49 protein-coding genes and 1 rRNA gene (2 of these 50 only partly in view) are annotated in these 54829 nt (G+C 39.6%); 22 read left to right on the forward strand and 28 right to left on the reverse strand.

The window, feature by feature from the left end; all coding sequences use genetic code 11:
• Both EWU23_RS12790 and dinB read right to left on the reverse strand, forming a co-directional pair.
• Positions 1 to 2696 carry the 5' portion of a DNA polymerase III subunit alpha gene (locus tag EWU23_RS12790; RefSeq protein ID WP_166232817.1) on the reverse strand. Its footprint begins 223 nt before the window's first position, so only the first 2696 of its 2919 coding nucleotides appear in the window; its start codon is at positions 2694 to 2696; its stop codon lies beyond the left edge, outside the window.
• Positions 2696 to 3946, reverse strand: a complete 1251-nt coding sequence (dinB, locus tag EWU23_RS12795) for a DNA polymerase IV (protein ID WP_317164330.1) — start codon at positions 3944 to 3946, stop codon at positions 2696 to 2698. Before dinB ends, EWU23_RS12790 begins: the two co-directional genes overlap by 1 nt.
• A 45-nt stretch (positions 3947 to 3991) precedes the next feature.
• Between dinB and EWU23_RS12800 the strand changes: the two genes are divergently transcribed.
• Both EWU23_RS12800 and EWU23_RS12805 read left to right on the forward strand, forming a co-directional pair.
• The gene (locus tag EWU23_RS12800) at positions 3992 to 4696 is read left to right on the forward strand and encodes an XRE family transcriptional regulator (RefSeq protein ID WP_166232819.1); all 705 of its coding nucleotides are present in this window, start codon (positions 3992 to 3994) and stop codon (positions 4694 to 4696) included.
• A 26-nt stretch (positions 4697 to 4722) separates the two neighbouring features.
• Positions 4723 to 6849 (forward strand): Tex family protein, encoded by a 2127-nt coding sequence (locus tag EWU23_RS12805; RefSeq protein ID WP_166232821.1) that lies wholly within the window; start codon positions 4723 to 4725, stop codon positions 6847 to 6849.
• Between the two features lie 126 nt (positions 6850 to 6975).
• Here the strand turns inward: EWU23_RS12805 and EWU23_RS12810 are convergent, their stop codons facing one another.
• From EWU23_RS12810 to EWU23_RS12825, 4 genes are read right to left on the reverse strand one after another with little or no spacing between them, the layout of a single operon-like run.
• The gene (locus EWU23_RS12810; RefSeq protein WP_166232823.1) at positions 6976 to 7314 is read right to left on the reverse strand and encodes a heavy-metal-associated domain-containing protein; all 339 of its coding nucleotides are present in this window, start codon (positions 7312 to 7314) and stop codon (positions 6976 to 6978) included.
• Positions 7314 to 7532 (reverse strand): heavy metal-binding domain-containing protein, encoded by a 219-nt coding sequence (locus EWU23_RS12815; protein ID WP_166232825.1) that lies wholly within the window; start codon positions 7530 to 7532, stop codon positions 7314 to 7316. Before EWU23_RS12815 ends, EWU23_RS12810 begins: the two co-directional genes overlap by 1 nt.
• Positions 7533 to 7543: 11 nt before the next feature.
• Positions 7544 to 9778, reverse strand: coding sequence for a TonB-dependent receptor plug domain-containing protein (locus tag EWU23_RS12820; protein WP_166232827.1), 2235 nt, complete (start codon positions 9776 to 9778; stop codon positions 7544 to 7546).
• A gap of 48 nt (positions 9779 to 9826) precedes the next feature.
• On the reverse strand, positions 9827 to 10237 hold the full coding sequence (locus EWU23_RS12825; RefSeq protein WP_166232829.1) for a hypothetical protein: 411 nt from the start codon (positions 10235 to 10237) through the stop codon (positions 9827 to 9829).
• Between the two features lie 53 nt (positions 10238 to 10290).
• On the opposite strand from EWU23_RS12825, the gene EWU23_RS12830 reads away from it, so the two are divergent.
• Entirely contained in the window at positions 10291 to 11952 is a 1662-nt protein-coding gene (locus EWU23_RS12830) for a S8 family serine peptidase (RefSeq protein WP_166232831.1), read from the forward strand.
• Positions 11953 to 11958: 6 nt separating this feature from the next.
• Complete coding sequence (locus tag EWU23_RS12835) at positions 11959 to 13065, forward strand: acyltransferase family protein (protein WP_166232833.1); 1107 nt, start codon at positions 11959 to 11961, stop codon at positions 13063 to 13065.
• Between the two features lie 176 nt (positions 13066 to 13241).
• On the opposite strand, the gene EWU23_RS12840 is transcribed toward EWU23_RS12835, so the two are convergent.
• The 6 genes from EWU23_RS12840 to EWU23_RS12865 form a co-directional block, all read right to left on the reverse strand.
• Positions 13242 to 14594 (reverse strand): glycosaminoglycan attachment site, encoded by a 1353-nt coding sequence (locus EWU23_RS12840; RefSeq protein WP_166232835.1) that lies wholly within the window; start codon positions 14592 to 14594, stop codon positions 13242 to 13244.
• On the reverse strand, positions 14594 to 15727 hold the full coding sequence (locus EWU23_RS12845; RefSeq protein ID WP_166232837.1) for a DUF3800 domain-containing protein: 1134 nt from the start codon (positions 15725 to 15727) through the stop codon (positions 14594 to 14596). The genes EWU23_RS12840 and EWU23_RS12845 overlap by 1 nt, the downstream gene beginning before the upstream one ends.
• A gap of 209 nt (positions 15728 to 15936) precedes the next feature.
• Positions 15937 to 16698 (reverse strand): GNAT family N-acetyltransferase, encoded by a 762-nt coding sequence (locus tag EWU23_RS12850; protein WP_166232839.1) that lies wholly within the window; start codon positions 16696 to 16698, stop codon positions 15937 to 15939.
• 185 nt (positions 16699 to 16883) lie between these two features.
• Complete coding sequence (locus tag EWU23_RS12855; RefSeq protein ID WP_166232842.1) at positions 16884 to 17801, reverse strand: ROK family protein; 918 nt, start codon at positions 17799 to 17801, stop codon at positions 16884 to 16886.
• Positions 17802 to 17814: 13 nt separating this feature from the next.
• The gene (gene rsgA / locus EWU23_RS12860) at positions 17815 to 18753 is read right to left on the reverse strand and encodes a ribosome small subunit-dependent GTPase A (RefSeq protein ID WP_166232844.1); all 939 of its coding nucleotides are present in this window, start codon (positions 18751 to 18753) and stop codon (positions 17815 to 17817) included.
• On the reverse strand, positions 18746 to 19939 hold the full coding sequence (locus EWU23_RS12865) for a 3-deoxy-D-manno-octulosonic acid transferase (RefSeq protein ID WP_166232846.1): 1194 nt from the start codon (positions 19937 to 19939) through the stop codon (positions 18746 to 18748). Before EWU23_RS12865 ends, rsgA begins: the two co-directional genes overlap by 8 nt.
• Positions 19940 to 20063: 124 nt before the next feature.
• Here EWU23_RS12865 and ytxJ point away from each other — a divergent pair, with 124 nt between their 5' ends.
• From ytxJ to metK, 5 genes are all read left to right on the forward strand, one after another.
• Positions 20064 to 20396 carry a bacillithiol system redox-active protein YtxJ gene (gene ytxJ / locus EWU23_RS12870; RefSeq protein WP_166232848.1) on the forward strand — a complete coding sequence of 111 codons (333 nt, stop codon included), beginning with the start codon at positions 20064 to 20066 and terminating at the stop codon, positions 20394 to 20396.
• Position 20397: 1 nt separating this feature from the next.
• Complete coding sequence (locus tag EWU23_RS12875) at positions 20398 to 21234, forward strand: hypothetical protein (protein ID WP_166232850.1); 837 nt, start codon at positions 20398 to 20400, stop codon at positions 21232 to 21234.
• A gap of 6 nt (positions 21235 to 21240) precedes the next feature.
• Positions 21241 to 22110 (forward strand): lipoyl synthase, encoded by an 870-nt coding sequence (lipA, locus tag EWU23_RS12880; protein WP_166232852.1) that lies wholly within the window; start codon positions 21241 to 21243, stop codon positions 22108 to 22110.
• 6 nt (positions 22111 to 22116) lie between these two features.
• Positions 22117 to 23298, forward strand: a complete 1182-nt coding sequence (locus EWU23_RS12885; RefSeq protein WP_205753180.1) for a lycopene cyclase family protein — start codon at positions 22117 to 22119, stop codon at positions 23296 to 23298.
• A 92-nt stretch (positions 23299 to 23390) separates the two neighbouring features.
• Positions 23391 to 24647 (forward strand): methionine adenosyltransferase, encoded by a 1257-nt coding sequence (gene metK / locus EWU23_RS12890; protein WP_166232856.1) that lies wholly within the window; start codon positions 23391 to 23393, stop codon positions 24645 to 24647.
• Positions 24648 to 24712: 65 nt separating this feature from the next.
• Here the strand turns inward: metK and EWU23_RS12895 are convergent, their stop codons facing one another.
• Together EWU23_RS12895 and EWU23_RS12900 are read right to left on the reverse strand one after the other, a co-directional pair.
• Positions 24713 to 25048: an HPF/RaiA family ribosome-associated protein gene (locus tag EWU23_RS12895; protein ID WP_166232858.1), complete on the reverse strand. Its 336-nt coding sequence runs from the start codon at positions 25046 to 25048 to the stop codon at positions 24713 to 24715.
• A gap of 198 nt (positions 25049 to 25246) precedes the next feature.
• Entirely contained in the window at positions 25247 to 26923 is a 1677-nt protein-coding gene (locus tag EWU23_RS12900; RefSeq protein WP_166232860.1) for a VRR-NUC domain-containing protein, read from the reverse strand.
• A 162-nt stretch (positions 26924 to 27085) separates the two neighbouring features.
• Between EWU23_RS12900 and EWU23_RS12905 the strand changes: the two genes are divergently transcribed.
• The 4 genes from EWU23_RS12905 (at position 27086) to EWU23_RS12920 (ending at position 31932) form a co-directional block, all read left to right on the forward strand.
• Positions 27086 to 28276 (forward strand): phosphoglycerate kinase, encoded by a 1191-nt coding sequence (locus tag EWU23_RS12905; RefSeq protein ID WP_166232862.1) that lies wholly within the window; start codon positions 27086 to 27088, stop codon positions 28274 to 28276.
• A gap of 96 nt (positions 28277 to 28372) precedes the next feature.
• Positions 28373 to 30829 (forward strand): bifunctional UDP-N-acetylmuramoyl-tripeptide:D-alanyl-D-alanine ligase/alanine racemase, encoded by a 2457-nt coding sequence (locus EWU23_RS12910; protein WP_166232864.1) that lies wholly within the window; start codon positions 28373 to 28375, stop codon positions 30827 to 30829.
• Between the two features lie 386 nt (positions 30830 to 31215).
• Positions 31216 to 31575 carry an ArsR/SmtB family transcription factor gene (locus tag EWU23_RS12915; protein WP_166232866.1) on the forward strand — a complete coding sequence of 120 codons (360 nt, stop codon included), beginning with the start codon at positions 31216 to 31218 and terminating at the stop codon, positions 31573 to 31575.
• Positions 31576 to 31596: 21 nt separating this feature from the next.
• Complete coding sequence (locus EWU23_RS12920) at positions 31597 to 31932, forward strand: hypothetical protein (RefSeq protein ID WP_166232868.1); 336 nt, start codon at positions 31597 to 31599, stop codon at positions 31930 to 31932.
• A gap of 79 nt (positions 31933 to 32011) precedes the next feature.
• On the opposite strand, the gene fumC is transcribed toward EWU23_RS12920, so the two are convergent.
• Positions 32012 to 33415 (reverse strand): class II fumarate hydratase, encoded by a 1404-nt coding sequence (fumC, locus tag EWU23_RS12925; protein ID WP_166232870.1) that lies wholly within the window; start codon positions 33413 to 33415, stop codon positions 32012 to 32014.
• Between the two features lie 89 nt (positions 33416 to 33504).
• Between fumC and EWU23_RS12930 the strand changes: the two genes are divergently transcribed.
• Positions 33505 to 33855: a Spx/MgsR family RNA polymerase-binding regulatory protein gene (locus EWU23_RS12930; RefSeq protein ID WP_166232872.1), complete on the forward strand. Its 351-nt coding sequence runs from the start codon at positions 33505 to 33507 to the stop codon at positions 33853 to 33855.
• 39 nt (positions 33856 to 33894) lie between these two features.
• Here EWU23_RS12930 and EWU23_RS12935 read toward each other — a convergent pair whose 3' ends face one another.
• The 11 genes from EWU23_RS12935 to rsfS all read right to left on the reverse strand — a co-directional run bounded on the left by EWU23_RS12935 (position 33895) and on the right by rsfS (position 44721).
• On the reverse strand, positions 33895 to 34524 hold the full coding sequence (locus EWU23_RS12935) for a trimeric intracellular cation channel family protein (protein ID WP_166232874.1): 630 nt from the start codon (positions 34522 to 34524) through the stop codon (positions 33895 to 33897).
• Positions 34525 to 34661: 137 nt separating this feature from the next.
• Positions 34662 to 34934: a DUF4242 domain-containing protein gene (locus tag EWU23_RS12940; RefSeq protein ID WP_166232876.1), complete on the reverse strand. Its 273-nt coding sequence runs from the start codon at positions 34932 to 34934 to the stop codon at positions 34662 to 34664.
• Between the two features lie 402 nt (positions 34935 to 35336).
• Positions 35337 to 36656 (reverse strand): ABC transporter permease, encoded by a 1320-nt coding sequence (locus tag EWU23_RS12945; protein WP_166232878.1) that lies wholly within the window; start codon positions 36654 to 36656, stop codon positions 35337 to 35339.
• A gap of 10 nt (positions 36657 to 36666) precedes the next feature.
• The gene (locus EWU23_RS12950) at positions 36667 to 37575 is read right to left on the reverse strand and encodes an ABC transporter ATP-binding protein (protein ID WP_166232880.1); all 909 of its coding nucleotides are present in this window, start codon (positions 37573 to 37575) and stop codon (positions 36667 to 36669) included.
• Positions 37576 to 37674: 99 nt separating this feature from the next.
• A complete protein-coding gene (locus tag EWU23_RS12955; protein ID WP_166232882.1) occupies positions 37675 to 38091 on the reverse strand; it encodes a hypothetical protein in 417 nt (138 codons plus the stop codon).
• Between the two features lie 99 nt (positions 38092 to 38190).
• Complete coding sequence (locus EWU23_RS12960) at positions 38191 to 38727, reverse strand: TrmH family RNA methyltransferase (RefSeq protein ID WP_235942219.1); 537 nt, start codon at positions 38725 to 38727, stop codon at positions 38191 to 38193.
• 18 nt (positions 38728 to 38745) lie between these two features.
• Positions 38746 to 39726, reverse strand: coding sequence for an acyl-ACP desaturase (locus tag EWU23_RS12965; protein ID WP_235942220.1), 981 nt, complete (start codon positions 39724 to 39726; stop codon positions 38746 to 38748).
• Positions 39727 to 39792: 66 nt separating this feature from the next.
• Positions 39793 to 41307: a glycoside hydrolase family 32 protein gene (locus EWU23_RS12970; protein ID WP_166232884.1), complete on the reverse strand. Its 1515-nt coding sequence runs from the start codon at positions 41305 to 41307 to the stop codon at positions 39793 to 39795.
• Positions 41273 to 42085: a UDP-2,3-diacylglucosamine diphosphatase gene (locus EWU23_RS12975; RefSeq protein ID WP_166232886.1), complete on the reverse strand. Its 813-nt coding sequence runs from the start codon at positions 42083 to 42085 to the stop codon at positions 41273 to 41275. The genes EWU23_RS12970 and EWU23_RS12975 overlap by 35 nt, the downstream gene beginning before the upstream one ends.
• A 35-nt stretch (positions 42086 to 42120) precedes the next feature.
• The gene (gene ftsH, locus EWU23_RS12980) at positions 42121 to 44256 is read right to left on the reverse strand and encodes an ATP-dependent zinc metalloprotease FtsH (protein WP_166232888.1); all 2136 of its coding nucleotides are present in this window, start codon (positions 44254 to 44256) and stop codon (positions 42121 to 42123) included.
• A gap of 81 nt (positions 44257 to 44337) precedes the next feature.
• Positions 44338 to 44721, reverse strand: coding sequence for a ribosome silencing factor (rsfS, locus tag EWU23_RS12985; protein ID WP_166232890.1), 384 nt, complete (start codon positions 44719 to 44721; stop codon positions 44338 to 44340).
• A gap of 89 nt (positions 44722 to 44810) precedes the next feature.
• Between rsfS and EWU23_RS12990 the strand changes: the two genes are divergently transcribed.
• From EWU23_RS12990 to EWU23_RS13005, 4 genes are all read left to right on the forward strand, one after another.
• Positions 44811 to 45599 (forward strand): biotin--[acetyl-CoA-carboxylase] ligase, encoded by a 789-nt coding sequence (locus EWU23_RS12990; RefSeq protein WP_166232892.1) that lies wholly within the window; start codon positions 44811 to 44813, stop codon positions 45597 to 45599.
• 21 nt (positions 45600 to 45620) lie between these two features.
• The gene (locus EWU23_RS12995; RefSeq protein ID WP_166232894.1) at positions 45621 to 47282 is read left to right on the forward strand and encodes an AMP-binding protein; all 1662 of its coding nucleotides are present in this window, start codon (positions 45621 to 45623) and stop codon (positions 47280 to 47282) included.
• Between the two features lie 49 nt (positions 47283 to 47331).
• Positions 47332 to 48738 carry a BamA/TamA family outer membrane protein gene (locus EWU23_RS13000; RefSeq protein WP_166232896.1) on the forward strand — a complete coding sequence of 469 codons (1407 nt, stop codon included), beginning with the start codon at positions 47332 to 47334 and terminating at the stop codon, positions 48736 to 48738.
• Between the two features lie 196 nt (positions 48739 to 48934).
• The gene (locus tag EWU23_RS13005; protein ID WP_166232898.1) at positions 48935 to 49516 is read left to right on the forward strand and encodes a hypothetical protein; all 582 of its coding nucleotides are present in this window, start codon (positions 48935 to 48937) and stop codon (positions 49514 to 49516) included.
• Here EWU23_RS13005 and EWU23_RS13010 read toward each other — a convergent pair.
• Together EWU23_RS13010 and EWU23_RS13015 are read right to left on the reverse strand one after the other, a co-directional pair.
• Positions 49513 to 50568, reverse strand: a complete 1056-nt coding sequence (locus EWU23_RS13010) for a branched-chain amino acid aminotransferase (RefSeq protein ID WP_166232900.1) — start codon at positions 50566 to 50568, stop codon at positions 49513 to 49515. The genes EWU23_RS13005 and EWU23_RS13010 overlap by 4 nt on opposite strands.
• A gap of 15 nt (positions 50569 to 50583) precedes the next feature.
• Positions 50584 to 51138 carry a cob(I)yrinic acid a,c-diamide adenosyltransferase gene (locus EWU23_RS13015; protein WP_166232902.1) on the reverse strand — a complete coding sequence of 185 codons (555 nt, stop codon included), beginning with the start codon at positions 51136 to 51138 and terminating at the stop codon, positions 50584 to 50586.
• Positions 51139 to 51284: 146 nt separating this feature from the next.
• On the opposite strand from EWU23_RS13015, the gene EWU23_RS13020 reads away from it, so the two are divergent.
• The 4 genes from EWU23_RS13020 to EWU23_RS13035 all read left to right on the forward strand — a co-directional run.
• Complete coding sequence (locus EWU23_RS13020) at positions 51285 to 51791, forward strand: SdpI family protein (protein WP_166232903.1); 507 nt, start codon at positions 51285 to 51287, stop codon at positions 51789 to 51791.
• A complete protein-coding gene (locus EWU23_RS13025; RefSeq protein WP_166232905.1) occupies positions 51791 to 53014 on the forward strand; it encodes an S-adenosylmethionine:tRNA ribosyltransferase-isomerase in 1224 nt (407 codons plus the stop codon). Before EWU23_RS13020 ends, EWU23_RS13025 begins: the two co-directional genes overlap by 1 nt.
• A gap of 59 nt (positions 53015 to 53073) precedes the next feature.
• The gene (tyrS, locus tag EWU23_RS13030) at positions 53074 to 54366 is read left to right on the forward strand and encodes a tyrosine--tRNA ligase (protein WP_166232907.1); all 1293 of its coding nucleotides are present in this window, start codon (positions 53074 to 53076) and stop codon (positions 54364 to 54366) included.
• Between the two features lie 326 nt (positions 54367 to 54692).
• Positions 54693 to 54829, forward strand: a 16S ribosomal RNA gene (locus EWU23_RS13035); it runs 1369 nt beyond the window's last position.

A 54829-nucleotide genomic window follows, 5' to 3' on the forward strand; every position in this document is an offset into this window, starting at 1 on the left:
GTTTTTAAGGTTACCAAATAACCCAAAATATCGCCTCGGTCGGCCAACAAACGAGCATCCAAACTCGTGACAGGCCATTCTACCAATAAGTCGAAAGGCGAACAAAGAGGAAAACCCAATATTTCCCACTCATCAAAAGCATCTTCCAACGGCTCATGTACCAGCGTGGGTAAAACCCCAATCTCCGTACTATCTTCAAACATTTCCATGGCCACCACCTCGGACACTTTCCCTTGAAAACGGGCATGCGCCTCCCACATCAAGTTCTTTTTCCCGGGTCCAAATCGCCGAAAAGCCCCTATCCGAATCAGAATGAGGGCTTGTTCCAAACCCAAGCTCACCCTCCGGCAAAAATCCTCCCAAGACAGAAAAGGGCCTAGCTTCCTCGCCTCAAGCATATCGTATATCAAACCTTTCTCCAAACCTTTGACATGCACCCAACCCAAATACAGCACTTGACCATCCAAACGTGTCAAATAGTTACTTTCATTAATCTCAGGTGCCTCCACCCATCCTCCAGCCCTGCGTGCCTCATGCACGTAAAACTCCGTCCTATAAAAACCCCCAAAATTATTAATCACTGCCACCATGAACTCCAAGGGAAAATATGCCTTCAAATACAAACTTTGGTAGCTCTCCACCGCAAAACTGGCCGAATGCGCCTTACTGAAAGAATAACCACTGAAACTCTCCATTTGTCGCCATACCTCCTTAGCCACCGCCGCCTCATAGCCCTTTTCAGCACAGTTCAGAAAAAACTGAGCCCTAATGCGTTCAAACTCCCCTCTAGAACGGTATTTACCCGACATCCCTCGGCGTAAGACATCCGCCTCCGCCAAGCTCAAACCCGCAAAATAATGCGCCACTTTGATGACATCTTCTTGATAGACCATCACCCCATAAGTCTCCTGCATCAACTCCCCCATCAAAGGATGAACAGGCTGATAAGCATTAGGCGCATGGTGTCTTTCTATATAAGCCTTCATCATACCCGAGCTAGCCACCCCAGGACGAATGATGGAGCTAGCTGCTACTAGGGTTAGGTAATCGGAACAATGTAACTTCTTGATTAACTGCTGCATGGCTGGAGATTCAACATAAAAACAGCCCATCGTTTCATGACTTTCCAACTGCATTTTGATCCGCTCATCCTGCTTAAAATCCGCCACCCGATGGATATCGATGTCGACCCCACGGTTTTGACGAATAATCTCTACCGCCTCTTTGATATGCCCTAAACCTCGTTGAGATAAAATATCAAACTTCGCAAAACCGACTTCCTCGGCTACATACATATCAAATTGACAAATGGGAAAACCCTTGGGCATAGGCTCTAAGGCCGTATATTCTGACAAAGGTCTATCCGAAATCAATATTCCACCCGCATGAATACTCAGGTAATTGGGAAAATCAATCAATAGATTACCGTATTTAATGATCCATTGATGAATCTGAGAATTCGACTGTCGCAACTCGGCCGTTGGGCCTATCCACGCATCGATCTCTGCCTTGGGTAAACCAAACACCTTCGCCAATTCCCGATAAATAGAGCGATCCCGAAAAGTCACATAAGTAGCCAAAAGGCAGACATATTGCGCTCCATACCGCTTAAAGATGTAATCAATAATCTCATCGCGCTCATCCCAGGAAAAATCAATGTCAAAATCAGGGGGACTCGTTCGCTGAGGATTAATGAAGCGCTCAAAATACAAATCCAGCTCAATGGGATCCACATCCGTAATACCTAAACAATACGCCACAATGGAATTAGCTCCACTACCCCTACCCACATGGAAATAACCCCTCGAGCGAGCATAGCGAATGATGTCCCAAGTAATCAAAAAATAAGACTCAAAAGCGAGATCATGAATCACCTGAAGCTCTTTTTTGATTCGCTCTTTTGCCTCTCTTGAGGCATGAGGATAACGGTAAATCATCCCCTCATAGGCCAGTTTAGCCAGTAAAGCCTGATCGTCTTCCTGACTGGCGCTAAATAATTTCCGGTTTTTGGTGGACTTAAACTCAAAGTGAAATTCACAGCTCTCCAAGATATGGGCAGCTTCTTCCACTAAACCCGGGAAATCGGCACAAAAATCCACCAATTCCTCTGGGCTATACAAACGTTCATCTTCTTGGGCTTGTGCCTCCAGCGGTAGCTTGCTCAATAACACATTGTGGTCGATAGCCCGCAACAAACGGTGCATGGAAAAAGCCCGCTTATCCAAAAAGGTAAAAGGTTGACACCAAACCAAGGACGCCCAATCTTGCTCTTTCCACAATTTGTTTCGATCACTGCCTCTGACTCCCCAACGCTCCTGAGGACCTAAGCTTTTTATTTGTTCTCGACGTGCCAAAGGAAAGATGGTCCACACATCGGGTGAACTAGGCGGCCTGTCTGGCCAAGGCTTAGAAGACAAAAGATGTTGACTCGCAAAAGCGTTAATTTGAGCTAAACCAGAGGCATTTTTGGCTAAACAAATATAATAACAAGCATCTCCCTGCCGAAACTCCATACCCACCACGGGCTTGATATTCGCTACTCGACAGGCCTGAAAAAAATCATAGATCCCCGATATTCGGTGTATATCGGTCAATGCCAAGGCCTTAATACCCTGCGCTACAGCCGCCTCCACCAAAGCCTCGGGAGACAGCGTTCCATAACGCAAACTATAATAGGAATGGCAGTTGAGATACATTAATTCTCCGATTTAGGTAAGATATTACGGCGTTCATGACGCCCCATCAAACCACTGGCTCGTACGATAGAAAATTCGCCAAATCGATTTTTCAAACCATCCATGGCATGATAAAGAGGTGCCAAACGAGCGCCATCATCAAATAGATTTAACTGCTCTTGCCCTTGCAATAATTTCGAGAAACGCACTCCAATCAAACGTATCAACAAACGACGGTCATAAAGTTTCTCAAACAACTCCACTACCGCCGGAATCAAGCGATGATCACTAGCGGTAGCTGGTAAGGTGATTTGTCGGGTATGCGTATCAAAATTGGAATAGCGCAACTTCACCGTCACGCAGGAAGTACATTGTCCCAAACTCCGCAAATCATAGGCCAGCTGCTCCGTCAATGATCCCAATATCCGTCTCAGCAAAACCACGTCGGTACTGTCTTGATCAAAAGTCATTTCCTTCGACAAAGACTTTTGATCTGAATAAGGCACCACAGGTCGCAGATCTATCCCATTCGCGCGCTCCCAAAGCATCACGCCCGACTTACCAAAACTACGCTCTAGGACTTTCAGAGGCATTTGGCTCAAAGTCCCCACGTGTGCGATTCCCATATTACGCAGCGTCTGAGCTGTCACCGCCCCGATCATCGGAATTTTACCCACTGGCATAGGTGCCAAGAAAGCCTTTTCTTCTCCCGCCAACACCTGGTACTGACCCGCAGGTTTCACATGGTTGGTAGCCACTTTAGATACGGTTTTATTGACCGACAAACCAAAGGAAATCTGCAAGCCCGTTTGTTTCTGAATCCGTTCTCGTAAATCTGTCGCAAAACGATAGGCCCCAAAAAAGCGCTCCATACCCGTCATATCCAAATAAAACTCATCAATGGAAGCCTTCTCTACCAAAGGTGCTCGCTCCATAATCAAGGATGTCACCGATTCAGAATATTGGGAATAAGCTTCTAGATCGCCTCGTAACACAATGGCATCAGGACAAAGCCGCGTGGCCATCCGCATGGGCATAGCAGAACGAACTCCAAAAGCCCTTGTTTCATAACTACAAGCCGCCACGACACCTCGATCGGATAAGCCCCCGACAATCACGGGCTTACCCACCAAGGCACTGTCTCGTAGTCTTTCGACAGAGACGAAGAAGCTGTCCAAATCCATATGAACAATGGCGCGCTCTTGCATAAAATTGATAGATATTTGGGTATTCTGAATACCTTTTGTAATTTCGATACAAATGATATCCATAAATGGATACGAATTTTATTCATTTTATATTAATAAGCAACATACATGAGCACTTTTTTTAGCCATAATTTACGATTCTTACGCAGCAAAATGTCGGAGAAAACTTCCCAAGAAAAACTGGCTGAAATCTTACAAATAAAAAAACCTACTTTAGGCTCTTATGAGTCCGGAAGAGCGGAGCCAAAATACATGGATTTGATCTTACTGGCCAACTTTTTCGAGGTTGAAGTGGATGAATTACTCAAGGAAGATTTATCCAAAAGAATCCCTGGCTTATCCAATAAACCTAAGCTACGTATTTTAGCCACCACGGTTAACGACGATAATGAGGAAAACATTGAAATGGTACCTGTGAAGGCTTTGGCAGGATATACCACCTCCTATGACGACCTGGAGTTTATCAAAGAATTACCTACTTTTCAAGTTCCTTTTTTAACCAAAGACCGTAAATACCGTGTATTCCCAATCAAAGGGGATTCCATGCTACCTTTACAATCTGGCTCTTTGGTATTTGCCGAATACGTAGAAGATTGGAAAGACATCAAAGATGGCACCATCTGTATCGTAGTGACTCGCGAAGACGGGGTAGTGTTGAAAAAAGTCATCAACCACTTACAAGAGAAAAATGTGTTGATCTTAAAGTCGACCAACAAACTCTACGACCCCTATCCTATCCTAGGCACTGAAATCCAGGAAATCTGGAAGTTCGCTGGGTATTTCTACAATGAATTCCCTGAAACCAACGAATAAATCAAGGCCTGTTTCTTATTTTTCTTATGTCCATTCCTTTTCAAAAAATAGCCGCTAGCTTACAGCTAAGCGAAAATGCCGTTCGTAAAACCATTGCCTTATTAGAAGAAGGCGCTACCATCCCTTTCATTGCCCGTTATCGAAAAGAGATGACAGGCAGTTTGGATGAGGTTCAAATCCGCGACATTCGGGATGCCATGGAGCTTTCTATGGAATTAGAAAAACGCCGAGAAGCGATTTTGAAATCCTTGAAAGAGCTGGATAAACTTAGCCCTGAACTAGAAAGAGCTGTTCGTGCCGCTGAAACCTTGGCTAAGCTGGAAGACCTGTACCTACCGTATAAGCCTAAACGTAAGACTCGTGCCATGGCTGCTCGAGAAAAAGGTTTACAGGAATTAGCTAATGCCCTATTTCAGCAAAGGAATCTTTCGCCAGAGGATTTAGCCGAGAAATTTTTAGATGAAGAAAAAGGTGTCCTTTCTTTGGATATCGCCCTAGCAGGTGCGCGAGATATTTTGGCTGAAGAAATGATGGAAAAAGCCGAAGCCAGAGAAGATGCGCGCCAGCTTTTTGCTCGAAAAACTCAGGTGAAATCTAAAGTCAGTAAAGGCAAACAAGAAGCAGGCATTAAATACAAAGATTATTTTGATTGGTCAGAGTCCTTAGCCCAAGCTCCTTCCCACCGTGTATTAGCCTTATTTCGAGGTGAAAACGAGGGTATTTTGACGCTGTCGCTGGAAGGGCCCGACAAAGATGTGCTAGACCGATTGGGCCGCCGATTCCTAACGGGTCGTAATGCTTGTGCAGATCAGGTGGAATTAGCCATACAAGATGGCTACAAAAGGCTCTTGCAACCAGCCATGGAAACTGAAATGCGAGCAGAGGCCAAAAAACGAGCCGATGAAGAAGCGATTCGGGTATTTGCAGAAAATGTTCGTCAATTACTATTGGCAGCCCCATTGGGACAAAAACGTATCCTTTCCTTAGATCCAGGTTTTAGAACAGGCTGCAAATTGGTCTATTTGGACGAACAAGGCAATCTGATTGAGAATACCACCATTTACCCACACACTGGCCCAGGTCAGGCACAAGATGCCGAACAAATCCTTCGTTCTTGGGTAAATAAATACCAAATAGAGGCCATTGCTATTGGTAATGGCACAGCAGGTAGAGAAAGTGAAAGTTTCGTGAAGAATCTCCGACTAGAAGGCATTAGCCTCATCATGGTGAACGAAAGCGGAGCCTCCATCTATTCAGCTTCAGATGTGGCTCGAGAAGAGTTTCCCGATAAAGACATTACCGTTCGTGGGGCGGTGTCCATTGGTCGCCGACTCATGGACCCTTTAGCCGAATTAGTGAAGATTGACCCTAAGTCGATTGGCGTTGGTCAATACCAACATGATGTCGATCAAAAGAAATTACAAGCTTCATTGGATGATACCGTCATTTCATGCGTTAACTCGGTGGGGGTTGAATTGAATACTGCTTCCAAACAAATTCTTTCCTACATTTCTGGATTAGGACCGCAGTTGGCCCAAAACATCATTGATTACCGACAAAAAAATGGCCCTTTCTTACGTCGATCTGATCTAAAGAAAGTTCCTCGTTTAGGGGAAAAAGCCTTTGAGCAAGCCGCCGCATTTTTACGTATTCGAAAAGCGAGTAATCCTTTGGATGCCAGTGCTGTGCATCCTGAACGTTATGCCATTGTAGAGCAAATGGCTAAGGATTTACAATGTAAAGTGGCTGATCTTCTTCAAAATGAAGCCTTACGAAAGCAAATACAAATAAGTCGATACGTAAGTACGGAAGTAGGAATCCCTACCCTGACCGACATCGTTCAGGAATTGGCTAAACCAGGACGTGATCCCAGAGATCAATTTGAAGCTTTTGAATTTACGGAGGGGGTAAACTCCATCAAGGATTTGCGTGTAGGAATGAAGCTAGCAGGTATTGTGACCAACATCACCAATTTTGGTGCTTTTGTGGATATCGGTGTGCACCAAGATGGTTTAGTGCATGTAAGTCAACTGGCCGACAAATTCGTAAAAGACCCGAATGAGGTTGTGAAAGTCCAACAAAAAGTACTAGTCACTGTCACCGAAGTAGATGAAGCCCGTAAGCGAATAGCCCTGAGCATGAAAGCCCGATAATCTAACGTTATCAAGTTATTGGACAACAAAATTATGTTGAAAAACGTTACAACGCTCAACGCTGTCAAGGTTTGGAACCTTGCCAGCGTTAGAAAAAGAGCGTTGATGTTGAGTTTTTTACCCTAATTAATGAGCCGTAGCAGTAGCGCCTTTCTTGCAACAAGAAGGTAATTTCTCGTAGCTCTTGCCATCAGCCACCACTTCATCCGCATCATATCCTACTTCGGCAATGGTACGCTTAATGGCCGCCACATCCGTCTTTTTAGGATTGTATTCTACCGAAATGGTTTTGTCTTTCAAGTCCAAATCCGAATGAGAAATTCCCTTGCTCAAAGCCAAATTTTTCTCGATGCGCTCTTTGCACATTTCACAAATGGCCGAGGTTTTGATTTTAACCGTTTGTTTTGGCCCCGCCAATGTAGCAAAAGGCAAAGCCAAGAAGGCTGCTAAAACTAGTTTTTTCATTAGGCTGCTTTTTTAACTGCTTTTAATTCCATCGTGCAAGCTGGACATTTCCCTTTTTTAGCATAGGTTTTGTTCCCCTCACATTTCATCGGACATTGATATACTTCTTTCTTATCCGCACCTGCTTTGCTGGTGTCGTGCTTATGCTCTTGCTTTTCTTGTGCCATCAAGCCATATGTTCCCAACATAAGACCTGCCATCATGATTACATTTTTCATTGTTTTTCTATTTATTGAATTTTATAACGCATTCCAGTATACATCATTCGACCTACGATAGGCCCCCACACCATGGTGGCATCAAATCCCCGACTAAAAGGATCTTTGGCCGACATGATCGGATTAGATTGTGTAAAATTAAACAGATTTTCAGCACCTACATACATTTCCCACTTTTTGAATTGGCGAGTTACTTGCGCATATACCGTGGAAAATGCTGGTGCCGTCAACGATGGACTCACTCCATCATGAACATGAGTCAAACTTCCGTTAGGAATTCTTCGACTGCCGTTCCATTGCCAAGTCACATCGTACTTCCATTTTTCATAAGGCGTGGCATAGGCTAAATTCACCAATACCCTGTCCTTATTCAAATAAGCTTTAGGCAAGCGACTTAAAGTACCCTGGACTGTCAAATAATCTGCCTGAACATCTTGGTAGCGGTAGGCCGCCTTCAGCTCTAAACGCTTTACTGGACTATAATTTAATTCTGCCTGCCAACTGTTCGCAAAGGATACTCCTGGATTACTATACATACGAATCTCCCCCCCATTTTCCATATCCACCAGCCATTGCTTTTCAAAATCCGTTCGGAAAGCATCCAACACGAAACTTCCTTTTCTCGTCCCAATTTGGAAATTCTTTGTCAGTGTAGCCCCAAAATTCCATGCTTTTTCCAATGGATTTAGATCGCCCAAAAGTACTAATCGTCTTCCATTAGCTAGGAAACCCATATTTTCTGCCAAAGGGTTAACTCGGCGCCAGCCTTTTCCAGCCGATAAACGAACGATCCAATCTTCTGCCGCATCCCACTTCAAGTGCCATCTAGGTACCCATTGCGCTCCGAATTGATTATGCCAATCGATGCGATTCCCCAACACCATGGTTAGGTGATTAGGCACTGTCCAAGTATATTCAAAAAATGCCCCAGGGACTAATTCTGTTCGAACAAAAGATGAATCAATATAACGCTCTTGGTACGAATCATATAAAAAACTAGCTCCTGCTTTCCAGCTATGATTGGTATTATCAAAGATGGATTGGTAAATCAAATTGGCATACATACTTTGCTCTCTACCTACATAGTTTTTGAAGGCAAAATAGGAGTCATTTTGATGCTGAGCTGTATTCAATATCAATCCTAAACCTTGATATGGTTTATCAGGATATAATCGTGCAATCTTGGCAAAGGTTTCAAAACGGGATGTCTTACTTCCAAACCCATATACCAAGAATCGATTGGAATTGTTTGCGTCAAAGTTACTTTGACCTGCCAAACGATTTTCATATAAATACGAAGCTCCCCACTGAACCATCCAACGATCCGTAGCATACTTCCAGCGATTCAGTACATTCCATAAGTCGAAAAGCGGCAAATCCATAAACCCATCTTTATTCCCATCCAAACGAGCTGCTTGCTTCGAATAATGTGTAAAAAGTCCAGTGGACAATCTCGAGTTGAATTTATGTGCCCCCTGTTGATTGATCTCAAATCGACCTTGTGAGTTGGTATACACATTCAAAAAATACTTTTCTGATGTATCTGGCTTGGCTAATTCCACATTAATTCCTCCGGTAATCGACTCATAACCATTAACTACGGAGCTTTGACCTTTCGCCAAATCAATGGATTTAATCCAAGTCCCTGGTAAATAATTCAATCCATACGTGGTTTTTAATCCTCGAATGGAGGGAATATTCTCCACATTGGTTTGCACGTATGTACCCGATAATCCTAATAATTGAATCTGTTTGGCACCAGTTACAGCATCCGCAAAGCTGACGGATACCGATGCATTGGTTTCAAAGCTTTCCGATAAATTACAACAGGCTGCTTTGGCCAATGTCTTCATCGTCAAGATTTCTGTATGAAGCGTTGCTACATCATCATGATTACCCGGCGCAGCAATAACGCGCACTTCGCTTAGCTCTTTATTCGCTGGCTTTAAGTGTACGTGCAAAAATTGATTTTTATCAACAAAAATAGAATCACTGATAAAACCTGTCGAGCTAAAAAGCATCCAACCTGTTTTACCTTGTACATCCAAGGAAAAAGCGCCTTTAATATCCGTTAAAGTTCCTTTTTTAATAGGTCTAAAATAAACGGAGGCTCCTACTAAGTCCTCCATGTTTCCTTGAGCATCTAAGCTCATAACTCGGCCTTGAACCACTTGTCCAAAGCTATAGGGCAATGCTACCGTGAAGGTAAAAAGCAATCCCAACAATATAATTCGGTGAATTGACATAAGATTACAATAAGAATGAGAAAAAATTCAGTTTGAATTTTAGTCCCATCAAATATTGTAACGCTGTATGAAAGCCAGTCGCTCATGCAATGGCCTTAAATAAGAGAATTCCTGAATAGGTTCTTCCCAATCAATGCCTACTAAAGTAGCTTGATTGGAAAACGTTGGAACGAACACCTCCGAACAAAGCAAAGTTTGATCTAAGGTATTTTGAACCTTTTTGATTTGCTGATCAAAACTAAATTTGACCTGAATATGGGCATATTCATAACAGGCTGCCCGTGAAATGCTTGTTTCGTTGGATGAGGAAGAAGATTTGGGTGACACAGGAGCAGCCCAAGTCACCTTCTTTTTTCCTGTAACCAAACAATCTGATATACGGTACGCAAAGCCCACATGGCCTATCAAAAGCCATGCCGACAAGAACACCAAGAAAAAACGTTGAATAGCGCTTTTCATCAAATTCTGTTTGAAACAATCAAATTTACGCATTAATTAAATATATTAGCTTAATGTCTTTCGTTAAACCACGTTATTTCCTTTTTTTCATCAGTTTACTGTTAATCTGCATCCGTACTTCGGCTCAGAATGACAGCTACCGATACCTCATTTTATTTAAAGATAAAGCCAACTCCCCTTATTCTCTATCCCAGCCTGATAAGTTTCTCAGTACTCGCTCCATAGAACGAAGGAAAAAACACAAGATTGCTTTACAAGAACAAGACTTACCAGTAAACCCCGAATATCTCATAAACGTTCAAAAAAGTGGAGCCAAAGTATTATTCTCTTTAAAATGGATTAATGGAGCCCTTATACAACAAAAGCCCAAAGATTTGGCCAAGACCCTAAGTCAGGCTGGAGTTAAAGGCTTATACTATGCCTACCCCATCGATTCCAGCTCAAGCTTTCAAATTTTAAAGAAAAAACCCAAACTCCCTGAATTAGCCCAAGCATCCATCACCTTGGCTGATAGCTTAGATTATGGAAATTCAAGTGTACAAATTAGCCAGCTGGGTGTTAACAACATGCATATCAAGGGTTTCCACGGTGAGGGTATTCTAATCAGCCTGTTGGATGAAGGCTATTTAAACGCCAACAATACTCCCTATCTTCAAAAGGCCTTTTCCGAAAAAAGAATTATAGCCACCTTAACCACAACGCCTGGATTGACTGACGTATATAGCCAAGGTTCACACGGCACCCATGTACTGAGTACCATCGCTGGCTTTACACCGGGTAAACTCATTGGCGCAGCCTATCAAGCACAATTAGCCCTAGCCCAAACAGAGGAAGGTAGTACCGAAAAAATCGTTGAAGAGGTCAACTGGCTTCGTGGTGCTGAGTGGGCAGATAGTCTAGGCACTGATGTCATTAGCTCCTCCCTTGGCTACACCGTATATGATTTAAAATCAAGTAATCACACCTATGCCGAAATGAATGGCAAAACGGCCTTAAGCAGTAAAGCGGCTGCATGGGCAGCACAAAGGGGTATTATTTGTACCATTTCAGCTGGAAATGAAGGAGCGGCGGCTTGGAAATACATTGCTTCTCCGGCTGATGCCGACTCCATCTTAGCCGTTGCGGCCATAGACAAATCCATGCTTCGAGCCAGTTTTAGTTCTTGGGGACCTAGTTCAGATGGGCGAATCAAACCTGATGTTGCCGCCATGGGCCAATCAACCGTCATTGGTACTTATCTGGGAACGTATAGCACCTCCAATGGAACATCCTTTGCCGCTCCACTCATAGCTGGTTTAGTTGCAGGAACGCTACAAGCCAACCCCACAAAATCCCCTTGGCAAGTGATGAATGCCATTCGGCAATCGGGCCATCAAAGTAGCAATCCCGACAATTCTTTGGGATATGGAGTTCCCAATTTTAACCGCATCGATAAACTATTAAATCCCATCTTAAGTACCGCTGCGCTAGAAAATCCCAAGATTCGAGTCTTTCCCAATGTCGTGTCCTTGGGAGAAGCTATTCATTTAAATAGAGAGCTAGCTACCGAGATCAAAGTTGAATTAATTAGCTCATGGGGAGCCATTATTCATGAATTTATATGGACCAATACCCAACAAGATTTTTACCCACCGCCCCTCGTTTCTGGCAAATATTATTTTAGATTTACGGACAAAATCACCCAGCAAGTGATTCCTTTTTATTTTTCAAACTAAACCTACATGAAAACACGCTTTCTCTCTTTAGACATTTTTCGAGGTATCACCTTAGCCATGATGATTTTGGTCAATACCTCTGGAAATGGAGAGTTTACTTATGCTCCATTAAAACATGCTAGTTGGCATGGATTCACTCCTACCGACCTAGTTTTCCCTTCCTTCTTATTCATGGTGGGAGTCGCGATGCGCTTTGCATTCAAGTCGTTTCAATTCCAACTGACACCGGCATTAAGAAATAAGATTTTAAAAAGAACGGTCTTATTATTCCTCATCAATTACCTGATTTTCTACTTTCCATTCCTAGATTTTTCTTTTGAAAATATGCGTTTCCTCAACGTATTGCCTAGGATAGCACTATCTTATTGTGCCATTTCATTCATTGTTTTGCTTGTCAAAGAGAAGTGGCTTACTGCAGTGAATGTTGCCATTTTATTGCTGTACTGGATTTTAATGCTCGTTTTTGGCGACCATGGGGCGGCCTTTGATTTAGGTACTAATGCCGTTCGTAAACTTGATTTATTCTTATTTGGTCCTTCACATTTATATCACGGAGATGGTATTGCTTTTGACCCAGAAGGACTTTTAAGTACGCTGCCTGCCTTTTCTACCTGTTTATTTGGTTATCAAGTAAGTCTGTTTTTAGAGAAAAGAAGGTTAGATGGCAAAGAAGTAACATTTCCTTTGGTGAGTGCTGGAGCAGGTCTTATTGTCTTGGCGCTTATTTGGAATTTAGGCTTTCCTATCAACAAAAAGCTATGGTCGAGTTCATTTGTATTACTATGTGCTGGTATCGACTTCCTGTTAATCGCATTGATCTATTGGTGGATTGAAATCAAAGAAAGGAAATTTGCTAATACCTTTTTCTTGGTCTTTGGTACTAATTCTATTTTAGCCTATGGTATTTCAGAGCTTTTGGCCATCCAATTAAACAAATGGCAAATAGCCGAAGGTGATGGCACTACTTCAGCCAGCAATTGGATGTATTGGCATATTTTTGAACCTGTATTAGGTAAATACAATGGTTCTTTGGCTTATGCCATCAGTTTTGTAATGCTTTGTTGGATCATTTGCTATGTCTTTTACCGAAAAAAATGGTTCTTAAAAGTCTAGAACTTGATTTGAAGTTCATAAAAAAAGCTCATTAGTGATTCTAATGAGCTTTTTTTATAAAGTGATATTCTAATAACGATTGGTGGCTTGGCGCAGTGATGGATTTTATCATCAAACTTGATACGAAGCACAAAGCTTCATTTAAGCACTGAATCGCCAATTTCTTCTAGGTGCTGTTATAGGCTGGCGTTCTCTTCATGCGGGATCAAATTCTGAGTAAATGAATTGTAAGGAAAATATTTAGGCATTTTGCTATAAATCAATTCGTCTTCAAAGAAACACTGTGCTACTCGGTCGTCAAACATTGCTGGATTCAATGGAAACTTTGCATTAGGGTTGTGGAATACAATTACACCTTCTGACCAAGTTTCAATACTAGTCTCATCGACTTTATATGAAATTAAATTTGGTTTGTCGGTATTAGGCTCGTGATTATAAAAACTACACGTTCTTATCAAAGTTACCTTGTGATTACCAAGACCAGCTTGTTTGCCCATTCTGTTGAATTTTGATAAAGTGCCACAAGAAGAAAAAATAATAGCACTAACATTTTCAGAATCTGGTAAATGGAAAAATCTACTTGGTATTTCCTGTCCATTTTGTTTCACGTAATTTCCAATTTTAATTGGTTTTACAATCAGTTGTCCTTTTTTGTCAAAAGAATGTTGGTATTTGTATCCATAGAGATAATTAGATAAAGCGTTGAAAGTCCATGTCATGGACATTGTATCATGGAAATCTGCAATTGCAATTACAAATGGCTTATCTTTTACGTGTTCCTTTTCCCAATACTTTTTCTTCATTTTGTCATATAGAGCATTACCAAAGAGTAACGGAACTTCGTTATTTAGTTTCTCCTGAATTTCCTCTGAACTTTTTGGAATAGATTCACCAAGTTCAGTTTTTCGACTAACAATTACAGCTTCAACCGCAATTTCATGATTGAACTTCTCAATCATATAATCAGGTGCTTTAAAGTTCCTTTTAAACGAAAAGATTTGTTCTTTAAAGAAACAAAATAGAAACAGTTCCCAAACCCTTGCATCGAACCCATTAAGAGATTGAAACTGGTTAATAAAATTTCCGTCAATGTCTTTATAGTGATAGGATATTTCCTTTATTACTTCCCTAGCAGAAGACAAGCTAATGTGTTCTTTTAATAATGTATAATTAGGGTGTTGCTGGTCCTTTTTGGAAAGGATTTGAAACAAGTCGAAAAATCCGTGTTTATTGTCATGGAAAACGATTGAGTTATTACTCATTTTTTCGTCTATCCATTTTCTTGCTTCTTCAAGAGTAGGAATACTGGCTTCTATAACTTCCGCTCGATATTGTTTTGATGTATCTCTTGACAAAATGCATCCATAATAGTCGTTGTCTGTTAAGTCTAAACTTATTAGCCCTAATAAGCCACCATTGCCATTGGAATAGAATTCTAATTCTCTTGTAAAATACTGTACAAAAGGTTCTCTAGTAAAGAGAAGAAAGATGTCAAAAAGCTTTTTGTTTATTGGAACTGCCGTCTTCATTATATACCGTTGTTCTTTCTGTTTGCACGGATTATGTCCATTTTAGACATTTCTTCAAAACTGTCTGTATTGTGCAAGAACCCAATATTTTTGTTATGAGATTTGTCAATTACGTTAATTAGTAAGTCAATGTTTTTCAGTTGAGTAGCTGATAATGAAACGAAGTCTATATTAATTTTTTCTCGTGAGGATGTATTCAAGTAGTTTGTCAGTTTGCCCATTAACCCAACAAAAACGTCTGAAAGTTGGATTAGTTGGCTTGTCTGCGAATCAACAAACGTATAATTTTTTATTTCCACACCTTTGTCAAGTATTTTATAATCATTGACTGTTTCGGCAATTGAATCTTCGTTGTCAAAAATGTGTGTTGAGTTTTTAAAAAGATAAATTGGTCTTAGGTAAAAATGAGATAAGTCATTAAGTAAAATAAAGTCATCCTCGTCCATTACAAACGGTAGAGAATTCTTTTTCTTGGCTTCTTTCAGAATCTGTCTTAATGACTCTAACCCAAAATGATATTCCTGTGTGTTAATGTAGTCGTTAAATAGAGAAGTAAATTCTTCTATGAATGGAAGAACGGATTCACTTTTAATATTCGGATATTCATACTTGTAAAAAAGCTGAATGACTGATTCAATTTCAAGTCTTGAAAGTTTATAAAGATCATTCTTCAAATGGTTTGCAAACCGAGGTCCCAATTGTTGAGCAGATTCTGAACTTACAATTGCAGAATCAACGATGTCAACAATTGACCAGTAAAGAATATTTAGACTAGAATAGTGAACATACAAATTACTGTCCTTTACAAATTGCAAAACCAATTTCATTTTTTCTGATTTTAAACAGTCAAGAAAGTCGCCACTGGCAATATGCTTGAATTTAACCTCCTTAGCTGTCATTTGTTGTTTGAAACTGTCAATTAGGGGTTGAACATCGGGTGCTTGTCCAAGGTGAACCAAGCCACCTAAAACGAAGTTTGCAGTAAAAGTGTAATTGAAGTCATTCTCTCGGACGTAGAATTTCTTGATATTGTTTGTTTCATCATAGTAAAATGTAAAAGCAGAATCAAAGTCTGCAGACCGTGCTAACATTTTAGTAGCTTTTCTAATTTCGCCTATTTCAAAATCTATCATTCAGTGTCGTGTTGTTTTACAATGGCATATAACGTTTCGCAGATTGGCGATGGGTGGGCTTTTCAGCACAGAAGTTTGTTCGGAGGACTGAACTTTCGGCTATCACAAAACTGTCAAGCGGAGACGAAACCCCGCCAATTGCCAATGTGCTGTTAGCGGCTGCCTTTCTCTCCGTCCGAAGTTGTGTCGTTTCAATGTTAGTCATATTGTCAAAGAGTAAGTTCGTCAATAATGATAAAAGTCCCAAAGTCAATTTCAGTTTTGAAGCGTTTAATTTTATCGTCCTTAATTGTCTTGCCGTTAATTCTCCAACGCAGTCGCCACTCGTAGTGTGCTGGATGAATAATTGGTTTTAATAATTTTCTTGTCCCGTCAATAAACTCTAAGTTCCAAATGTAAGTTGGTGGAGTATTTTCATCTGTCGTGTATGGCTCGTCATTCCACAACTCAATTGTTTCGTCAGCACGTTGAACAGAACTTGTATGTAAATGCTCTGTCAAAATTGAATAGAGTTTTTTGTTATCGTCAAAGTTAAAGTTGTAGTTCTCAGGTGGGTCAGGAAACTCTACAAAACCTAAACGCTTCCAAACAGGTTCTGAAGTGTCTGGGGAACATTGTAAGTCAACAACACAAACACCTTTGTCCTTTAGAAAATTGAGAAGATGAGTTGTTAGTTTTTTACCAATTCCTTTTTTGCGATGTGTCGGCTTTACTTCCGTTATTTCAATTCTTGCTGTCTTGTCTGTAGTTAGTCGCCAAGTTGCAAACCCAATAGTTTTGTTTTTGAGTGAGATTGTCGCCAACTCGTTTTTGTCAAACGAAGATTTAATAATGTTCCAATTACAATAAAAGCCGTCTCCAGTTTTTTGTCTCTCCGCTATTAACCACTTTTCTATTTCTCCTACTTGCTTGTCTGTCGGTGAAAAAGTTACCTGAAAATTGTCGGTCGTATTATGTATTTCAGTTGTCATTATTTGTGTCCATCGGTTGGGTTTGCACTTTCGTTTAAGGTTGCCGATAACTAGTATATAGGTCTGACAAAATCAGACCTATCACTCCAAATTTGGGCGGAAAGGCCTGACAGCAATCAGACTTTATCATGATCCCCATGTACTGGCGTCCGAGACATATTTAGGTGGTGTCCCAAAGCTTGCCACTAACTATACAACATCGCCGCACCAAATACACCAGCACTATCCCCCAATTTAGGTTTAACTACCGGTGTATGAACTTCTCTCGAATTAAAAATATACTTTTTAATGCGCTCATAGCCTTCAGAATACAATAAATCGACATTGCCAACGCCTCCTCCAATCACAATCACATCTGGGTCCATTACATTGATTAAGGTGGAAATAGCCCTCCCAAAATAGTCCACCATGCGCTCGACAGTCGCTTCTGCAGCTGCATCCGAATGGTCCTTGGCAGCCTGCAATATCTCCTTTAATTTCATTTTTTTACCCGAATGCTTTTCATAATATTTCTCTAAAGCAGGTCCTGAAATTACGGTTTCTACACAACCCGATTTACCACAATAACAAGCATCTCCATCATCTTCTAAAATATTATGGCCCCATTCGCCACCAATGCCATGTAATCCATTGATGATTTTACCATGAACCACAAGTCCACCACCCACTCCTGTACCCATAATAACCCCAAAAGCGACTTCCGCATTCGGGTTAACATCTTGTACTGCCCCCAATAGTGTCTCAGCTAAAGCAAAGCAATTGGCATCATTGGCTAGCTTAACTTCACAGCCTAAGGTATTCGCTAAATCTGTTGCTAAGGCTTGTCCATTCAAACAAACGGTATTACAATTTTTCATGGTATTGGTCAAGGGATTTAAAACACCTGGCGTTGCAAATCCAATGGCCTTAGGCTTTTCGCCGATGATGCCCGTCACTCGGTCAACCAAAATCTTAATCTGTGCAATGATATGATCATAGCCTTTAGCTGATTCCGTATCAATCCGCTCTCTTAGTACTACTTGGCTTGGATTCTGCTTTTCCAAAACCGCACATTCAATCTTAGTCCCCCCCAAATCAATCCCCCATAATAATTCTTTGTTCATCGTTTTTTTAGGTTTAGCGTCTATTATCATTATTTTCAAGCATACTCAAATAACTAAAATACCGAGACTCTGCAATATCTCCCTGCTCCAAAGCCTCCCGCACCACGCAGCCCGGTTCTGACAAATGCATGCAATTATTAAACTTACATTGGCCAAGTAGTTCACGCATTTCTGGGAAATAATGCGCCAATTCTTCTTTCTCAATTTCCAAAATTCCCAATTCCTTGATCCCAGGGCTATCTATCAAATAGGTATCTTTCCCCAATTCCCACATGGTGGAATAGGTAGTCGTATGAACTCCTTTTTCTGCAAAATCAGATACTTCTTTGGTTTTGATATGTAAATCAGGAGCAACAATATTCATCAAACTGGATTTACCTACCCCAGAATGGCCAGACATCAAAGATACTTTACCTTGAAACATCTCAGTAAACTCTTCTATCCCTTGTTCCTTCGGAATGGAGGTAAACAATATTCCATATCCCAATGATTGATACAATCCTGCCCATTCAAAAACCTGATCTTGTTCTTCCTCATTCAGCAAATCCATTTTATTGAACACGATTTGTACCGGAATACGAAATGCCTCAGCTGTGACTAAAAATCGATCTAAAAAGCCCAAGGATGTTTTAGGCATTTTATAGGTCATAATAAAAATGGCTTGATCGATGTTGGCTGCCAGCAATTGCCCTTGTCCTGTTTTATGGACCGATTTACGAATCAAATAGTTTTGTCGAGGTAATATCTCCACAATTAAAACCGTTTGATGCACCTCATCTTCCATTTCATACATGACCCAATCACCCACAGCTATGGGATTCGAGGTTTGAGGACCTTTCAATTTAAATTTACCTTTCAATCGCCCATTATATACCTTTCCTTCTTCCGAACGAACTTCATACCAAGAACCCGTGGAGCGCACAATCAATCCTTTTTTCTTAGACTCAGTCATGTTGTAAGTTCATTAAAATGTGCATGATGGCATCCGTAGCACCCATATTTTTTGCAATGAAAGCTTCTGATCTAGCCTTAATTTGCGCTCTTTGATCGGGCTTTTCCCACAAGTCTAACCAGTATTTATCTAAGTCTTCGGTAGTAGAAATAGTTTTAGCGATACCCTCTTCCAATAAGGCACAAGCTTCTCTAAATTTCAAATAATTCTGATCTCCAAAAGCGATAACGGGACCAAACACGGCGGCTTCCAAGGTATTGTGTAATCCAGCACCATAAGCCCCACCAATAAAAGCAAAATCGGCACCTTGGTAAATCGAAGATAGGCGACCGACTTCATTGACTAATACTACTTGATGATTAGCTAAGCCTTCTGTTGAACTACCTTTAGAATAAACAGATGGTAAAGTAATAGCACTTTTCCATTGTTCCAATTCAGCTTGATGAATTTCATGTGGGACAATGACCCATTTGATGGGTAACGATTGTTTATTGATCAAAGGTATTATTCGATCCATGTCGGCTTGCCAAACAGAACCTAAAACAGCAAAGGCTTGTCCATCTAAAAATTCATCTAATAAATCCCAAGAACTCACCTGTTTGGACTGAGCATAAACCCGATCAAATCGAGTATCACCTGCCACATGAACATGCTTAATTCCGATTTGAGTTAATAATTCTTTGGACACTTCATCTTGGACAAACAAATGAGTAAACTGCCTCAATAGCTTACGATAAAAACCACCATACCAAGCAAAAAATACTTGCTTGGGTCGAAATATCGCAGATACAAGCAATAAGGGAATCTGTCGTTTGGCTAATCCTGTAAGGTAGAAATGCCAAAATTCGTATTTGACAAAAATGGCTAAAGATGGTTTTACAAGGTCTAAAAAACGCTCACTAGTCTTTGCTCCATCCATGGGTAAATAGGAAACGAAATCCACTCCTGAAAAATTCTTCCGAACTTCATAACCAGACGGCGAAAAAAAGGTTACTAAAATAAAATGCGATGGAAACTGCTTTTTATAAGCTTCTATGATGGGCCTTCCCTGTTCAAATTCCCCCAAAGAGGCTGTATGAAACCAAGCAACGGGTTGATCTTGATGAGCAAACGTTTTTTCAAGACCTTGCCAAACTTCCATTTGACCTTGATTCCAAAGTTTCGCCTTGGGATGGAACTTTGACAAGCCTCTCAGGGTTTGACGATACAAAAACAAGGCAAAAGAATACAGCCAAACTCTCAAGTTTTTCTTAAATTTGAAGGTGAATCTTTAAAATTACGAAATAAGCAGAAAACCTGCATCATTCTTTATGAACTGGAATACATTAAACGACGCTCAGCAAGTAGCTCAAATCTTAGAAGATTCTCAAAAACAACCTGTTCTTATTTTTAAACATAGCACCCGTTGTTCTATCTCCGCAACTTCCTTAAATAGATTAGAAAGGGCTTGGGATCAAGATAATACCCCAGCATATTTATTAGATTTAATTGCTTTTCGACCTATTTCTAATCAAATTGCTGAAACATTTCAAGTAGAACATCAATCGCCCCAAATTTTAGTCATTGATGGAGGTAAATGTACTTACCATGCCTCTCATTGGGACATATCCAATGAGGATTTGAAACCATATACTAGCCGTTAACATGAAGCAGGCTTTACCTCATTATATTTTGGCTCTTTTATTGATGCCCGCGTTGGTGTGGGCGCAACGAAGTGGTAGTACCAGTACCACAACTAGTCCAAATCAAAGCAGCAGTAAAGCCAATAATGCTTCGAGTAAAACAGGTAATATTCCCGCATCCGCTGGTTCACTGGCAGAACGAGGAACTTGGGCCATTGGATTAACCACCACGACCAATTCTGGAATTTTTGGTGGTATCAATTTGCGGAAATCTTGGAATAAGAATCCGAGTCGCCAACCCATCATTGGTCTAGACATTGTTAATGTAAAGGATTATCGCGAGTTCACTTCCCCTTTTTCTTATAACGGACGAAGCTACATTGAAGGTAAGTTAAACAACCTATTGATCGTTAGACCAGAATTTGGGATGCAATGGATGTTGTTCAAAAAATCCAGTGAAGGAGGAGCCGCTTTACGAGGGATTTTGGCTACAGGACCTAGTCTAGGTGTTAAAATTCCCTACTATGTGGATGTCTCTTTTTTAGATCCTGCCACAGGCAGAACCATCATTAAATCAATTCCATATACCGAATCCATGACCAACACCACTGGCCGCTCAGTAATCGTCGGTGAAGGAGGATATTTTGTGGGTAGTGCTGATGCTAAAATGGTTCCGGGATGGCATCTGAAATCTGGCTTTGACATAGAACTAAATACGATTAAGCATAATTATTTAAGTTTGGAAGTAGGCTTTATTGTGGATGTATTCCAAAATCCTGTCGAAATGCTTAACCAAACAAGCCCTAGATCAGTTTATACAACTGGTTACTTAACTTTTTTCTTCGGAAGAACATATTGATATAAGATGATTGAATTACCTCAGATAAATCCAGCTGCTAACACGCGTAAACCCGATTGGCTTCGTGTCAAACTACCCATTGGTGAGAAATACACGAATGTTAGGAAGATTGTGGATGAATATAAACTACATACTATTTGTCAATCAGGTAATTGCCCCAACATGGGTGAATGCTGGGGTGAAGGTACAGCTACCTTCATGATATTAGGAAATGTATGTACTCGTTCCTGTACTTTTTGTGCCGTAGCTACTGGCAGACCACCCGAATACGATGAGGATGAACCAAGACGTGTAGCAGAAGCCATAAAGTTGATGCAAGTAAAACATGCCGTTATTACTTCTGTCAACCGTGATGAACTGAAAGACAAAGGAGCAGAAATATGGTATCAAACGGTTCGTGCGGTGAAAGAAAGCACACCGCAAACGACCATTGAAACCTTAATTCCAGATACCAAAGGAAATTGGGATGCCTTGATTCGCATGATTGAAGCTGGACAAGAAGTTGTTTCGCATAACATGGAAACGGTGGCTAGTTTATACCGATATGTACGCCCTCAGGCTAAATATGAGCGTAGTTTGGAACAAATCCAACGAACTAAAGACTTTGGAAAAAGAACGAAGTCGGGCATTATGTTAGGTTTAGGAGAAAAACAAGATGAGGTATTCAAGGCAATGGATGATTTAGTCGCACATGGTTTAGACGTGTTAACCTTGGGTCAATATTTGCAACCTACCAAAATGCATCATGAGGTGATTGAATGGATTCATCCAGACACCTTTGCTATGTACAAAGAAGAAGGTCTAAAAAGAGGATTAGCCTATGTAGAATCTGGGGCATTGGTTCGTTCTAGTTATCACGCAGAACGCCATATTTAATGCCTCATGCGTATGAATGTCCCTTCCAGTAAAACGTATCGATACATTTTCGCTGGAGGAGGTATGTCTGCTCTATCTTTGGTTTATTTTTTAAGTCAAAGTAAGCGAGCGAAAGAGCCTATGTTAATCATTGACCTTTCCAGTAAATCTGAAAATGATAAAACCTGGTGTTATTGGTCAGATAGGCCCGAAGAGTTTGATGATTTGGCACAAAAAAGCTGGAAAAATTTATGGTTTCATGGTCCACATGGAAAGAGCATCGCTTTAGACATTGCTCCATTTCAATACCATAAAATCCGAAGTATAGACTGGTATACTTACATCAAAAAGCAGCTGAGTCAATTCCCCAACATTGAATTTTTACAAGCCGAGGTTCTACAAATTATTCCAGAAGAAAAAGATACCAAGGTCCAAAGTTCAATGGGAGATTTTTATGCCACGGATAAAGTTTTTGATTCCTTTACAGCTTACCCCTGCGAAATCAATAATCCGAAGCATATCAAGCAACATTTTCTAGGTTGGGAGATTGAATCCCACTTCCCCATCTTTAAATCAGATGCGGTTCACTTATTTGATTTCCGAGTGGCACAAGGAAAAGAATGTGAGTTTATGTACATCCTTCCCACATCATCTAAAAAAGCATTATTCGAATATACATTTTTCTCCGCCCATGTGAGAGAAGCTTCCTTTTATCGAGATAAAATCAAATCTTATTTGCAGGCATTTTATGGATTGGGCGAAGAAGACTATCAAATCAAAGAAGAAGAAAAAGGGATTATTCCAATGTGTTTAGATCAAAGGGCTCGTCAAAGGATATCCGAAAAAATCATCCGAATAGGTACTTCGGGGGGCTTTGTCAAAGCTTCCACGGGTTACAGTTTTTTACGCACCCAGCGCATCAATCAAGCCTTAGCCAAAGAACTTGAAAAGGATCACCCGCAAGGCTTGATTCTTCCTCAACACATTTTTAAAACCTGGCTGGATAAGGTCTTTTTACAAGTGCTTTTAGAACAATCCAAGGCAGGGAGTGAGGTATTTGAAGCTTTATTTCAAAAAAATAAAGGAAGTAAAATGCTGCGCTTTTTGGATGAAAAAACCAGTTTTTGGGAAGATCTCAGCTTGATGGCCAGTGTTCCCACCCTACCTTTTATGCGCGCCGTTTACCACTTAATCATTAGCTCAAAATAAGTGTTTAAAAGCTAAAATAGCATTTGTAGCTTCGTAAGATAAATTGTATTTTTGTCAGAATTATAACATCAAACATATAAACTGTTTCGCCAATGGCATACTTATTCACGTCTGAATCGGTATCTGAAGGACATCCCGATAAGGTGGCCGATCAAATCTCAGATGCACTCATTGACCACTTCATGGCTTTTGATCCTACTTCAAAAGTAGCTTGTGAAACATTGGTTACTACAGGTCAAGTGATTTTAGCTGGAGAAGTTAAAACAAATACCTACCTAGATGTTCAAGCAATTACCCGAGAAGTAATTCGTAAGATTGGTTATACTAAATCAGAATACATGTTTGAAGCCAATTCATGTGGTATTTTATCTGCCATTCATGAACAATCGGCTGACATCAACCAAGGTGTAGAGCGTGCCAATCCAGAGGAGCAAGGCGCAGGTGACCAAGGAATGATGTTTGGTTTTGCTACGAAAGAAACAGATAATTACATGCCTTTGGCATTGGATTTAGCCCATAAAATTCTTCAGGAATTATCCAACATTCGTAACAACGAGTCTGGATTAATTGGCTACTTGCGTCCTGATGCTAAATCTCAAGTAACAATTGAATACTCCGATGATCATGTACCACAACGTATTGATACGATCGTAGTTTCAACCCAACATGATGATTTTGCAGCAGAACCAGAAATGCTGGCAAAAATCAAAAAAGATATTGTTGAAATCGTTATTCCTCGCGTTAAAGCTAGTTTGAAACCTGAATTACAGGCATTATTCAATGATGCGATTACCTACCACATTAATCCAACAGGGAAATTTGTGATTGGTGGTCCTCACGGTGATACGGGTTTAACAGGTCGTAAGATTATTGTTGATACCTATGGTGGAAAAGGTGCTCACGGTGGTGGGGCATTTTCAGGAAAAGATCCTTCCAAAGTAGACCGTTCAGCAGCCTATGCCACGCGCCATATTGCGAAAAACTTAGTTGCGGCAGGTTTGTGCGATCAAGTCTTGGTTCAAGTTTCTTATGCGATCGGTGTAGCTAAACCTTGTGGTTTGTTCATTGATACTTATGGAACAGCGAAAGTGAACTTAACAGACGGAGAAATCGCTAGAAAGGTAGAAGAGATTTTTGACATGCGTCCTTATTTCATCGAACAACGTTTGAAATTAAGAAACCCAATATATTCTGAAACAGCTGCTTATGGACACATGGGTCGTAAAAACGAAGTAGTTAACAAAACTTTCGTTGGACCTAATGGACAAAAAATCAGTCAAGAAGTAGAATTATTTACTTGGGAGAAATTAGATTATGTCGATGCGGTAAAAGCAGCTTTCCAAATTTAATTATACTTAAAATTGCATAAAAAAAAAGGGGACAAATTGTCCCCTTTTTCATGTTCATATAAAAACTACTCTGATATATCAAGAGCCGTTTTTGCAGCTTTAACTTGCGTTATTTTAGCCTTAAAGCGTTTAATCTGTTCTGCGATGGCATTCAATGCCAAATCTAAGGCTTCTTCAAAGGATCTTGCTTTCTCTTTGACAAACAAAATAGCCCCAGGTACAGCAATTTTTATTTCAAGTAACTTTTCTCTGACTTTCCCCTCCCCTTGTTCTATTTTAAGAAATACCTCTCCGCTGGTTATTCGATCATAAAAGGTTTCTAATTTGTTCAACTTAGCTTGGATACTCTCGACTAATTTACGATCCGCTGTAAAGTGGATGGCATGAACTTGCACTTTCATAAGCTTGAAATTTAAAGGTGAAATAATGCTTTGGGAATCCGACAAAGCCTACAACATAAAGAACGTTCTAGATTCATCAGAAATGTAGAATATTTTCAAAACGATGTCAAGCATTTCAAGAATAATTTTAAAATTAGTTTTTAGTCAAAAATTTGAATAGTTGTGTCATGTTTTGAAAATCATTGAATTAAGAAATGATTAAATCCATTCTATTCGGATAAGTCGAACCGCTATTTCCTGCTGCCTAAAAAAATCATGCCAAAAAAACTGAATGGCAGAAAGATGATCGTTGGGGGATTTTACCTCGATAAAGGCATATTCCTCCCCTTTTTGGATAAATAAATCAGGAAAACCTTTGGCATGTGTCGCCAAATGTTGCCACATAAAGCTCACGACTTCGACTAAAGCAGACTTAGGAATCACTCGCACTAAGCGCTGAATCAGGTCGAAATCCAGATTTTGCCAGTCTACCAAAGGATTCATTTTTCCCTGATTTTGTGCTGCATTTTGTTCCAATAAATCCCACCAGCTTTTCTCATCATCGAAGAGTTTCAACAAAGTATGAAACTCCGCTTCTGAATCAATGGCAAAATTTTCACGGGCATAATGGCTAGGAGCATATTGGAATGGATGGTGAAATCCTGATCTATTCTGTTGAAATATCAATTCCCAAAACCAAAGCCCCATTAAATTCTTCCAAACTCGGTTTTCTGTAAAAGCGGCATAATAGCCTTGGTTTCTAAAATAATCGACCACACCTTCCTCTACTTGATCTTTCCATTCAATAGAAATAGTCAATTTTTCAGCTTCTTTCAAACTGGCTGTCACTTGTTTAATCTGCTTCTTAGAGGCTTGTTTCAATAAAAAGTCTTCAAAAAAATGCCTTTCCTTGGGATTGCTAATCAACTCCAAGCCAGTCCTTGCCCACATCAAAGCCTCATCCAATCGCTTAAGTTTTACTAACAGTCGGACCCGCCTTTCCAAAGATGCTCCCGCTAAACTTTCTTCATACAGGGATAGCGCCATTTCTAATTCACCTTGGCGTTCTAGCCAGCGAGCCACATGAAACAACGTCCTTTCAAAACTACCGATGCATAATTCCAATAATTCAGGAATCAATGGCCACATATTCGCTTGCCAACTAGACACCACTTCTTCCACAGCATGGTCCTCTTTCGACTTCTCAAAAAACCATTCTCGCCAAATACTGATACGCCATTTCTGAATGGCTTCCTCCCGATTGGAAAAATATGGGACTAAATCTGCCTCATTGATGTCGATGAATTGTCGATGCCCCAAATCCCGAATTACAAAATCTGTTAAATCATGATTTCGACTTCCAAAAAATAAAAATTGAATGAAATGAAAATACGTGGTCTGCAAAGGCCTAATTAGGCCAATTTGGAGCTTTTCTAAGCGTAGAAGCAGTTCCTCTTCACGGATGTTTTCAACGATATACTGAAGTAAAATGGGTTTAGAAACTGATTTTGCCAAGGGGCTTTTTTGACCAGGAATTTGTAATAAATCGAAACAAATAGCCTTATTCAAATTGTTCAAGCATGCATAGACCGACTGCCCATTCGTCTGACCTATTCTTTCCAATAGATTCATGTGAAACAACTCCGTTTTAGCCTCTTCTAAGGAATGAATTTCAGGATAATGGAGTAAGTCTTCTTGAAACCAAATAGTTCTTCTTGAAGCAAGACGTAGATACAAACACTGGGCGGAAAAGGAGGAGGTTTCAAAATCACGTATAAAAGCCATTTCATTTTTATCCAACAGCTCAGCATAATGCTTTGTGACATAACGTAATACATATTGGAAATAATCCCAATAATAGGTGGGTGATAAATTAGCAATAGGACTATTATCCATATATGGAGGAACGTTCAAAGAGTAAAAATTGTACTATTCGACTAATAATTTCGAGATTTTCAACAGAAAATTAGATTTTTTCAACAATTAGCAAAACTTGGGTATATTTGCCTGCCTTATCTGAGGCACACGTATCCACTTACAATTTGAAACAAAAATAGTATGCAAACAGTCGCCAATTTCAATTTTGCTGGTAAAAAAGCCTTAGTTCGTGTTGATTTTAATGTGCCTTTAAACGAAAGGTACGAAATCACCGACGATACACGTATAAAAGCCACGATCCCTACTATTCAGAAAATTCTGAAAGATGGTGGTTCGGTTATTCTGATGTCACACTTAGGCAGACCAAAAGATGGTCCAACAGAAAAGTATTCATTGAAACACCTAGTGACTCCCCTTTCCATCGTTTTTGGCATCAAAGTAAAATTTGCCCCAGATTGCATTGGTGAGGAGGCTGCTCAACTAGCTAGTGAATTACAAGCAGGTGAAATTCTTTTATTAGAAAATCTTCGTTTTTATAAAGAGGAAGAAAAAGGTGATGAGGAATTTGCGAAAAAATTAGCCAGTTTGGGTAATGTATGGGTGAATGATGCTTTTGGTACGGCTCACCGAGCACACGCCTCAACAGCCGTAATGGGTAAGTTTTTACCGGATCGTGTCAGTGGATATGTCATGCAAGCAGAAATTGATAATGCGAAAAAAATCTTAGAATTTGCTGATAGACCATTTACGGCCATCATGGGTGGTTCTAAAATATCCGATAAAATCTTAATTATTGAGCAACTATTAGATAAAGTAGATAATTTGATCATTGGTGGTGGTATGACCTATACTTTTTCCTTGGCAGAGGGAGGAAAAATTGGAAAATCTATTTCTGAGCCTGATAAAGTAGATTTAGCTAAAAGTCTATTGGAAAAAGCAAAGGCCAAAGGTGTTAATATTTACATGCCATTGGACAATGTGGTGGCAGATGATTTTAGTAACTCAGCCAATAGACAAATTGTCGATAAAGGCGAAATTCCAGATGGTTGGGAAGGTTTAGACATTGGTCCAAAGACCATTGAACTATTCCAAAAAGTCGTTTCTGAATCAAAAACCATCCTTTGGAATGGACCTATGGGTGTATTTGAATTTCCTAATTTTGCTAAAGGTACCAATGCCATTGCTGATGCTGTAGTTAAAGCGACAGAAGAAAACGGAGCCTTTTCATTAATTGGTGGAGGTGATTCAGCTTCAGCCATTAACAATGCAGGTTATGGCGACCGCGTAAGTTATGTATCTACCGGTGGTGGAGCTCTATTAGAATACATGGAAGGTAAGGTCTTACCAGGCGTAGCAGCATTAGAAGCATAATACCAATCAATATAAATATTGAAAATAGCGTGAAAGGCGAGGGAACTATTCCTCGCCTTTTTGTATTTTAGCTTATTGCCAATCTGATCTGCATACATGATTCATTTTTCATCGCCAACACAAGTAAAATCAAGCATACTTAGTCTTGATAGTCGTCAAATCTATTTACCCCAACAAACGGCCTTTTTTGCGGTCAGAGGGGTACATCATGATGGCCATCAATACATTGAACCTTTGTATCATCTTGGTATCCGAGAATTCATTGTAGAAAGTGCCGCCTGGTCTGGTATATTAGCCGAAAAAGCTAAAAAATGGACGCAGGCAGATTTCTGGGTAGTTGATAGTAGTATCCATTGTCTGCAAGAAATAGCTAGTATTCATCGTAAAGGCTTTTCGATTCCAGTCATTGGAATTACAGGATCCAATGGAAAAACCACCTGCAAAGAATGGTTGGCTACCTTATTACAAAGTAAATTTTCCATAGTCAAAAGCCCAAAAAGTTTCAATTCGCAAATTGGTGTTCCTTTATCTGTTTGGGGTTTAAAAGCCCAACACCAGATTGCCATTTTTGAAGCAGGTATATCACGTGTAGGGGAAATGCAGCGAATAGAAAAAATCATCCAACCTACTTGGGGAATATTCACTCATTTTGGCGAAGCGCATGGACAAAATTTTGAATCAGATCAACAAAAACTACAGGAAAAACTACAGCTTTTTTCTCATGTGGAAAAATTGGTATACCGCCGAAAAAACTCCGAGCAGGATTCCATCAAAGTGGAAATGCAATCCATCAATCCACAAGTAGAACTCATAGCCTGGAGTACGGAGGACATGGCCAACTGCCTCTATGTCTATTGGAAAATAGGGCCAAAAGAAACCCATATACGGATTAAAAAACCAGCTCAAAGCGAAGCGTTTCTAGATGTCAAAACCGAACTAACGGATGAAGCCTATTTGGAAAATCTGTGCCATTGCCTCATTATGGCGCATGTGGCAGGTTTAAGTGTAGAAGAAATACAGGCCAGAACCAAATGGATACGTCCAATTTCCATGCGCCTTGAGATTAAAGAAGGACTTAGAAATAATCAGATCATAGACGATTCCTATAATAATGATTTAGATGGATTGCAATTAGCTTTACCTCTGCTCAAAAAATACGAACATAAAAAGCGCGTATTAATCATCAGTGATTTCATTGAAGCAGGCATAGTGGCAGCTGAGCTATATCCTAAAATCGCCACCTTGCTTCAATCCCAAAAAATTGATCAACTCATTGGTGTGGGAGATCAGCTAATTAAATATCAAGATTCATTCAAAGAAATAGATGTATTTTATAATACCGAAGACCTCATTACAAGTGGAATATTAAATCAAATCAGCGATGCTGTGGTACTCTTAAAAGGTGCCCGAAAGTTCAATTTTGAACAAATAACCCAACTGCTCGAGACAAAAACACATTGTACCAAATTAGAGGTCAATTTAGATGCGCTACAGAACAATCTAACGTATTTCAAGGAAACCATTGGACCTGATACCAAACTCATGGTCATGGTCAAAGCTTTCGCCTATGGAGCAGGTGCCGTGGAAATTGCCCAGGTATTACAACAACAAGGGATTGATTACCTTACAGTAGCCTACACCGATGAAGGCGTACAATTGCGTAAAAATGGCATTTATTGCCCCATCATGGTCATGAATCCGCAAATTGGAGAATTGGATACCTTAAGCAATTTTGCTTTAGAACCCGAAGTCTATTCCATGTCCATGCTAGAAGCTATTGATGAATATAGCCATGCCCATAATAAAAGCATCAAAATTCATATAAAGCTAGACACAGGGATGAAACGCTTAGGCTTTAGTCCAGATCAATGTAAAGAATTAACCCAAAAAATAGCCAGCATGCCACAGGTATGGGTTGCCAGTATACTGAGTCATTTAGTCGCCTCTGAATCGCTGAAACATCAAAAATTCACTGAAAAACAAGTGGAATTATTTGAAAAAATGACGCAAAAAATCATCCGAACATTAGGTTATACTCCTTTACGACATATTGCCAATTCAGCAGCCATTAAAAATTACCCTTCAGCACGCTATGAAATGGTCCGCTTAGGCATCAGTTTGTATGGAATTTCAGAAAATAAAGAAGAAAAGAAATCACTAGAAAATGTACTTACCTTAAAAACCTATATATCTCAAATCAAAGACATCAAGAAAAACGAAACCATTGGCTATGGTAGAAAGGGGAAATTAAAGTCAAATGGTCGCATCGCAACCCTCGCCTTAGGCTATGCTGATGGTTATTCTCGAAGCCTTGGAATGGGTAAAGGAATGTTCGAAATCAATGGCCATTTATGCCCTACGGTAGGTTCCATTTGTATGGATATGTGCATGGTAGATATTAGTCATTTACCACTGGTTAAAGAAGGAGATGAGGCCATTGCCTTTGGAGGAAAAATACAATTAACTGATTTGGCACATCAAGCTAAAACCATCCCGTATGAACTCATGACCAACATCAGCGAACGCGTGAAAAGGGTCTATGTGAAAAACTAAATTGTCATAATTATAAGCAAATTTGGAGCCGCCAGAATTCTTGCAAATCCCATACCTCAGATGAAATTCTGGGGTATTTTTTTGTGTAAAATCTGCTAGATTTTGGAGTTAATCCAGAACTCATGAAATTCACATTCATTCAATAATCTTAATATCATTTGAAATAGTTGAACAATTGGGTCTTAAACCTAAATAAACATTAATTAGTCATAATACTAAATATAATTATCAACATAACTAATTATTTAGCTATTAGGCAAATTATAATTAGCTATATTGACAAATAATTAATTGTTCGACTAAATAAGCTTTCCGTACTCATCCCCTTGACTATTTTTGGATAATACATTGAATTGTACTAAATTAGCTAAATAGATAATTTTAATATGCAAGTAGAGTCTATAGCCAAAGCATTAGGTGATGAATCGAGGCGAAAGATTGTGGAGCTTTTGAAGGATGGTGAGCTGCCTGCCAGTACCATTTTTGAACAATTTGACTATGCTGCACCTACTATATCTAGACACCTATCCGTACTTAAAGAAGCTGGCTTAGTGAGTACCCGTAGGAATGGAGTATTCATCTATTATTCCTTAGAAAAGGAAGCCTTACAAGTGATACAAAACTGGTTAGCTCCTCTCCTAGGCACGGCGCCTGAAAAGCCAAAATCTGCTCCAAGAGAGCGAAGCCAAAAACCAAAAATCAAAACGGAGTCGAATCCCTTTGAGAAATTTCAAAGCGAATTTTAATCTTAGAATAATACTAATTTAATGAAACGATTTGTCATCATCATTCGGGGACCAGTAGCGGGAATTTCAGGTGAAAATTCAATGGCCACAGAAGAAGAATTAGAGCAAATTAGAACCTGGCTAAAGGGTTTAAAATCCAGCTATGAAGACATGTTGTATCAGAAATTTTCAGGTCATCAAATGCACTTGACTGCAACGGGAAATTTGGATTCCAAATTAATCAATCAAATTGACGGAGGTGAAATTTCTCAAATTGTTACTTTAATTTTACCCGACTGGGAAGAAGCCCAGAGAATTGCCACTACTTTTCCCTTTGTTAGTTCATTTTACAGTATTGAACTCCGCGAAATGGCCTAATATCATAAAAAAAGCCCCATACATCACGTATAGGGCTTTTTTTATATAAATCGCTGAGAATCGTGTATATAGGAGCTCTTTACAGATTGATTTCTCCTACCATATTCTCAGGGCGAACCCATTCATCAAACTCTTCTGCGCTTACATACCCCAAGGAAATCGCTGTTTCCTTCAAAGTAGAGCCATTTTTATGAGCCGTTTGAGCAATTTCAGCTGATTTGTAATACCCAATCTTGGTATTCAAGGCGGTAACGAGCATCAAGGAATTATTTACGTGCTTTTGAATATTTTCTTTCAATGGTTCAATCCCCACAGCACATTTATCATTGAATGCCGTACAAACATCTCCGATCAAACGAGCTGAATGCAAGAAATTATAAATCATCACCGGCTTAAATACGTTCAGCTCAAAATGCCCCGAAGCTCCGCCAATGTTGATGGCAACATCATTCCCCAATACTTGGGCAGCCACCATGGTCATGGCTTCACATTGGGTAGGATTTACTTTACCTGGCATGATGGATGAGCCTGGCTCATTATCTGGAATATAAATTTCTCCAATTCCTGAACGAGGACCTGAAGATAACATACGTACATCATTTCCAATCTTCATTAAACTCACGGCAACTGTTTTTAAAGCTCCGTGTGCTTCTACTATAGCATCATGTGCCGCCAAGGCTTCAAACTTGTTTTCGGCAGTTCTAAATGGCAATCCTGTCAGCGTAGCGATATGTTCCGCTACATTCTCAGAATAGCCTGCGGGCGTGTTGATACCAGTACCTACCGCTGTTCCACCTAAAGCCAATTCGCTCAAGTGATCTAAAGTATTATTGATGGCTTTTAAACCATGATTCAATTGAGATACATAACCAGAAAATTCTTGTCCCAAGGTCAATGGAGTAGCATCCATGAAGTGAGTACGACCAATCTTCACGACATCCTTAAATGCCTTCGCCTTAGCAGCTAAGGTATCACGTAATTTAGTAATTCCTGGAATAGTCGTTTCCATCAAAATTTGATAGGCCGCTATGTGCATAGCCGTTGGGAAGGTATCATTAGAAGACTGTGATTTATTCACATCATCGTTTGGATGAACTACTTTCTTTTCATCCATCAAATTTCCACCTTGTAAAACATGTGCACGGTAGGCTATCACCTCATTGCAATTCATATTAGATTGCGTACCTGAACCTGTTTGCCAAACTACCAATGGGAATTGATCTGCCCATTGACCAGCTAAAATTTCATCACATACTTGTGCAATGAGCTCTTTTTTAGATTCATCCAATACTCCCGCTTCAAAATTCGTGATAGCAGCAGCTTTTTTCAAGAATGCAAATGCCCGAATAATCTCTTTAGGCATTTTATTGATGTCTTGCGCAATGGGAAAATTCTCAATGGAACGTTGGGTTTGTGCACCCCAATACACGTGTGCAGGCACTTTCACCTGACCCATCGTATCTTTTTCTATTCTATACTCCATAAGGTAGCTTTGTGTTAAATTTGTAAGGAAAAAACAAAAATACCACCAAAACAAACAAGTCGCACACCTTTTTAAAATAAATAGCCAACATGATTATCATTTACGGAATACCTGCCTGCAATACCATGAAAAAAGCCTTTGAATATTTGAAAAATCAAGGGCTAACGTATGAATTTCATGATTATAAAAAGAAAGGAATTAGTCCTGAAACCTTGAGCATATTTTTGGAAAAATTGGGACCAGCAAGCGTATTAAACAAAAATGGCAGTACGTATAAACAATTGGAGGATGCCACTAAAAATAACTTAGAAAATCCAGATGCCCTTTTTGAATTTCTAAGTCAAAAAACCTCTGCCATTAAACGACCTATATTGGTGGATGGAGAGAAAATAATCGCCGGTTTTGATGAGGCTAAATTAGCCGCTTGGTTAAAGTCATAAGTCAAGCCTTCATCTGGGAAATTGCCTTAAAGATGCTGTCTAATTCTCCGACTTGGGTGGTATAGCATTCAAGACAGGTAAATGAAGATGAAAACGAAAAGCCAAAATCCTAACAGATATAACCACCGAAGCGGCAATTAGCTCCGTCCAGGTAGTGGACAATTGCCCATATTGGCAAGCGAAATAAACCAAACCTCCAGCGACGCAGGCTAGAGCATAGATATCTTTTCTCAATAAAAGGGGTACTTCATTCAACAAAACATCTCTTAGCAAGCCTCCTACCGAACCGGTAATGGTCCCCATGACGATACACACCCAAAAGGGCAATTGGGCATCCATGGATTTACTAATTCCTACGATGGTCACTAAACCCAAGCCAATGGCATCAAATAAAAACAACATATTCCACCATTTGACAAGGCGCTCTTTCAACAAAAGCATGGCAATTAAAGCAATTCCTGTAGTTAGAAAATAGCGCCCATCCAGCATCCAAAAAGGTCGGATGCCCAACAATAAATCACGAACTGTCCCCCCTCCTATAGCAGTAACGAGTCCAATGATATAAGCCCCAAACCAATCAATTTGTTTCCCTGAAGCCAAGCGAATACCACTGACTGCAAAGGCAAAGGTGCCAATGAAATCAATCAGGATGGTGAAATAATTTTCCAAGGAATTACATTAATTGATGAGCTAAAGAAGGCTCAAATTACGCAGGAATCACGTAAAATAATTACACATAAACATATAAATTCACACCGAGAGCAGAGATTCTGCTTTCAGTGTGAATAAAACAGTTGTTTATTAGCTTAATCTGCAGTGGTTGGATCTATGATGGTAAAAACTTCACTGACCAAATTGGCAGGAAAACCTCCTAGCCGAGCATGCTCCAAAATCATTTCAGGATTGGGTGCTTTATACACACAGTAAATTTTATCATTGGTTACGTAACTCTGGAGCCATTTGATTTCTGGTCCCAAATTATTTAACACACTACACGAAGTTTGGGAAATAGATTTCAATTGATCATTTGACAGATTTCCTGCTCCAGGAATCTCTCTTTCTATTAGGTAAGTTGCCATGATAAATTAATCTAGAATATGCTGTTGCCTACTCGAAACGGTTTTCGGCGTACCCGATAATTTCTTTATGCCCTGATTCTCATCAGGCCACCTCTTTTGAAATATCACCGTATCTATCTCAAAAACAAGACATTACGATTAAAAGATAGGGTTCTTTTAGAAAATAAACAAGTGATTAATCGAACCTAAAACCATTCTTCTTCAAAATCTATTAAATTAAGCAATAAGGCCAAAATGAAGGCATTACTAGCATACCGTTAAATAAATTTCGCTTTAGCCAAAGCACAAAAAAGAGCCAAGGAATCCCTAAGCTCTTTTTAACCATTGAGTCAAATGTTTATGTATTCGAATGGAAATAGATTGTTTTTAATTTTATAATTTAAAATTTGTCTAAATACCTAATTAGTTTTTATAAAACACCCATTTACTAATCTCTTTCCAGGTCATTTTCTTGCCATACATTAAGATACCCACTCGGTAAATTCGAGAAGATAACCAGCTGCAAGCTAAGAATCCGCCAACCAGCAATGCCATGGAAAGTACTATCTCCCAGGTAGGAACACCATAAGGTAAACGAACCATCATATTGATAGGCGAAGTAAAAGGAATAATGGAAGCCCAAAATGCGATATTGCTATCGGGATCTTGCATGGTGAACTGGGCCAATATAAATGCCAAAATGATAGGAATCATCACCGGAAAAGTAAATTGCTGGGCCTCAGCAGCACTTTCTACAGCCGAACCAATAGCTGCAAAAAGAGAGCTATACAGTAGATAACCAAACAAAAAGTAAAAGAAGAATGAGCCCAAAATCAAGGGAATATTGGTACTTTCAATCACCTTGTTTAACTCTTCCATAGGCTGTGTGCTTGACTCAACCTTGGCTACACTTTTCTTTAATTCCTCGGAATTACTTGTATTAGCGACAGTAGCCATTCTGGAGGGAGCTTGGTAAAATTTACTGGTTGCTGTTGATAAGCCCACTGTCAGCACAATCCAAAGCAAAAACTGGGTTAATCCCACCATACCTACACCTAGGATCTTACCCAACATCAATTGGTAAGGCTTAATGGAAGAAATAATAACTTCAATAATCCGACTACTCTTCTCTTCAATAACCCCATTCATAACCTGTGAACCATAGAGCAATAAGCTCAAATACAATAAAAAACCTAAAATTGCAGCTAATATCATGGCTCCTCCCGAACTGGAAGTTGTTTCCGCCCCATGCTTGGAAACCGTGATGGTCTCACTGGATATATCCACTTGTGTTTCCTTGTATTTCAACGTAGAAATCCCTGCATTACGCAGCAAAATCTCACGTACTTTATTTTGAACCATCCGCTCTATATCACTCTTCAACGACAAGCTCAAATTCTTCTCCGAGTAAATTTTTAAACCTTGAGGATTCTTTAAAATATCTGCTGGGATAGTGGCAAAAGCATCATATCCTTGCTTGTCGAAAGTTTTCTTAATATTGGCCACATCACCTGTTACTAATTGAAAGGCAATTTCCTTATCGGCCAAATCTTTCTGTTCAAAAAGCCCACTCCCATCCCAAATGGCCACTTGCTTTACTTCTTTATCCCGTGTGGCTAACCAGATGGGAACGGCATAAATAGCCGTTAATAATAATGGCGCTACCAAAGAGGCGATCCAAAAGGATTTCTTACTCACTCGAGTCAAATACTCCCTTTTTATAACTAAAAATATCTTGTTCATGTTGATGCGATTAATTTGTTTCTTGGACTACTTGAATGAATATATCATTGAATGAAGGTATCAATTCCTGAAATTTCTGGACTTGCACTTGTGGGATCAATTGACCCAACAAGTGATTGGGACTAACAGCCTCTTGCAACTTAAACACTCCCTTCTTACTGCTTTGATCACCCGACATTTCTAGACTTATTAAGTCCACTCCTTGTAGTTCTTGGGTCAAATCACCCTCAAATATCACTTCAAACTGATGCGCCTTGAATCGATTACGAACTTCATCTTTTTCTCCTGTCAACACCACTTGAGAATGATTGATTAAGGCAATGGAATCACATAATTCTTCCACGGATTCCATCCGGTGTGTAGAAAACAAAATGCTGGTTCCACGGTCTTTTAAGGCCAATATTTCATCTTTTAACATGTTCGCATTGATGGGGTCAAAACCAGAAAATGGCTCATCCAAAATCAATAATTTAGGTTCATGAACAACGGTAGAGATAAACTGTGTTTTTTGCTGCATTCCCTTCGATAAATCATCGACTTGCTTATCCCACCACTCCTTGATATCCAAGCGGATAAACCAATCCTTTAAACGAGAGATCGATTCCTGACGAGATAGCCCTTTTAATTGAGCTAAATATATCAATTGCTCCCCGACCTTCATTTTCTTATACAAGCCACGCTCTTCGGGCAAATAACCAATTTGCTCTACATGTTTGGACGATAAGCGTTCTCCATCAAAAAGAATCTGACCTTCATCAGGAGCCGTAATTTGGGTAATAATGCGAATTAAAGACGTTTTTCCTGCTCCATTGGGTCCTAATAAACCAAAGATTTTGCCTTTGGGTATTTCGAGACTTACCCGATCTAAGGCCACATGGCTGGAATAACGTTTAACAACGTCTTGAATAGATAATATCATGTTAGGGTATGTTATAATTTCACCTAAAATAAAAAATGCGTTCATCCTTTTTGTGTAAAAACGGATGAACGCAAAATTATGGGGATAAACGAAATAGCTCTATTTAGCTACAACAGTTCTCTTTTTTCTGACTGGACTAGCAGCGGTGGTTTTAGATTTGGCCGTTGCTTTTTTCGGACTAACTGGAGCTGTAGATGCCACCTCCGAACCTACAATTTTGGCCCCTTTAGTCAACAAGGCGATTTGCTTATCTTTAACTGCTTTCTTGGCTAATTTATCTTTCTTTTTAGCCTCTTTTTCCAATTGCTTTTTGGCTTTCTTGGCTTCCTTCTCTTTCAATTCCGCCAAAGCTTTCACTTGTTGGTCTTTTAACTTCTGGAATTTTTTAACAATTGTTGCAATGGCCTTATCTGCAGTATTGACCATTTTTTTAGCATTCTTATCATGTAAGCCACTTAATTTTGGCAAAATAGATAATGCTAGTTGTTCCATTAATGATTTGTCAGCTTTGCTCATACATTTTTATAACTATGGACATAAATCTAGAAAAGATTTACAGGAATAAAAATTTATTTGTGTTAAGTTTTTGAGCAAAAAGACAAATAAGAATGAATCTTAGTTAAACTGGGTTTTTGAGACAAAGTCCCAAACCACAATTCCTAGGCTGACAGATACATTGAGCGAATGTTTGGTTCCAAATTGTGGAATCTCCAGACAAACATCACTGACCGCAATCCACTCATCTTGAACACCAAATACTTCGTTCCCGAAAACAAAAGCATATTTCGCTCCTGACTCAGGTATAAAATCTTGAAGTGATTGGGAGGCTTCCACTTGCTCCACAGATACAATCTTATACCCTTGAGCTTGCAATAGAGCCATACAATCGGATGCCGTGGCACAATATTCCCAATCCACTGATTCATCAGCCCCAAGAGCAGTCTTGGTGATCTCACGATGGGGTGGCTGAGCACTGATACCACACAGATATATTTTTTCACAACGAAAAGCATCTGCCGTTCTAAAAGCTGAGCCTATATTATTCATACTACGAATATCATCCATGACAAGCACATAGGGAAATTTTTCCAATGCTTTAAAAGCAGGAACATCGAGCCGATTGAGCTCGTCCATGGATAACTTCTTTGACATGTTGTTGCTTCGAATTAATTAAGCAATCCAAGTAAATGGATAAGCTAATTCTGGAATTTTGATACGGTCAGCCAAACGCTCTAGTCGAGCTGGTAAAGCAGCTACATAATCCCTAGCCTTTTCTGCGGCATCATTCAAGCCCGTGATTTTCTCTACTTCCCAATCTTGAATTAAACCTTGCATGATGGTCACGTAATCTTGCGTAGTATAAACTCCGATTCGCTGTGCAGCATCCGAAAAATGCTCAAATAAAGAACTTTTCTGACCATTAATTTCACGTAGGAAATGAGCAGGCATCACAATTTTCTTTTTCATCATGTCAGCAAAAGCCAACATCATTTCGGAAGGATCTAATTTGAAAATTTCATTCACAAACCGGCGATATGCCTTGGCATGACGTAATTCATCAGCGGCAATTTGAGCACACATACGGGATAATTGAGGATTTCCGTGCTGTTTAGCTAATGAGGCTGTTCTACGGTGAGAAACATTGGTTGCCATCTCTTGAAAAGAAGTATATACAAAGTTTCTATAGGGATCAGAAGAGGTTCCAATATCAAAACCATCTGCAATTAAATACTGGGTTGAAACTGCCATAGCACGCATATCTACTTTACCAGAAAGATATAAATATGTGCTAAGCAAATTACCATGACGGTTTTCTTCTGCTGTCCAACTACGAATCCATTGTACCCAACCTTGTCCTTGATCAGTTACTTGGTTCACAGAATCCATCGCCATTAACCACGATTCATAAGTAGGCAAAGCTTCCTCTGTAATCGTATCTCCAATCAATACCGCCCAATAATCATAAGGTAGCTCCTGTGCAGCCTCTTGCAATAATTTCACCTCACTCAAAAAATTTTCTTTCGTTGAATCAGGTAACATATCAGAAGGCTGCCAATTGGATTCAATTGGATTCAAATACTCTTGGACATAGGCGTCCATGTTTTTGGCAAGTTCAGACATTACCTCCACACGATTGGCAAATTGAGACATGGGATTTCGTTTGGTTTGAATTGTTAAATTAAACGAAGATACAAAAATAAAATGTGCTAATTAGTCTTACTTCACCTCCCAAATCGTAATTTGTTTTAAGTCTAATTTACCTTTCTCCGAAAAAATAGATAGACTTTCCTTGGACGATGCAGGAAAACGTAGTGATGTAATGGCTACTGTGCCATCCTGAGCCAATAGCTCTAGCATAGAATGATCGACCCATACCCGCATATGCCGAGATCTTCCTTCCACCCAAGGGGCAGAATCAAGTTTGAAAAACCCAGGACTTAAGATCTTCCCAGAATGAGATCGATCAATGAACCATTGTTTTTTGTTTTCATCAAATGCGACCAAGGTATACTCCTGAGGATTATCTACCGATTGCCACTTTAATCCCCAGAGATCCGCATGGCTTTCTTCTACTTCCACATCGACAAGATAGGATTTACCTTGTAACATCTTAAAACCATTCAATATTTTTGGTTTTGAAATGGAAATATCTTTTGCCATAAAAGTGGGCTCCATTTGATTAAAATCAGGTTGAAATACCTGTTTTAATCGTAAACCTTCCTGAGTATCCACTAAACTTAGTTTTCGAACTGATGACATTTGCCCTTTCCAGGGATAGGTTGGCTGCTCTTTAGCATATTGCCAACTCAATGCCCAAGCCAACCACAATACTTCTTTTTCTGGTGCATTATAAAAAGGTATAGCGGCATAAAAATCCTTCCCAAAATCAACGAATAGTTTTGTGTCGCCAGAATTTTCATTGATAAAAGTCTTGCCATTAAATTCGCCCACAAAATACTGCATCCCTACAAAACCTTTTTGCACTCCTTGCGACGAATTAAATAAGACCCATTTACTTTCCTTTTCTCGTCCTTCAATAGGCAATTCAACCAAGGATGGACATTCCCAAATCATCTCCAATTCTCCTTGATTACTGAATTCACTCAATAAATTCCATTGAATCAGATTTTTAGAGCCATAAAATTGAACAGATCGCTCCAAGGGTTTAGCGATCGACATGACATATTGTTTACTGGCCTCGTGCCAAATGACATTGGGGTCACGAAAGTTTAACAATTGTATATCCAAAATCGGATTATGCGCATATTTCTTCCAAGTCAAGCCTTCATCATTGGAATAGGCCAAATGCTGTTCTTGCTTTTTATTGGGATAATCTGCCGTATAAATGGCCACTAAAAGATCCATATTCGGATTACCTAAACCAGATACATGATCTTTATCCCAAACCACACAACCTGAAAAAATAAATTCTTCCCCATGCGGAATGGCTATAGGTAGTTCTTCCCAGTGCAACAAATCTTTGCTTCGAGCATGTCCCCAGCTCATATTTCCCCAGTCATTTCCTTTCGGGTTATGTTGGAAAAACACATGGTAATACCCTTTGAAATAAATCAATCCATTGGGATCATTTGTCCAATTCTTTTTAGGAGAAAAATGTGCGGCTGGTCGCCAATGTTCCGTGGGGCTTTGTGCTGAAATCGTGAAAGAAATAGCTAGCAACAAGCATCCTAAACAACTAAGAAGCTGAATACTTTTGGAAAGAGTTTTCATGGGCGTCAATACGTAAAAAGTAAGCATTACATAATGCTGGACTAAACCAATCCCCTAAGTTATAATAAGTAGCATCAGTTCCTAGTTCCCAAGCAATGGGATGATGCCGATGTCCAAAAATATAACTAGATGATACTTGCTGTTGAATGAGGTCCTTTTGATATTGCTCTTGAACAAATTGTAGAATATAATCTGTCTCAGGATGAAACGGTACGGCACCTTGCGTGATGGCATTCGTCTTTCGGGTATTGGACCAAGCATGTGCTAATCGAATTCCTAAATCTGGATGTAGCCATTGAAATAAAAACTGGGCAATCTTATTGGTAAATACTTGCTTCAGGACTTTATATCCATAATCTCCAGGTCCTAAACCATCCCCATGACCCACGAATATTGATTTATAACTTCCGTCGCTAAATGCTAGCTGAAAACGCTCAGGATGGCGGTATATCTTGGCAGCTAACTCCTCTTGAAAATAATCATACATCCATAAATCATGATTACCCACAAAAATATGAAGTTCTATGCCAGCATCAGATAGATCCGCTAGCTTCCCTAAAAAGCGAATAAATCCCTTGGGGACAGCTTTTCTATATTCAAACCAAAAATCGAATAAATCGCCCAGCAGAAAAATGGCTTGAGCGTCTACTTTAACTTGATCCAGCCAGTTCAATAAATAAGCTTCTCGCTCCCTACTTTCCTTTTCATTCGGAAAACCCAAATGGAAATCAGAGGCGAAATAGACTTTTTTACCAGCAGCTACCTGAATATGTTTCATAAAAAAAGGGGTGGTCAAGCCACCCCAAAAATTAGTTAAACGGCCGATTCACCAGAAATATCATCGGAAGCTATGGTTTCTTCCTTTTTTACAGCCTTAGCTCTTGGCTTTTTAATCGTTTTCTTGACTTCCTGGACATCCGGTGCAGATTCCGCTTTTTCAGCTAAATCACGCTCATCCTTAGCTTCCTTACGCTTCTTTTCCGTCTCTCCTTTGATATACTCTTGATAAGAAGTTAATTGCTCAAATGGACGAGGACCAACCAAAGCTTCTAAATCACTTTGAAACAATACCTCTTTTTTCAACAATTGTTCTGCCAGTATAATCAATTTAGCTTTCTTTGAACGCAATAAAGCCAGCGTTCTCTTATAGGCTTCCGCGATAATCTTACGTACTTCCTCATCTATTTCACGGGCCGTAGTTTCAGAATATGGTTTATTAAATTGGTATTCTGTTCCTTTGGAATCGTAATAAGAAATATTACCCAACTTATCATTCATACCATAAACTGTCACCATGGAATAGGCCAATTTGGTGATTCGCTCCAAATCATTCTGTGCACCGGTAGATATTTTTCCAAAAATAATTTCTTCGGCTGCTCTACCGCCCAGCGTCACACACATCTCATCCATCAACTGTTCTGTACGATACAAAAACTGCTCTTTGGGTAGATATTGCGCATAACCCAAAGCCGCTACTCCACGAGGAACAATGGATACTTTCACTAATGGATTGGCATGCTCTAAAAACCAACCAGCAATGGCATGCCCCGCTTCATGGTGAGCTACTATATTTTTTTCTTCAGGAGAAATCAATTTATTTTTCTTCTCCAAACCTCCAATCACACGATCCATAGCTTCTTGGAAATCAGTCATTTCCACCGCTACTTTATTTCTACGTGCAGCAATTAAGGCTGCTTCATTACATACATTGGCAATCTCTGCTCCAGCAAAACCAGGAGTTTGAGCAGCTAATTCTTTTACATCTACACCATTCGCCAATTTCAATGGCTTAATATGTACTTTGAAGATAGCCTCACGACCAATGATATCGGGTTTATCAATACTGATGGTACGATCAAAACGACCCGGACGTAATAAAGCTGAATCCAATACATCTGGACGGTTTGTAGCGGCCATGATGATAATTCCTGAATCCGTAGCAAAACCATCCATCTCTACCAATAGGGAGTTCAAGGTGTTTTCTCTTTCATCGTTGGCACCTGGCATAGAACCACGTCCACGAGAACGACCTACTGCATCTATCTCATCAATAAAAATGATACAAGGTGCTTTTTCTTTGGCTTGTTTGAATAAATCACGGACACGAGCAGCTCCTACCCCGACAAACATTTCCACAAAATCGGAACCTGAAAGGGAGAAAAATGGAACCCCAGCTTCACCTGCTACGGCTTTAGCCAATAAGGTTTTACCAGTCCCTGGAGGGCCTACTAATAAGGCACCTTTGGGGATTTTACCTCCTAAATCGGTGAATTTTTTTGGAAATTTTAAAAATTCGACAATTTCTTGAATCTCTTCTTTGGCCTCATCCAAACCAGCTACATCGTTGAAAGTAACACGTACTTTCGACTCCCCTTCGATCAGCGTAGCTTTACTACGACCAATATTGAAGATTTGTCCGCCGGCACCTCCACCTCCCCCCATGCGGAAGAATAGGAAATAGAAACTTAAACCCATCAAGATAAAGAAGCCCCAAGTACCCAACCAATCCAATGGACCTGTACGGGTTTCAGGTTTGGCCATGATTTGCTCATTACGAGGAAAAGCCTTTTGTCTATCTTCTAAAAAACGTTCAAAACCCTCTTTTGAAATAATTTGAAACTCAAAATGAGGGCCTTGTTTCACTGAAATAAGGCCTTGAGGAGAGTTTTTAAAATACTTAGCTACATAATTTGGCTTCAGATTTACCTCCACCAATTTATCATTGACGATGGTTACGCCTTCTACTTCTTTTTGAATCAACATGGACTCAAATTGTTTCTGAGAAATCTCTTGAAGGGTTCGTTGTTTAGTAAAAAAGAACATACTCACCACGGCGATCATCAAACCAATGACCATCCAGCTTTGCATGCCTCCAACAGGTTTTTTAGGTAATCGAGGGGGAATTCCTGACCTCTTTGTATTCTTTGAATTGTTTACTTGTTTTGCCATTGGTTATCTATTTGGGCTTGTAACAATGTAGCGGAGTGATTAAGTTTCTTTTCTAGTAAAAAATCTGATTATTCCAGACCATCAGTCAGGAATGATCGTAAATTTAGCGTCTCCCCATAATTCTTCTAATTTAAAAAAGGCCCTCTTTTCCTTTAAAAATACGTGAACGATGACATCATAATAGTCCATCAAAATCCACTCACGATTGGCTTTTCCTTCAATGGTATGAGCATGTAATTTACCTGCTTCCCATATTTCTTTATCTACAGAATCAGCAATGGCATCAATTTGGGTATCTGAGGTACCTGAACAAATCACAAAAAAATCCGTAAAGGCATTCTGTACACCGCGCAAGTCCAATACCATAATTTCCTGTGCCTTTTTTTCTTGCATCCCCTTGACTACCCAATTCACAATTTCTTCCGAGATATCTTCTTTGGGGGACTTAATGGAACTTTTACGCATATATTGTTTTGATCTAAATGTTAATAGAGAACTATCTTAACGATTAAAAAATTAAATTTGTTCTACCAAGCTTAAAATTACAAATAAATTTGAACAATTACCACGCACCAACCCGGTTCATAGGCAAATTGGCGAAATACATTCCCACTTGCCCTTCCACCAATTCCATGGCTTTTCAAGAGTCTTTAGAAAGCAACATTCCCGAAGGATTTGCTTGGGTAGCCGGACATCAAAGTGCTGGTAGAGGACAAAGAGGGAATACGTGGCAGGCGGAACCCGATCAAAACTTATTAATATCCTTTCTGCTTAAGCCCCCCCATTCCCTGCTTGAAAATCAATTCTATCTCAGTAAGGCTATAGCGCTAGGTATTCTGAATGGACTACAAAATTGGGCCGCCGAAAACTATGGAGAAAAACTCCCCTTAACCATCAAATGGCCCAACGATCTGTATTTAGATGGAAAAAAATTAGGAGGAATATTGATTGAAAACAACTTTCAATCTGGGCTATGGACCTTTTCCATCGTGGGGATTGGACTGAACATCAATCAAACCAACTTTGCTGATTTACGAGCTTGCTCCCTGAAATCCTGGATGAAATCGCCTCAATCCTTTGATTTACATGACATCTACAAGCATATTTCTCTAGGGATAGAGCAGGAATACTTATATTTTTTAGAGCAAAAATTCCATTTTTTAGATGAAAATTATCATCAAAAATTATTTAGATTCCAAGAATGGCACTCATATGAAGACAATCAACACGAATTTATAGGTAAGATTCTAAGAGTCAATGCGCAAGGCCTTTTAATCATGGAAAAACCAGCAGGTGAACAAGTCTATGAAATAAAGGAATTAAGTTTTATTTTTAAGGACTAACCTTAGAAATAAAGCCTGTCCATGATTGACCACTACCGTAGTAACTTGGAGAATTTTCTTTATTGGGCAGAACATCGGCCAGATGCTATTTACTTAAAACAGCCTGTTGGCCCCCATTTCCAAGATTATACCTATCAAGAGGTGGCCATTCAAATCAGCAAAATAGCTAATTACCTCCGTCAAACAGTAGATACGCAGCGTCCTAATCACGTGGGTATATTGTCTAAAAACTGTGCCCATTGGATTATGGCTGATTTGGCCATTGCCGCTGCAGGGGCAGTTTCGGTTCCCTTTTACCCCACATTGACTGCCGATCAATTGAACCAAGTATTGGTACATTCCGACTGCCAAATACTCTTTGTGGGAAAACTAGATCAGTGGGAAAGCATACGAGCGGGTATTCCTCCGCACATTACATTGATTTTCACACCAGAACACGAGAGTCCTCTTTCGGAATCTCATTGGACAAGCATTGAAGCCCAAACTGCACCCCTGGAAAACTTCCATCAGGCAGAAGCTGATGAATTGAGTACGATTGTGTACACTTCTGGCACAACGGGCTCTCCCAAAGGTGTCATGTTACATCATGGCGGCATTGCACAAGCCATCAACTTAGCTAAAGAAGCTGCTTATTTACAAGAACCGAATAACCGATTTATATCGTATCTCCCCTTATGCCATATTGCTGAGCGCAACTTTGTGGAGTTTGCGGGTACTGCGTCAGGTGGTACCATTTATTTCGTGGAAACCCTAGACAGCTTTAAAGAAAATTTAGTGGCTTGTCGACCTACTCATTTCTTAGCCGTACCTCGTATTTGGGCCAAATTTAGAGAAGGCATTTTGCAAAAAATAGGAGGGCAAAAACGCTTACAACTATTGCTTTCCATTCCCATCCTCAGCGAATTCATTCAAAAGAAAATCAAAACAGGTTTGGGTTTAGATCAAACCAAAATGAATGTAACAGGGGCGGCACCTATGCCAACAGAATTATTGCAATGGTTTCAAAAACTTGGGCTTCCGATTCAAGAAGCTTATGGGATGACAGAAAATATGGGATTTAATTCATTAATGCCTCGTGATCAAATTCGATTGGGAACGGTAGGGAGACCTTGGCCTACTTGTGAAGTAAAATTAGACCCAGAATCTCAGGAATTATTGATGAAGGCCTCTTACAATACCACTGGATATTACAAAGAGCCCGCTTTAACTCAGGAGCTATTTGATGGACCATGGTTAAAAACCGGCGATATGGCCGAATTGGATTCCGAAGGATTTATTTCCATCATTGGTCGGGTCAAGGATAATTTCAAAACAAGCAAAGGGCAGTACGTGGCACCTGCCCCCATTGAAAACATGATCTTATCGCATGAATGGATTGAACAAGCCTGTGTGGTAGGCACTAATTTACCTCAACCCATCGCATTGATTATATTGAATACGGAAGGCAAAAAAGCCGACAAAAATAGCCTAGAGATGGCCTTGGATGGCATCAAAAGCAACCTAAAGCCTCATTTCAAAAAATATGAACATTTGTCCAAAATGGTCATATTGAGAGAGGATTGGACCATCGAAAACCAATGTATTACCCCTACCCTAAAAATCAGAAGACAAGCGATTGAGAAAAAATTCCAAGATAAATTAGAAGCTTGGAATCAGCATCCTTCGACCATACTTTTTGAATAATTCATCTTAGGGTAAATTAATAGCTGTGCTTTTTGACTAAATTAGATGCATGAGACGCTTGTTAACGCCTAATGTTGTCATATTCAGCTTATTTATTTGCCTTGGACTAGGTTTGTCAACAAGTCTTTTAGGTCAAATGGTGACGGTAGATAGCATACATTTCAGAGGTAATGAGCGAAGCAAAAGAAGTATTCTGAACCGAGAATTAGATTTCAAAGAAGGTGATCTGCTTGACCTCAATGAAGTAGACCAAAAACTGGAATTCAGTCGACGGAAACTCATGAATACCAATTTATTCATTTGGGTTCGTTCGGAATATCACCTATCAAAGGCTGGAAAATTAGTCATCAATTTTGATGTGTTGGAACAATGGTATTTTCTGGCTTATCCTGTTTTTCAATTAGCTGACCGTAATTTAAATGAGTGGTGGGCCCGAGGTCATCCCTTGGATCGAGCGATATATGGAGTTCATTTACTGCACACCAACTTTAGGGGAAGAGCTGAAAAACTGATGCTTAAAGCGGAAACAGGTTTTTCTCAGCGTTTGGAATTCTCTTACAATAATCCCTACATAGACCGCAAAAAAACATTGGGCATTGGATTTAATTTGGATTATTTAACGAGTAAAAACATCGCCTATAAAACACAAGCTGATACTTTGGTGTATTTAGGTTCTGAAAACATTTTACGTGAAAAATGGAGTGGAGGGGTTACCTTCAGAAAGCGTTTTCGATTTTATGATTTCCAAACATTGGAAGTCAAATACAGTCACAATTTAGTGGCAGATACCATTACTAAACTAAATCCAGTTTATTTTCAAGGAAAATCCAACGAGCAAAACTTCATGCAATTAGGCTATACCTTTTCCTATGATTTCAGGGATTATGTGGTTTATCCATTGGTAGGTAAAAAGATTGACATCAGTTTTCAAAAATTCGGTATCTTAGCCCAAGATGAAATCAATTTTTGGGAGATGAATGCAGGACTATCTTACTATTTTGATTTAGGTAAAAAGTTTTATTTCAGCAGTCAATTTAAAGGGAAAATAACTCAAGAAGGAGCTACAGTCCCATATGCCAATCAACGAGGTTTAGGATATCGAAATGAGGTGGTGAGAGGTTTTGAGCTGAAGGTTGTGGATGGAACCGATTATTTCTTGTCGAAAAACACGTGGAAATACCAATTGTATAAACAAATCATACCCTTGTCATTCATCCCTTATAAGCAATTTAATCAAATGCCCTTATCCATTTATCCTACTGCTTTTTTGGATTTGGCTTATGTTAATCAAGCGAATCGGGTCGAGACTAAAAGTCTTTATGCCAATAAATGGCTGTTTGGATATGGAGTTGGACTCGATATTGTTACCTATTATAATTTTGTTTTGAAGATGGCTCTCCCATTTAATAATGGAGGCAAATATGGCTTTGTGATGGGACTTGGGCGTGAATTCTAAAAAAAAAGCCAGTCAAAGACCGGCTCCTTTTTAAAATACCTAACCACTAATAATCTTAAATATTGTCAGTTTGACGAATCAAACGTAAAAATCATTGAACAAAAATAACACTATTTTTCTAAAAACAGAATATATCAAATTTGAAATTTTTTAATTTTAGAAATTCAATTATACTACATTGTTGAATCTTACTCAAATGAACCCTAAAACAAGCTTATTCCAAAATTTTCCAACATTTGCTCTCATTATCAGTTTATTGATAATAAGTAATGCATGTCAAACGACAACAGATAAACAGGAGGCAAATCAGAATACCCCGGAATCAAAAAAACAAGCCAAGCAAAAAGCTTGGGATGAAAGTACCCCCTTATTGCAACGAATCACCCTGGGTTCAGCAGGGGTTATCAGGAATGTTTCTTGGGGACAGGATATGTCGACGATTGGCGAGAAAGTGGAATTATCAGAAACTCAACCCAGCGTAGGGAAATCTTATACTCAATTCTTTGATGATACGGATCTGAACTTTGTGGACATCACCTATTTACCCGATGAAAACAACCAAGTAAAAGGTATCATATTAAATATCTTTTTAGAAGAACAAGATGAGGTGTTGGACTTAACGGTCAATTTCAAAGAATACTTAGGCAATATATACGGCAATGGCTATGCCAAGGCAAAAAAGATTATTTGGAAAAATGAAAATACCCAGGTCATTTTGGAAGATGTGGGTACTCCCAAAGACCCAGGTATTCAATTAGTATTTTCTAAAATAAACTAGACTTTCCAAATCCATTGACGGGTATCAGCTACCTCGCCTAAACGGATGTGATTGATTTCATGGAATACTTTGGATGAAAAGTCACTTTCTTTTCGTGCAGGTAATTCGTAATCTTTACCTTCAAAAGCAATGACTTGAATCGGTGCAATCACCGCAGCTGTTCCTGCTCCGAATGCTTCGGTTACAGCTCCAGATTGAATACCTTCTACCAATTCCTTCACCGAAAGCGGTCTTTCTTCCACTTTCATACCCCAGTCTTTGGCTATTTGTAAAACAGACTTTCTAGTAACCCCATCTAAAATGGTATCGCCAGTAGGTGCTGTCACTAGAGCGCCATTCACCACAAACATCAAGTTCATGGTTCCCGCTTCTTCTACATATTGATGGGTAGCAGCATCTGTCCAAATGATCTGATCATAGCCTGCTTTATTGGCTTCTTGAGTTGGGAATAAAGAACCCCCATAATTTCCTGCGTTTTTGGAGAATCCTACGCCACCTTTAGCCGCACGAATGTATTCTGTTTCCACACGAACTCGCAATGGCTTGGCATAGTAAGAACCTACTGGACAAAGGAAAATAATGAACTTATAGGTATTAGATGGAGAAACACCCACATACTCATCGGTAGAAAACATGAATGGACGAATATACAAGGAACAACCTTCTTTGGCTGGAACCCATGCCTTATCCATTTGCAATAATTGTCTCAATCCATCCATAAAAATCTCTTCAGGGACTTCCGGCATGCACATCCGAATGGCAGATTTATTGAAACGTTTAAAATTCTCTTCTGGACGAAAAACTAAAATATCATCTTGCTTGGAACGGTAGGCTTTCATTCCTTCAAAAATGGCCTGTCCATAATGCAATGACATCATGGCTGGCTGATAGCTCAATGGGCCGTAAGGCTGAATGCTTACTTTTTGCCAAGCTCCATCGGCATAATCTGCTACTAACATGTGGTCAGCAAAACTGCGACCAAAAACTAAGTGATCAAAATCAACCTCATTGATTCGAGATTGGGCTATGGGTTTTATTTCTATTTGCATCATATTAAATCTTATTGGCTATCTGCCAGAGTTCCATGGAATCTCAGGGATTCCTAAAGAATGATGGAGATAACGGCACATCATGAATAAATAATCGGATAATCTATTTAAATAAGCGATGGATATTTGATAAGCTTCTTCTTTATCTTCAGCTTGAACCCATCTGATTAGGCTGCGTTCTGCACGGCGGCAAACAGTGCGGCAAACTTGTGCCAAGGCAATTGTCTCGTGACCACCGGGCAGAATAAAGACTCGCATGGGTGTCAGTACTTCATCCATCTCATCAATTAATCCTTCAAGCGCCACAATATCATGAAGCTCGATCAACTTCATATTTCCTAAAAATTCGGTAGAATCACTGGCCACATGGGCTCCTAGGACAAACAAACTCGTTTGAATACCCAACACTTTGGCATTCAATTTATCTGCAATTTGTGTATTCAATAATCCTAAATAAGAATTTAACTCATCGATATCCCCAATGGCATCAATTCGCAAATCCGATTTAGATACACCATTCCCATCAGCAAGCCGAGTAAAACCCCTATCTCCGTTTTTAGTATAGATTGCCATGGCTATATAGTATAAGGTACAAATCTACTTTTTTCAAGCCTGAATTACAAGAATGAGGCATAATTATCATTTTCCTGATGGAAAGAATACAAAGATTAGGTCAGTTAGATTTTCAGACCTAATTTTGTGGACATTTTAATCAACGTATGTCGATCGATCATTTCTTTTCTCGAGTATGGCGCATCATATCCATCATTGGATTTGGGGTCTCTCTCCTATTTATATACCGCGGTTTACCTGATCCTACCGCCGTGCATTTTGGTGAAACTGGTCGTGGCGATGGATTTCTACCCAAAGAAGAAGTATTTTATTTGACGGCAGGTATCATGACCTTGATTAATATGCTCGCCTTGCTTTTGATCAAAAACATCCAAAAAATACCTGATTTCCAATTCACGATCTTATTTTCTGTCTTTAAGAAAAAAGGAGGTACCAAGATTAAAGAAACCCTTGGGCATTGGTTGCACATGTTACCCGCTTTGATTAATACCTACATGATCTTGGTATTAAGGGCCTTGCTTTTATTGAACGACGAAAGAACCTATAACCAAGACTTTTCCTATTATCCAATGATAGGAATCATCGCATTGGTCATTTGGATTGCCTACCTACCTGTTCGCTTACTGACCTATTCGGATTATTTGGAAGAATAATGAAGCTTGAATTAGCCCCTTTATCAATTCAGGCATTTGATTATCATCTACCTGAATCCAGCATAGCTTTACATCCTAGTCCTAGCAGAGATGCCTCTCGACTATTGGTTTCTAAAAACAGCCAAATCTCGCACTATCATTTTTATGATATTTTAGATGTCATTCCACCAAACAGTCTGCTTGTTTTTAATAATACTCGGGTAATTCCGGCTAGGATACATCTCAAAAAATCAACAGGAGCCACCATTGAACTATTTCTATTAAAACCTTTGGCCTCGAAAATTGCCACTCAAATCACCATGGAAACCCAGCATGAGGTGGAATGGGAATGTTTGGTAGGTAACAAAAAACGCTGGAAAGCAGGAGAAATCTTACATCAAGGGCTTCAGATTGCCGAGGAAGAAATTCAAATAGAGCTGCATTGGATTGAGCGAGAGAAAAATTGGGTCAGAATAACGTGGAATAGTCAACATCTATTTGCGGAGATATTAAATGCCTTTGGTCAAATACCCCTCCCCCCCTATTTAGGTAGAGATTTAGATGAAGAAGACCAAGAGAGGTACCAAACCATATTTTCCAAAGAATTAGGAGCGGTGGCAGCCCCCACGGCTAGTCTTCATTTTACCCAGAATTTATTGGATCAAATCCCCAGCAAAGGCCACCAAAGTACCTTCATCACCTTACATGTGGGTGCAGGAACCTTTCTTCCGGTCAAAGAAGAAAACATAGCTAACCATCCCATGCATCGGGAACAATTGATTTTTTCCATTCCTATGATGGAAGCCATCCTAAATCATGCGGGTCCTATTGTGCCTGTTGGTACTACGGCTTTGAGAGCATTAGAAAGTTTGTATTGGTCAGGTGTTTATTTACTGGAGCATCAAAGCATAGACCCAGAAGGATTCGTTTTGGCCAAAGAATTTGCCTATCAGCCTAGAGTCAAATCCTATACCGTAAAAGAATCATTGGAAAGAGTCATCAACTATTTACAAGCTATTGGCCAAGAACAATGGATTGCGGAAACGGAATTATTGATCATGCCCGGCTATGAATTACACCTATGTGATGCCTTAATAACCAATTTTCATCAACCTAAATCAACGCTATTGGTATTAGTAGCGGCCATGATTGGTGACCATTGGAAAGAGGTATATGCGGAGGCCCAAGAACAGGGCTATCGCTTTTTAAGTTATGGAGATACGTCATTGTTATTCAAACAGTAGACGAATTCAAGCAAATATGCTTATTTTTGCGACCATTTTATTTATGACAACCCAAGAAAATGCAAGGTAATTTTATCGAGGAATTGAGATGGAGAGGCATGTTACATGACATGATTCCCGGCTTAGAAGAGCAATTAGCTAAAGAAATGACGACGGCTTATATTGGCTTTGACCCTACTGCGCCCAGTTTGCACATTGGAAACTTAGCCGCTATTATGTTGTTAAAGCATTTCCAATTAGCAGGTCATAAGCCCATTGCCTTGGTGGGAGGCGCTACTGGAATGATTGGCGACCCATCAGGAAAGAATGCCGAGCGGGAGTTTTTATCGGAAGATACCTTGCGGGAGAATCAAATTGGCATTCAAAAGCAATTAGAGAAGTTTTTAGATTTCCATGCAGGAGCTAATTCTGCGGAAGTAGTGAATAATTACGATTGGTTCAAAGAATTTAGTTTTTTGGGATTTTTACGAGAAGCAGGTAAGTTTTTAACGGTGAATTACATGATGTCGAAAGATTCGGTAAAAAACCGCTTGGAAACGGGACTCTCTTTTACGGAATTCTCTTATCAATTATTGCAAGGTTACGACTTCTATCATTTGTACAAAACCAAGAACGTCCGTTTACAAATGGGAGGTTCGGACCAGTGGGGTAATATTACTACGGGTACGGAAATCATTCGCCGGAAGGAAGGTACTGGAGAAGATGAAACGGATCGCGCTTTTGCATTGACCACACCATTAGTCACCAAAGCAGATGGCACCAAGTTTGGTAAATCGGAATCGGGTAATGTATGGTTAGATCCAAGCAAGACAAGCCCATATGAATTTTATCAATTTTGGCTCAATACGGCAGATGCCGATGTTCCTAGGTTATTGCGTGTATTCACGTTATTTACGCAAGCAGAAATAGAGAACATGGAATCTCAGCATGCAGAGGCCCCACATTTGCGACTGTTGCAAAAGGCATTGGGTCAAGAAGTAACGACACGAGTACATGGTGCTAAGGTCTGCGAGGAGGTGATGGAGGCATCTACTATACTCTTTGCCAAAGATGCCATTGAACAATTGGAAGCGGCGGCGGAAAGTGTATTCCAACGACTCCCCATCTATCAGGTAAGTCCAGAGGCTTTGGCGGAATGCCAAAATTTGACCGATTTAATCAGTGTGGGATGTGATCATTTAATCTGCAGTTCCAAAGGAGAAGCACGTAAAGCCATCCAAGGAAACGCCATTAGTGTGAATAAAGTAAAAGTGAATAATCCACAAGCAAATATTGATTTTCCGTTATTGCGTAATAAATACTTATTGATTGGCAACGGAAAACAAAAAAATTACATTCTGGCTATCAGCTAGTTGTCGCAATATTGGCGAATTAATTCAAAAAAAATTAAAAAATTTCTTCGCCAATAGTTGCACAAAATAAATAAACCGTGCATCTTTGCACTCCCAATCGCTAGCTAAACGAGCAAGCGCAATAAACGAAGCGAGTACTAGAACAAAGTTTCGATGATGTTCAAAATAGGAGATTAGTTTAAAAGAGTTCTTTGACGTGTTGATAAAAGGAAAAAGTTTGTAACCATTTAAAGTGGTTATGAAGAGAAAAAATAGCATTCAAGACAAGGATAATGACAATTCTTATTTTAATAGTAAGAGCAAAGTCAAACATCCAAAGAATATTTACAATGGAGAGTTTGATCCTGGCTCAGGATGAACGCTAGCGGCAGGCCTAATACATGCAAGTCGAACGGTGTAGCAATACACAGTGGCGCACGGGTGCGTAACACGTATGCAACCTACCTTACATTGGGGGATAGCC

The sequence above is a fragment of the Aquirufa beregesia genome (assembly GCF_011090385.1).
In the GTDB taxonomy this organism is placed as follows: domain Bacteria; phylum Bacteroidota; class Bacteroidia; order Cytophagales; family Spirosomataceae; genus Aquirufa; species Aquirufa beregesia.

Excerpts from the sequence above, each read along its gene's own strand:
- EWU23_RS12905 (WP_166232862.1), top strand. The coding sequence starts at position 27,086 with ATGCAAACAGTCGCCAATTTCAATTTTGCTGGTAAAAAAGCCTTAGTT.
- lipA (WP_166232852.1), top strand. The coding sequence starts at position 21,241 with ATGATTGAATTACCTCAGATAAATCCAGCTGCTAACACGCGTAAACCC.
- EWU23_RS13020 (WP_166232903.1), top strand. The coding sequence starts at position 51,285 with ATGTCGATCGATCATTTCTTTTCTCGAGTATGGCGCATCATATCCATC.
- EWU23_RS12840 (WP_166232835.1), bottom strand. The coding sequence starts at position 14,594 with ATGAAGACGGCAGTTCCAATAAACAAAAAGCTTTTTGACATCTTTCTT.
- EWU23_RS12845 (WP_166232837.1), bottom strand. The coding sequence starts at position 15,727 with ATGATAGATTTTGAAATAGGCGAAATTAGAAAAGCTACTAAAATGTTA.
- EWU23_RS13010 (WP_166232900.1), bottom strand. The coding sequence starts at position 50,568 with ATGATGCAAATAGAAATAAAACCCATAGCCCAATCTCGAATCAATGAG.
- EWU23_RS12915 (WP_166232866.1), top strand. The coding sequence starts at position 31,216 with ATGCAAGTAGAGTCTATAGCCAAAGCATTAGGTGATGAATCGAGGCGA.
- EWU23_RS12885 (WP_205753180.1), top strand. The coding sequence starts at position 22,117 with ATGCGTATGAATGTCCCTTCCAGTAAAACGTATCGATACATTTTCGCT.
- tyrS (WP_166232907.1), top strand. The coding sequence starts at position 53,074 with ATGCAAGGTAATTTTATCGAGGAATTGAGATGGAGAGGCATGTTACAT.
- fumC (WP_166232870.1), bottom strand. The coding sequence starts at position 33,415 with ATGGAGTATAGAATAGAAAAAGATACGATGGGTCAGGTGAAAGTGCCT.
- EWU23_RS12850 (WP_166232839.1), bottom strand. The coding sequence starts at position 16,698 with ATGACAACTGAAATACATAATACGACCGACAATTTTCAGGTAACTTTT.
- metK (WP_166232856.1), top strand. The coding sequence starts at position 23,391 with ATGGCATACTTATTCACGTCTGAATCGGTATCTGAAGGACATCCCGAT.
- EWU23_RS12835 (WP_166232833.1), top strand. The coding sequence starts at position 11,959 with ATGAAAACACGCTTTCTCTCTTTAGACATTTTTCGAGGTATCACCTTA.
- EWU23_RS12910 (WP_166232864.1), top strand. The coding sequence starts at position 28,373 with ATGATTCATTTTTCATCGCCAACACAAGTAAAATCAAGCATACTTAGT.
- EWU23_RS12820 (WP_166232827.1), bottom strand. The coding sequence starts at position 9,778 with ATGTCAATTCACCGAATTATATTGTTGGGATTGCTTTTTACCTTCACG.
- EWU23_RS12815 (WP_166232825.1), bottom strand. The coding sequence starts at position 7,532 with ATGAAAAATGTAATCATGATGGCAGGTCTTATGTTGGGAACATATGGC.
- EWU23_RS13000 (WP_166232896.1), top strand. The coding sequence starts at position 47,332 with ATGAGACGCTTGTTAACGCCTAATGTTGTCATATTCAGCTTATTTATT.
- dinB (WP_317164330.1), bottom strand. The coding sequence starts at position 3,946 with ATGGATATCATTTGTATCGAAATTACAAAAGGTATTCAGAATACCCAA.
- EWU23_RS13005 (WP_166232898.1), top strand. The coding sequence starts at position 48,935 with ATGAACCCTAAAACAAGCTTATTCCAAAATTTTCCAACATTTGCTCTC.
- EWU23_RS12895 (WP_166232858.1), bottom strand. The coding sequence starts at position 25,048 with ATGAAAGTGCAAGTTCATGCCATCCACTTTACAGCGGATCGTAAATTA.
- EWU23_RS12800 (WP_166232819.1), top strand. The coding sequence starts at position 3,992 with ATGAGCACTTTTTTTAGCCATAATTTACGATTCTTACGCAGCAAAATG.
- EWU23_RS12930 (WP_166232872.1), top strand. The coding sequence starts at position 33,505 with ATGATTATCATTTACGGAATACCTGCCTGCAATACCATGAAAAAAGCC.
- ytxJ (WP_166232848.1), top strand. The coding sequence starts at position 20,064 with ATGAACTGGAATACATTAAACGACGCTCAGCAAGTAGCTCAAATCTTA.
- EWU23_RS12950 (WP_166232880.1), bottom strand. The coding sequence starts at position 37,575 with ATGATATTATCTATTCAAGACGTTGTTAAACGTTATTCCAGCCATGTG.
- EWU23_RS12995 (WP_166232894.1), top strand. The coding sequence starts at position 45,621 with ATGATTGACCACTACCGTAGTAACTTGGAGAATTTTCTTTATTGGGCA.
- EWU23_RS12920 (WP_166232868.1), top strand. The coding sequence starts at position 31,597 with ATGAAACGATTTGTCATCATCATTCGGGGACCAGTAGCGGGAATTTCA.
- EWU23_RS12965 (WP_235942220.1), bottom strand. The coding sequence starts at position 39,726 with ATGTCTCAATTTGCCAATCGTGTGGAGGTAATGTCTGAACTTGCCAAA.
- EWU23_RS13025 (WP_166232905.1), top strand. The coding sequence starts at position 51,791 with ATGAAGCTTGAATTAGCCCCTTTATCAATTCAGGCATTTGATTATCAT.
- EWU23_RS12960 (WP_235942219.1), bottom strand. The coding sequence starts at position 38,727 with ATGTCAAAGAAGTTATCCATGGACGAGCTCAATCGGCTCGATGTTCCT.
- EWU23_RS12825 (WP_166232829.1), bottom strand. The coding sequence starts at position 10,237 with ATGAAAAGCGCTATTCAACGTTTTTTCTTGGTGTTCTTGTCGGCATGG.
- EWU23_RS12940 (WP_166232876.1), bottom strand. The coding sequence starts at position 34,934 with ATGGCAACTTACCTAATAGAAAGAGAGATTCCTGGAGCAGGAAATCTG.
- EWU23_RS12955 (WP_166232882.1), bottom strand. The coding sequence starts at position 38,091 with ATGAGCAAAGCTGACAAATCATTAATGGAACAACTAGCATTATCTATT.
- EWU23_RS12945 (WP_166232878.1), bottom strand. The coding sequence starts at position 36,656 with ATGAACAAGATATTTTTAGTTATAAAAAGGGAGTATTTGACTCGAGTG.
- EWU23_RS12805 (WP_166232821.1), top strand. The coding sequence starts at position 4,723 with ATGTCCATTCCTTTTCAAAAAATAGCCGCTAGCTTACAGCTAAGCGAA.
- EWU23_RS12875 (WP_166232850.1), top strand. The coding sequence starts at position 20,398 with ATGAAGCAGGCTTTACCTCATTATATTTTGGCTCTTTTATTGATGCCC.
- EWU23_RS12830 (WP_166232831.1), top strand. The coding sequence starts at position 10,291 with ATGTCTTTCGTTAAACCACGTTATTTCCTTTTTTTCATCAGTTTACTG.
- EWU23_RS13015 (WP_166232902.1), bottom strand. The coding sequence starts at position 51,138 with ATGGCAATCTATACTAAAAACGGAGATAGGGGTTTTACTCGGCTTGCT.
- ftsH (WP_166232888.1), bottom strand. The coding sequence starts at position 44,256 with ATGGCAAAACAAGTAAACAATTCAAAGAATACAAAGAGGTCAGGAATT.
- EWU23_RS12900 (WP_166232860.1), bottom strand. The coding sequence starts at position 26,923 with ATGGATAATAGTCCTATTGCTAATTTATCACCCACCTATTATTGGGAT.
- rsfS (WP_166232890.1), bottom strand. The coding sequence starts at position 44,721 with ATGCGTAAAAGTTCCATTAAGTCCCCCAAAGAAGATATCTCGGAAGAA.
- EWU23_RS12975 (WP_166232886.1), bottom strand. The coding sequence starts at position 42,085 with ATGAAACATATTCAGGTAGCTGCTGGTAAAAAAGTCTATTTCGCCTCT.
- EWU23_RS12970 (WP_166232884.1), bottom strand. The coding sequence starts at position 41,307 with ATGAAAACTCTTTCCAAAAGTATTCAGCTTCTTAGTTGTTTAGGATGC.
- EWU23_RS12855 (WP_166232842.1), bottom strand. The coding sequence starts at position 17,801 with ATGAACAAAGAATTATTATGGGGGATTGATTTGGGGGGGACTAAGATT.
- EWU23_RS12810 (WP_166232823.1), bottom strand. The coding sequence starts at position 7,314 with ATGAAAAAACTAGTTTTAGCAGCCTTCTTGGCTTTGCCTTTTGCTACA.
- rsgA (WP_166232844.1), bottom strand. The coding sequence starts at position 18,753 with ATGACTGAGTCTAAGAAAAAAGGATTGATTGTGCGCTCCACGGGTTCT.